The organism is Sinomicrobium halophytocola (assembly GCF_052983395.1).
This window is the reverse complement of sequence record NZ_JBRKIT010000028.1, coordinates 230,687-288,357: the sequence shown is the minus strand read 5'-3', so window position 1 is coordinate 288,357 and position 57,671 is coordinate 230,687. Positions and strand designations below refer to the sequence as shown.

Below are 57,671 nucleotides of genomic sequence, written 5' to 3'. Positions count from 1 at the left end.
ATGGTAAGGGATAAAGACTGACCATCGGTAACTTCCTTTTCAACAGTGGAAAAACCAACATAACTAAACACAAGCGTTGTCGGCGTTTTACTTATTTTCATGATAAATTCACCGTCAAAGTCTGTTGTGGTACCGTTTCGGGTCCCTTTCTCCACAACATTGACTCCTATCATGGGGATTCCTTGGGCGTCTACAACTGTTCCGCTTATGGTTCCTTCCTGTATGGTTTTGGTATAAAAAAATGTATTTTCGGAGTTAAAACCTTTACTGAAAGCATGATTTACAATCATGCAGAACAGTGTTAATATGATGGTATTTTTAGGTAAATCTTTACATGATTGTAAAAGATTACCTTCTCGTATTTTTTTCATGTGGTTTCATTTAATATTGCCGGCCTTCCGTACGATGGGATTTGCAAAGCCCCGTACAGACGCATATTCCTGCCGTTTTGGTTAGTATATGGGTTCGGACTCCTCCAATTCCGGGCACCGGACAACTCTTACCGGTGGGATCGGTCTAACCGCCGGAATATCAGAGAAGGTCCGGATGGTTGCATATATTTAGAGTGTCAAAAGATTGGAACTTCTGAGTTGAACCCTTGAAAACAGTTGTCTTTTCCCGATTGAATCCATAATTTGCCGGAATTGTGCGGGGGTATAAAAAACCGGTTACCGGACCTTAGTCTTCCACAACACTTTGTATCCATTTGAAACTCTCCGGAACCATTTCGAACTCTCCATTCTGGAAATTGAGTTTTACGAGGGCCGTTTTCCTGGGATGTACTGCCTGGGTGGAAGCATGGGTGTGAAGCACATAAAATGTTTCCCCGTTTTCATCTTTTACGATATCCCCGTGCCCCGACCCCGGTTCGCCGGTATTATGAGCGGAAATAATGGGATTGTCCAGCGATTTCTCCCAGGGACCGAGAGGAGAATCGCTGACCGCGTATCCTACGGCATAATCAGGGTTTCGGAAATCGTTAGCGGAGTATAGTAAGTAATACACTCCGTCTTTTTTAACCACAGTGGGGCCTTCGGCTACAGACCATCCGGCGTTTTCGGTATTTTCCCAATCTTCCTCTGCATAGATACATTCCTGCAGGGTTTCGGGTTTTATGGCTGTGAGGTCTTCGGTCATTTCGGCCACGAAGATCCGGTTACCGTTCTGTAGCCGTACGTGGTACATATACGCTTTTCCGTTATCAAAGAAAATAAAGGGATCTATCTGTTTTACCGGGGCATCTATAGCTGTGCCGTCGTTGGTGAAAGGTCCCAGCGGACTGTCTGCTGTGGCAATGGCAATGTGTTCATCGGCTGTATAGGCCATGTAGTATTTGGAATTGTAGTGGAAGAGCTGGGGAGCCCAGAACCCGCCGTTGCCAAACGCATCTCCTTTTTTCATGGCAAAACCGTCCGTAGCTCCTGCCGGGCCTTCCCAGTGAACCAGGTCGTCCGAGGTATAGACCAGGAAACCTTCGCCCTGGATATCCGGGTCATTTTTGGTTCCGTACAGGTAGTAGGTTCCATTATCTTCAAAAATGGTGGGATCGGCCAGGTAGATCTGCCGGGTTACTATTTCTTCCTCTTCTTTAGGCGTACCGCCGTTGAAGTATTCGTCACAGGCATTCAGTAATAATGCCATTACGGGAAACAGGTAAAAAAAATTCATTTTCATAATTTATTGGTTTTTGGTGGTTTGTTAAAATGTATACAACCGTGGTTGTTTTTGGTCTTTGCTATTCACACAATCGGTTGCGTAAACAGGGAATAAAAAAATGATAGATCATAAAGGTGTTTTTATTGTTGATATTCGGGTTTAGTTATTAATTCAGTTCTCAGCAGGTATGGTTAAACGTTCATTTTCAGGTACAGGCCTTCCCAGGTTTGGTGTGCCATCGGCGTTCCACTGTATTTTTTGCATCCTGGGGGAGCGTTTCTTTCCGCAGCCTTCCCCGGGATTGGAATTGGCGTGGTACAATATCCAGTCTTCCGTACCGTCGGGCGATTTGAAAAAGGAATTATGCCCGGGCGCATAAACGCCGTTGGCTTGGGACCTGCTGAAAATAGGTTCAGGGTGTTTGGTCCAGGAGGCCGGGTTCAGAATATCTTCGCCTTCCAGTTTCAACAGTCCCAGGGCGTAGTAGTCGGTCCAGCATCCGCTTGCGGAGAAAACGATAAATACATTACCCTCGTGTTCCAGGTATTGGGGGCCTTCGTTAACATTTACATGTGGCGGGTTCTTCGCGTCCTGCAGGTCACCTTGTTTTTCCCAGGCATAGGAAGGCTCCGCTATCAACACCCGTTGCTTATCGATAGTCCAGGGGTTTTTCATCCTGGCGATATAAATGTTTTGCTGATGATTGGTAAGGCCTTCCCAGCCGGACCAGATCATGTAAAGTTTGTCTTTGTAAGTAAAAACATTACCGTCAATGGCCCAACGGTCGGGCCATGCCGCTATTTTGCCTTTAAATTCCCATGTTCCCTTAAAAGGGTTTTCGGAAGTGTTTTCCAGGACGTACATCCGGTGATTGTTATTGTCCCCGTCGTCAGCGGCAAAATATACATACCACTTGCCGTCTATGATATGAAATTCTGGAGCCCAGATATTTTTGGAATAGGGAGTACCCTCCGGGGGAGTCCAGATCAGTTTACTTTCTGCATTTTTAAGATCGGCCAGGTTTTTGGTTTTCCAAAGCATGAGTTTGTTTCCCGTGGTGTGGGTATAGTAGTAATACCCGTTGTGATAGGTACTGTACGGATCTGCCCCCGAAGGCAGCAGGGGATTGGTAAACGTTTTTTGCTGCCCGAAGAGGAGACCGCCATACATAAGCAATATTACAAGCGTAATTTTCTTTTTCATCTATTTATTTTTATTGTTCTTCCAGAACCAGGTGCCGATTTATATCTCTCGGGCTTACCCCGAGTTAGTTAATTTTTTATTTTTTTTCTATTCCGAATTTTTTGACCAGCAGATCGTACTCCTTTCGGGAGATAGTTATCATACAGCCGTGCCTCACTTTGGCCGGGAGGGCATATTTATCCCAGTCGTTGAAAAAAGTATACCCGGAAGCCTGGTACCAGGGCCCGTTGAGGTTATCTGCTATGGAGAGACCATAAGATACTCCGGGGTACTGTTCATAATAGAGATACCATATTTTTCCGTCCGGGGAAGGGATCAGGGCAGGGGCTTCCCTGAAATTGGGGCTAATGGGATCTTGCGGTAAGGAATAAGGCCCAAACAGGGAGGCGGAACGGGCGATACGAATGGTTTTTCCCGTAGGCCAGTATAATGTAGGGTAGGTCTCATCCTTTAAAATGGCATAGTAGGCACCTTTCACTTTCCGGATGATAACGTCGATCGTACCGAATTCCCATTCGAACAGTTTCCGCGGAGGTCCCTCGAAAGTGACCAGGTCGTCGGAGAGCACATAAAGTGTTCTCTGGCTTGCCCAGTAGCGTTCCGGGTCTTCTTTGGTGCCTTCTTTATGCGGGGTGTGCCATGTCATCATAAACTTCCCGGAGTCCCGGTCATAAAACAGTTTCGGGGCACCGATCCTCTGAAGTGCGTCGGGATAACCGGGAACAGAGCTGAGGTCGGGAGTATATACGGCATGTTTCTTCCAGCTTACCAGGTCTTTCGAAACCCATATATTGATGTCTGGAGAGGAATCGCTGGTATTCCCGGCAATAAAGTAACGTCCGTCGGGGCCTTTGACGATATCCGGGTGTCCATGGTAACCGTCAAAGACCCTTTCTCCCTGGTTCAGGGCATACCAGTGAAGTCCGTCCAGACTCACCGTATAATACAGGCGGCCGTAATCTTCGTGTGTCATATGCGCGAAGAGATAGGCTTCGTTAGCGGCTTTTTCTCCTTCGATAACCTGTCCCGGCGGATCGGGTTGCTGGGCGTTACAGATATAAAAAAGAAATAAGGCCGGTAAAAGATATACTGTGCGAACGGTTGGTCTCATGGTTTTGTTTATCGGGCGTTAGCTTCTGTCGTCAGCCTGGATATGAGTTCGGTTTCTGCTTCTTTGTATGGTCTTCCGTCCGTGTGAAAAACCTCGTGGAACCAGAGTTCCGGTTCGGCGGTGTACTGTTTTGTCCAGCTGTCCCACGGGTATTTGGTCTGTGATTTTCCGTCTACAAGTCCCCAGTTATACATCCCCACATTGTACTTCAGTGCAATAGGAAGGAAGCCTTGAAAGGTACTGCCGTTTGGTCTGGCCATATATTCGGTACACAACATGGGCCGACCGTATCGCTGTAATTGTTTTATTTTTTCCTCCAGGTCCTCCGGATGGTCATAATTGTGAAAAGATATGACATCCGATTGTTCTACCTGCAGTTTATGCATCGGTTTCATTTGGTTGTGGGAATCCCAGTCTCCTGTCCATACTCCGGAAGTAAGCGGCTGGCTCGGGTTGGCTTCCCGTGCCCAGGCAAATACTTTTTCCAACAGGGGCAGAACGAGATCAACCTTATCGGGAATTTCCACTTTTTCGTAGGAAGCCCCGGTCATGTTATCCGGCTCATTCCATACATCCCATCCCAGTATACGCTTATCGTCCTTAAATCTGCCTACGGTCTCTTTTACGTAGTTTTCCAGCCTCCCGTACTCGCTGCTGTCCTGCAGGACTTTCTGTCCCGGGCTTTGTACCCATCCGGAGTTGTGTACGTGTGGTTTGGGCTCCCGCTGTTTCCCGGTTTCGGGGAAAGGGTCCCAGCAGGAATCGAACAAAACAAACAGGGTGCGGATATGGTGTTTGTCGGCGATACCGAGATACTCGTCTATCCGCTCATAAAACCCTTCTTTGTCCTGCTTGTGAAGCAGGTCGTGAAGGTATACGCGCATGGTATTCATTCCTATGGATTCCGCCCATCCGAGTTCCCTGTCTATGGTTTCCGGGTCGAAGGTATCTTCCTGCCACATTTCAAGCTGGTTGATGGAGGTACTGGGATTAAAATTAGCCCCTACAAGCCAGGGTTGTTCCGCATACCATTGATTGGCCTTTTCCTTACTCCAGATGGAACGTGCGATAATTTCGGTTTTTGTTTCGACTTTTTCTGATGTTTCGGTTTTATTCTCCTTTTCTTTACAGCTCACCAGGATGAGGATGAGCATGACATACAGTTTCCAGTTCAAAATTTTCTTCATTTGATAATAGTATAAATGCCCTGATCATTTTTCGGACAGATTAATTCAATACATACCCGGGATTTTACTCACCAAGTGAGATTTAAATGCTCCGACGCCTGCCTACCGCAAGGCAGGCTTGTGTCGAAAAGTAATCTATGGTTTCCGCCTCATGCCACTTGTCCCGGGGTAATTGGCTTTCGGTTAGGAGTGTTTTCAATTTTTTCCCTTTTCCCGGGGGTTTCTTAGTTTTCGTAACAAATTGTTCCGGTGTTGCCGGTCATCGTGTTATTCCATTGACCAAAGTTTGTGACCAGATGCGGTTTGTTTATACTGATGGCACACCCCTGGCTGTTCGTAATCATGTTATCATATACCTGGCACCCGTCATTCGGCTGGTTTAAGTTGTTCTGGAACCGGATGGCGTGGCCGAATGTCTGGTCTATCGTACAGTTTCGTATGTTAGCACCATTGGCCTGATCAATGCCTATACCACCAACACCCCGCTGCTGATTATTGTTTCTGTAGATCCATACGTTATCTACAATACAATTATGAGAGCCGCCGTCTATGGTAATTCCTTCTCCCCCGTTTTCATAGGTCTGGGAATTTTTTATCGTATTGTCCGAACTTGCCCATTGTGAAATACCTACAATACCGTTGTAATATGCTTTAACGCCTTCTATGTGAAGCATATGAGCCTCGTGTATTAAAATGCCGGAATGATCACTGTTTCTAAAGTGGCTATTATAGATACTGGTCTGATTGCCAAATACACGCATATTGGGTTCAGGTAAATTCCCCCCATCGATATAGATCCAATCGATGACGGTATTTAAAACCCCGGGGTCAACATCCAGAAGCGATACTCCCTGCCCGGTTTTACGTAAATAATTTGTGGGATCAGTACCGTTGTTGGCACCCCTGATGGTCAATCCGCTTTTATTGACATGGACCGTACCGCTAAAATAGTGATTACCTGCATGAATAAAGATAATATCACCTGAAGATGATTGATCGACCAAACTTTGCAGATCAGCCGTTTCATCCGGCCCCTCCTGAGCGTGCAGATACCATGTAACGCCCCGGGAGGCAGTAGAGTTACCCTTTTGATAAATTACAGCTTCTGCGGCATTGGTGCCGTCGTAAGTTTCGTTATCTATACCTGTTGCATCATCGGTTTGAGAACAGGCAGAAAATAGTGCACAGAGTACAATAGACTTTAGTAAGGTTTTTAGTTCTTTCATGGTTGATAAAATTTATTTAATAGCCGGAATTTTGCTCCAGATTTGGATTGTTTTCCACTTCTACCTGGGGTATGGGCAGGCGGATGTCTCTCCCTATATCAAAATTCCCGAAGTCGGGATCCCTTTCGGCAATTTCGTCTACCGATGCCTGGTCGTCCAGGTCGCCCCACCTTTTAAGGTCCTCCCAGCGTACACTTTCACCGCAGAGCTCCAGGACACGTTCGGTCTTCAGCCGGTTAAGGAAAGCTTCCCGGTTATTGCCTATAGCAGGATAAGCTTCCGCCAGGGGAGGCATATCAGCCCTGTTCCGTACCATATCCACATACTGGTAGGCATCGGAAGTCATACCCAGTTCGTTGAGTACTTCAGCGTAACGGAGCAGTATATCGGCATAACGGATCAGGCGGTAATTAACTTCTGAGAAATAATCTTCGTTTTCCCGGTAATAATCTCTCTGGTATTTGCGGAACCAGGCTTCGTCTTCATCCCATTCCCAGTCCTTTCCGTAAACCTTATCTCCGAAGTCGTCAAAAAGTCCGGGATAAAACAGGGTGTACCGCAATCTTTCGTCGATATCCCCATGTATGTTTTTTTCCTGTTTGAAGGCGTCTACGAGCCAGAATCGTGCCTGCCCGTCCGACCAGCCTATACCTCTCGGAGCAAAAAACTGCGCCCTGGTGGTAGAAACCGAAGCATCGGCACCTTCCCCGCTACCGCCTTTTCGCTGATCGCCGTACTGGATCTCAAAAACGGATTCGCCGTTGTTTTCATTGAGGTGTGTGAAATTATCCTCGTAATTGTCTGCCAGGCTGTATATGGCACCTTCGCCTGTAACCAGGTATTCCAGGGCGGTTTTAGCTTCTTCCCAGCGATGTTGTTGCATGTACAGTTTGCCCAGCATGGCTTTTACCGCACCTTTGGTAGGCCGTCCCGTTTGATCGGCATCCCAGGTAGGGGGCAGGGCAGCAAAGGCTTCATTCAGGTCTTTTTCTACCTGGGCAAATACTTCTTCTTTGGTGTTTTGTGCCGGCAGGTCGCCGGGTTCGGAAGGTTCCAGTACCAGGGGAGCGTTTTCCCATAGCACCCCGATATAGTAATAATGCAGAGCCCTGAAGAATTTGGCTTCTGCGAGGATCTGTTCTTTCCGGTCGGCATTTGAGAATTCAATGTCCGGAACATTGGCCAGTACCTGGTTGGCCCGGAAAATGGCTTTGTAGGAATCGCGCCAGGTCACGGAATTCCCTTCCCAGAAGTTGTAATTGATGTAGCTGAACCGCGTCCAGTCCGCCAGTTCTACCCAGGGGCTTTTGCTAAAACCTTCGTCGGAAGTAAGATCGAGACGGAAATAGATCCACCTTGCCCACAGCCCGTCTTTGTAAAACATGGCGTAAATGGAGTTCACCCCTTTTTCGGCATCATCCGGAGTGGTCCAGTACTGGTCTGTAGTAAGCGCATTGGGGTTTTGCAGGTCCAGTTCGTCTTTGCTGCATGAAACCGCTGCCAGGAGCGAACATAATATCGTAATTAATATTGCTGTTTTTTTCATTGCGATCGTTTTTTGTTTAGAAACCAAATTCCACACCTAATGAATACGTACGGACATTAGGGAAAGCGCCGAGATCCACACCTCTCTGGAAGATGTCGTTATTACTGAATTCAGGATCAAGGCCGTCATAACCGGTTATGGTGATGATATTTTGAGCGGAAAGGCTTATTCTTACCCGGTCAAAACCTATTTTCGTGAGTACATCTTCGGGGACGTTGTAGCCCAGACCGATGTATTTTAGCCTTACAAAGCTGCCGTCTTCGAGCCAGCGGTCACTGTCCGAACGGGCGCTGAGCGAAGTTCCTTTCACTACCCTGGGAAAACTGGTATCCGGGTTTTCCGGTGTCCAGGGCCGTATGCCCGCGCGGTAGTTGCTATCATCGTCAAAACGGTCTACAATACTGTGATAGCCATTATAGACCGTAGCTCCGAAAGAGCCGATCCAGTTCATCGAAAAATCGAAGTTCTTGTATTTTGCTCCTGCATTGAAGCCCATTCCAAAGTCGGGCCAGGGACTTCCCACCACACTTTTGTCTTCGTTGGTGATCTGTCCGTCATCATTGAGGTCTACAAAACGGATATCCCCGGGCAGCGCATCCGGCATGATGACTTTGCCCTGCGAATTGGTATAGTTGCTGATCTCTTCGGTATTCTGGAACAAACCGTCTGTTTGCAGTACATACCACATACCTACGGGTTCGCCCGAACGGGTTATGGTATTACCCTGTATGCTTTCGTTCAGGCCGTTCCCCAGCGAGATCAGTTCGTTGCTAAGGGTACTGAAGTTTACGGAAGCATTAAAGCTGAAATCGTCATTGACCACATGATTGTATGCTGCATTGAATTCAAACCCCTTGTTCTCTACGGTAGCTGCATTGGAAATAGGATTTTCACCGTCGTTACCCGTGGAAAGCAGGATGGGGAACCCGTAAAGGACGTCTTCGGTGCGGGCGATAAAATAATCTGCCGTCAACTGCAGCCTGTTATCGAACAATCCCATATCGATACCGAAATTGGTTTGTTTGAGGGTTTCCCAGCGCAATTGCGAATTGGCCAGCCGTACCTGGGTTGCCGAAGGATAGAGCACCTGGCCGTTACCCAGAACAATGGCCCCGAAAGTATTGATAAAGCCCATGTATTCGTAGTTACCTATGTTTCCGCTACCGAGTTCGCCATAGCTGGCCCGCAGTTTCAGGTCGCTTATTTTTTCCGAGTTGAAAAAACCTTCGTTGCTGACCCTCCATCCCAGGGAGACAGAGGGAAAGTTAGACCATTTGTTCTCATCGCTGAACTTGGAAGAGCCGTCACGTCTCAGAACGGCATTGAGGAGGTAACGGTCGTCGTAGTTGTATTCCAGCCTTCCGAGGTAGGATACCAGGGTAGACTCATTGCGGAAACCGCCCACTATACCCTGATCGCCCAAGTCAAGGACGTCAAAATATTCTCCTGTATTGGGGTTTACCAACAGGTTTCTCTTGGTGCCGTTTATTTGTTCGTATTTATCTTTCTGGTAGGTGGTCCCTACAACCAGACTGATATCATGTTTGCCGAACTGCTGGTCGAAAGTAATGGTATTTTCAATAATCCGGGTTTCGGATTGCGCTTTGTTCTGGTTGGTGAAAGAAGCTTCGTAAGGCTGGTTTAAGGTCCAGTTTCCTTCGCGTCTCAGGTGGAGATAATCGTCGAAGCTGGTTTCGTAACCGAAATTGAAGCGATATTTAAGAAAAGGAAAAGGATCAATCTCCGCCCAGATATTTCCCCGTATCCTGAAATTCTCAACTTCCCTGTCAATCAGGTTTGCTATGGCCACCGGGTTTGCCGCAAAGGTATTGGCCACACCCGATTTTCCGTATCCGTAACCCCCGGGGTTTTCATCGTCGTAAACCGGGATGGTGGGGAACAGGCGAACCACGTCGATAAAAGGGTTACCTCTTAAGGTTTCGGGGCCCCCGATCTCATTGGTTTTGGAATTGGACAAGGCGAGGTTTTCGCCGACGCTGAAAATCCCTTTTTTACCGCTGGTATTTACCCGGAAGGAAACCCGGTCGAAATCCGTTGAGACTACGGTACCCTTATTTCCGAAGTAGTTTCCGGAAATAAAGTACGTGGAATTTTCCCCGCCCCCGGAGAAACTGACGTTCTGGTCCTGTATAAGTCCTGTACGGAAAACTTCTTCCTGCCAGTCGGTATTTACGCTCATGTCGAGGTTTTGCCTCGGCAGCCCGGCATTGTCATAGGCCATATTGTTGAGCCTGGCAAATTCTTCCTGCCCTGCAAGATCGTAGGTAGGTACCTGTGTGAGGCTCATTTTAGAGCTGACACTTACCTTGAGGGGTCCGCTGATTCCTTTTTTGGTAGTAATAATAACCACCCCGTTTGCTGCTCTTGATCCGTATATTGCCGCTGCAGCGGCATCTTTCAGTATCTGGACGGATTCGACATCATTAGGGTTAAAATCGCGATTGGCCGTAGTGATTAATCCGTCGATAACGTAAAGCGGGTTGGCACTTTGCAGGTTTTTAAGTCCCCTGATCTCAATTCTTGCCTCCTGGCCGGGCTGACCGCCACCACGTACATTCACTCCCGGCGCCAGTCCCTGGAGGCTTTCGGCTATGGTTGTCGTTTGTCGCTTCTGGATGTCTTCGGACTGTACAATGGAGATAGCGCTGGTAAGGTCTTTTTTCCGCTGGGTACCGTAGCCTACAACAACAACTTCGTCAAGTGCCGCGACATCTTCTTCCAATTGTATATTTAAGGTAGTCTGATCGTTTACCGGGACTTCCCGTTTCTTGAATCCAATATAAGATACTACCAGTATGGCATCCGGGGCAACGGCAATGGTGAAATTACCATCAAAGTCCGCCGATGTCCCCGTACTTGTTCCTTTAACCAGGATATTGGCAAACGGAATGGGTTCTCCGTCTGCAGAGGTCACACTTCCCGAAACTTCCACGGTACCCTGGGCGAGTATGTGCTGTGAAAGCAATAATACAGGGAGTAATAACAGGTATCTAAACCCGGAAAGCTGTGTTAGATTAGTTTTCATCTGTTCATATTTATTGTTGTTCAGCAGTCGGATGGAATGTCCTAATGATCATTTTCGGTTGGTATCCGGAAAATTGGGATTACGGGCATTTTATAGAGTTTCATTTTGATCCCGATAACCATCGGGATTGGGTTTTGGTTTTGGTGAAACAATTTGTAGAATCAATTCCCTGGTCTATATATTTTTGAACCGGGAAGGGATTTTTAACATTATTATTTAATTAAAAATAAGATACCTTTTATGATTATTATTAAAAAATAACACCTGATTTTTGTTAAATTAACTTTTCCAAAGTAGATTATTTTATTTTGAATATCTATTGGAGAGTTGTTTCAATTTTTCCTCAAAAAAGATCAATTTTCTGATAATTCCCGGAAATCATGTATTTTGGGATGATTTGAAGAAAGATGAGATGATTTGTATAGGTGTGTTTCCTGTGAAATGAATTGATTTGTAGAGTTATGAGGATATTTTACCTGTTTTTAATATGTTGCTTTCTCACGGTTGATTTGGGGGCCCAGACGTATGCTTTTAATAAACTAAAGGTAGAGGAGGGGCTTTCTCATAATTCGGTGATCTGTATGCTACAGGACCGGCGTGGATTTTTGTGGTTCGGCACCAAAGACGGGTTGAACCGTTATGACGGGTATAACTTCAAATTATTTCAGCATCAACCGGGTGATGATAAGAGCATAGGCAGCAATTTTATACGGTGCCTGCACGAATATGATAATTACATTTGGGTTGGCACGGATACGGGATTGTTTCGTTATGACGAGAAGACCGAATCGTTTACATTGATTGAAAGTACCAAAAACCAGCCCATACTGGATATCGAAGGAGATGTAAACGGAAACCTCTGGTTTATTGTGGCCGGTAACCTGTATAAACTTGATATGGCTACCGGAGAGGAAGAGAAGTTTAACCGTTTTCACGCTTCGTTTGTTACGTGTAATACATCCGGAGAAGTATTTGTTTCTTCTTCGGAGGAGTTGTACCGCTTTATTCCGGATAATAATTCGTTCCGGTTAATCGACCTGGCCGGTTCGGACGGAACAGGGGAGGAACTGATGATCACCGCACTTTCCTCCGGGGGAAGAGATTCCCTGTGGATAGGTACAAAGAACCGGGGTGCTTTTCTTTACAAGGAATCGCAAAAAAGGTTGGTACGCCTGCTGAAAGAGAGTGAGAACCCCTTATTTGTAAGGGATTTTCTGAAAAAAGGGGACCGGGAATTATGGATTGCCAGCGAATCTGGGATTTATATTTACAATCTTCGCGATCATACTTATCAGAATCTTATAAAAAATTATAACAACCCTTATTCTCTATCGGACAATGCCATATATGCACTGGTACAGGACAGGGAAGAGGGGATCTGGATAGGGACGTATTTCGGCGGGATCAATTACTATCCCAAACAATACACTCCCATGCTACGCTATTTTCCCAAAGTCGGTGAAAATTCTATAAGCGGTAATGCGGTCAGAGAGATCAAAAAAGACCGTTTCGGGCATCTGTGGATAGGTACCGAAGATGCCGGGCTCAATCGTTTTGACCCGGAAACCGGGAAATTTATCAATTATTCTTCCGTAGGAAAAAAAGGCCCGCTGTCCAATTATAATATTCACGGACTATTGCCTATAGAGGATAAACTCTGGATAGGAACTTTTGAACACGGGCTGGATATCATGGATATACGGTCCGGAAAGGTCACCGAACATTTTGGTTCCGGGCAGGATGAAGGACAACTGCGGAGCGACTTTATATTTTTTATTTATCAAAGCAGGAATAAGGATATTTATGTACTTACCTCTTCCGGTATTCACCGGTACCTTCCGGAAAAGGATTCGTTCGAGGTTTTACAGGGGTTCCCGGAAGTGTATCACTATACCTGTTTTATCGAGGATCATAACGGGGTACTCTGGGCAGGGACTTACTGGGACGGGCTGTTTTACTTTGACCCGAAGACAAAGAACAAGGGATTTTACGGTTATGATCCGGGTAATCCCAATAGTCTGAGTTCTAATGTAGTCAACGGGATTTTTGAAGATTCCGAAAACCGTCTGTGGGTGACCACCGAAAACGGACTTAACCTTTTACGTGAAGAAACAAACGATTTTCGCCGGTTTACCAAAAAAGAAGGTTTTCCTACCAATGTTGTCTATTCCATTCTCGAGGATGAAAATAAAAAACTTTGGATAAGTACTTCCAACGGTCTTGTGGAATTTACCCCGGAAACAGAAAAGCTAAAGATATACACCAAGTCCAATGGTTTGCTGAGCGATCAGTTTAACTACAGTTCCGCTTTTAAAGATGAGAACGGGGAGATGTATTTCGGAGGGGTCAATGGTATGATCCGTTTTAACCCGGATACCTTTCTTCCGGACAATTCACATCCGCCGGTGTATATTACCAATATCCGTATAAATAATAAAGAGGTACGGGTGGGAGAAGAAGGTTCCCCGCTGGAAAAATCGATTACATATTCCGGTCATATTACCCTCAATAACAAGCAATCTACCTTTAGCCTGGAGTTTGCTTCCCTGAGTTATACCGCTCCGGAAATGACCCGGTACTGGTATAAGCTCGAAGGGTTGAATGACGACTGGATTGCACTGGACAAAAACCACGAAGTAAGTTTTACCGAACTGCCACCGGGCGATTACAAGTTTAAGGTGAAAGCCGTGAACAATCACGGGGTATGGGGGGAAGAGAACAATGTGCTGGAAATAAAAGTATTGCCTTCCTTCCTGGCCAGCAATACCGCATACGCCATTTACACCCTGATACTTTTACTTGCTTTCTATGCACTTTTGAGATATTACCACCAATATACAAAGAACAAGAACAACCGGAAGATCCTTCAGCTTGAGAACGAAAAAGAAAAGGAAATATACGAGGCTAAGATCGAATTTTTCACCAATATCGCCCACGAGATCCGTACCCCCCTGACACTTATTACCAGCCCGCTGGAAAAATTGCTGAAAGGAAAGTATAAATCCCCCGAAATACCCAAAAACCTGGGGATAATGGAAAAAAATACGTCCAGGCTGTTAAACCTTGTAAACGAGTTACTGGATTTCCGGAAAACGGAAATGAAACATGTAAAACTGAGTTTTGTAGAGGTAAATATCAGTGAAGTCCTGGAAGAAACCTATATCCGTTTCAGCCAGCTTATCCAGGAAAAAGACCTGCGGTTTGATCTGTTGAAAGACGATAATGACATCTATGCTTTTGTCGATGAAGGCGCGATAAAAAAAATACTCAGTAACCTGTTCTCCAATGCCATTAAATACTCGAAAAGCCGGGTTCGGGTAAATCTGAAACACAGTGAGACAGAATTCAGCATTGAAATAGAAAACGACGGTCCCGTAATACCAGCCCATTTGAAGAAGCGTATTTTCGAACCGTTTTTCCGGCTTCCTGGGGAGGCCGAAAATACCGGTACGGGCATAGGTCTTTCCCTGGCGCATTCCCTGGCCGGACTGCACAACGGAAGCCTTTATATTGACGAACAAAAACAATGGGTAAACGCGTTTATCCTCAAAATACCTGTCCACCAGGATGAGGAGTTTAAGACATTGGCGGCAGACCATGAGAAACCCGGAAATCAGGATGCGAAAGCACAGCAACCCAACCTGGACAGGCAGCTTCCCCTTATCCTGATAGCAGAAGACAATAAGGAACTGGCCGATTTTATTTACGGGGAACTGTCCGAAACCTACAATGTGCTCCTTGCGGGGAACGGAAGAGAAGCCTGGAAGATGATAACGGATTACGAAGTACAGCTGGTTATAAGTGACGTTATGATGCCTATATCGGATGGAGTGGAGTTGTGCCGGCTTATAAAAGGTAATACGGAAACCAGTCATATCCCGGTGATCCTGCTGACGGCCAAAAGTGCTTTGAATGCTAAAATAGAAGGGCTGGAATCCGGAGCCGATGCCTATATATCCAAACCTTTTTCGATGAATCATCTGCAGGTACAGATATCCAATTTGCTGAAAAACCGTAAAACCATACTCGGCCATTACTCAAGCTCACCCCTGGCCCATCTAAAGTCGCTGGTTACGTCTAATCTGGACAAGACCTTTATATCCAAACTCGACAAGGTCATAGATAAAAACCTCAAAGATCCCGATCTCAATATAGATCTGCTGGCGGAAAACATGCATATGAGCCGTTCCACCCTGTACCGGAAAATAAAGGAAGTCTCCAACCTGTCCCCTTATGAACTCATCAATATAAGCAGGCTCAAAAAAGCCGCCGAGTTATTGAAGACCACCGATATGAAAATCTATGAGATCTCGGAAAATGTGGGGTACAAATCCCAGACAAGTTTTGGCAGGAACTTCCAGAAACACTTCGGTATGACTCCTACGGAGTATGTACACCAGGGGTCAGACAAAAATAAGAAACAGGATTTTCTTCATTAGTTTATCTGTGTATCCCGATCGTAACCTGAAAAATAACGGTGACAGAAATATTACACGACATATTATCCAAAGCCAGATTCGGTTATGATCATCGGGGAGCGGGAAAAGATCCGAAGGAAACAGGAAGATATCAAGGCACTGGGTACGGGGATAGGGTGTATCCTGGCTATTATTTTAAGCATTGTGTTTATCATTCTCGCTGTTTTTTATTCCTGAGAGGGAGTGCTCAATTTTCTTGCCCTGGCCTTTGCTGCTATAGTTTCCGTCTTCCTTATTTTCGTATACATTTATTATTCAGACATAAATTTTTCCACCGGAGCGTCCGTCCAAAAACAATAATCTGGATTCGGACACCATCCTGCCACAAGCCTTTTGACGTACAATTGACGTAGTAAAAATACTATATGAAGTAGCTGAAACGTGTCTTTAAATATGTTAAATAATGCTAAATAAATGTAGATTTGATAAATTTAAACCTATAAGGCGAGATGATATTTAATTATTTCCGATTTTGATATAAAATATTCAGTAATGAGTAATTGTCCCCAAATCTTATAGTGGTGCCCTTCATGTTTTCACCTGAAGAGATAGGGACCATTATTATTAAGGTCCGGAACCGGACGGACATGATGCCGATTACGAACATACCAACTAAAACCTGCAAACATGAAAAAAAACAACTTTATTTCCGTATTGTTTTGCCTTGGGGCATTGCTCACCGTTATTAGCAATGCCTGTAGTAAACAGGAAGACGTATCCGATGCCGTAACCAATATCGCAGAAGACCCGGATGCTCATTATGTATATGCGGCTGTGGCGGATTATGTGGGAGGAACTTTTGGCCTGAAAGCTTCCAACAACCTTTTTGTAAGTGGTGAAAACGGGCAGTCGGCCATGTATTGCGACCGTCCTGCGGCAGATGCCTGGGAGCATTTTACCATCGTGGATGCCGGCGGTGGACTGGTAGCCCTTCGGAGTATGGGGAAATATGTTTCTTCGGAAAACGGAACCCAGCCTATGCGGTGCAACCGGACGTCTATTGAAGACTGGGAAAAATTCACCCTGGTGGAGCATAGCGACGGCACGATTTCCTTCCGGGGAAATAACGGAAAATATGTATCCTCAGAAGATGGTGAAGAAGCCATGTACTGCGATCGGGATGCCGTAGAAGGCTGGGAAAAATTTACACTCGTTCCGGTAAATACCTTGCCTCCCGGTGGAACCTGGCGACAGGCCAACCTAACCAACTTTACCTCTTACCCGGAACCCGGGAGTGAAGAGTGTGAGGATTACAACGGCTGCCTGTGGGCCGGATATTTTGCCTTTGTGGATGGCAAAATGCCGGAAAGCTGGGTGGAGAGTCATAATATTATCGCGGTACATTCCAGGGACGGGGATACCTATGCCCTGAAAACTTTCCGCATCCGCCAGGGTAACCGCACTATCGATGCCACCGTATACGATATTTGTTCTGATAATGACTGCGGAGGTTGCTGTACCACAAATGCCGATGCAGGCGGGATCGGTTTTCTGATCGATGTGGAAAAATATACCATGCAGCGCTTCGGTTCCGGCTCCGGCGTGGTCGAATGGATGTGCCTGGATTGCGACTGATATCTCTTACTCTTCATAAGCTAAAATCACTAAATCTTTAAAACCATACATTATGAAACATTTTAAACGGAACAACCTCTTCAGGTTGGCGCTATGCTGTACACTTATTTTTTTCTTTTCCTGCGGCAACGATGCCGATGTGGAAGAACAGGTTGTGTCCGAAACCAATCTTATGACAACCGCCGTTGCCAATGCGGAGGCCTGGCAGTTAATCTGGAACGACGAATTTGACTATAACGGTTACCCGGATGCGCAAAAATGGCATCCCGAAGAATGGCAACCGGGCCATGTAAACAATGAACTGCAATATTATACGAAGAACCTGGATAACGCCCGGGTATCTGACGGTACCTTAAAGATCAAGGCCGCAGCCGTGTATAACAATAACACCCAGCAGAACGATTATTATTCGGCCAGATTTAACTCCGCAGTGTCCTGGACTTATGGTCGTTTCGAAGCGCGTATGTTACTGCCCGGCGGCTGGGGTACCTGGCCTGCATTCTGGATGCTGGGCGATAATATAGGCGATGTTGGCTGGCCTGCCTGCGGGGAAATAGACATTATGGAAGAAGTGGGCTACGACCAGAATGTGATTCACGGTACCCTGCACAGCCAGTGCTGTAACTGGAAGACCGACAGGCAGCGTACGGAGACCATCACCGTTGCCGACCCTACGGTGAACTGGCATGTTTACGCGGTGGAATGGAGTGAATCGCGTATCGATTTTTTTGTGGATGACGAGTTGTACTACACGGTATATAACGATGGTACAGGACAGGATTCCTGGCCTTTCAATCACGATTTCCATATTATTCTGAACCTTGCCGTAGGCGGTGACTGGGGTGGCGCCCAGGGCGTAGACCCCAACATCTGGCCGCGTACCCTGGAGGTCGATTATGTACGGGTCTATAAAAGGAACGATAGCGCTTCTACGGCACCGGTAGGGCAGGTAATCACCTTAAAGGGATTTAACGGAAAATACGTGAGCAGCGAAAACGGTACTCAATCCATGTATTGCAACAGGGATACGGCAGAAGCCTGGGAACAGTTTACCGTAGTCGATGCAGGGGACGGTAAAATAGCCCTGCGCAGCATGGATAAATTTGTGTCTTCCGAAAACGGGGAACAGCCTATGATGTGCAGCAGGACAACTATCGGCGACTGGGAGAAATTCGACTGGATACCAACAGCAGATGGTAAAGTGACCCTGAGAGGGAACAATGGCAGGTATGTAAGCTCTGAAAACGGCGTGGCTGCTATGGTCTGCGACCGGGCTACCCCTTCGGGGTGGGAAACATTTACGATAAACGAATAAATTATAAACCCTCTTAATGATCTTACCATGAAACTGATAAAAAACGTAATCTCCCTGACCTTTATGCTATGTATCCTGTTTACGGGATGTGAAAAACAGGAAAACGAACTGCCGGATAAAACGGCGTTGGAGGCACCACTTTCCGAAGAAACTATGGTGCTCGACACAGATTTTAAAGTGATCGGCTATGTGCCATCCTGGTCCGGATCCGTTAATGCGATCCAGTTTGACAAGCTTACTCATGTGAATTATGCCTTTGCCTTGCCAACCCCTTCCGGCGGGTTGCAGCCCATAGAGAACACCTCCAAGCTGCAAAGCCTGGTCAGCGCTGCTCATGCCAATAATGTAGCGGTCTTACTGGCCATAGGCGGGTGGAACAACGGCGATCATTCCGCATTCGATCAGCTTTGTTCCGCTGCCGCTACCCGTACCAATTTTGTCAATACCCTGGTCAGTACCGTAAACCAGTACGGGCTGGACGGTATAGATATCGATTACGAATACCCGCCCAACGGTGCGGGTGCTACCAATTTCACCCTGATGATGCAGGAACTGGGCACTGCCATGCACAATATGGGAAAATTGCTGACCGCTGCAGTGGTTTCCGAAAATGGCAGTAGCATACAATCCGGTGTTTTCGAGGCGGTCGATTTTTTAAACCTGATGGCGTATGACGGCGGAGGTTCCAACCATTCCACCTATAATCTTGCGGTGAATTCCCTGAATTATTGGAAAGGCAGGGGCCTGCCGGCTGGGAAGGCCATACTGGGTGTACCTTTTTACGGCCGTTCCGCTTCCGAATACGTGGTGTATCATGAAATCCTGGCCAGGGGAGGGGGTGCTTATTCCGATTACTACGGGAATATAGGATATAACGGAATCCCAACGATAAAAAGCAAGACCAACCTGGCTTTCGACCAGGGCGGCGGAATTATGATCTGGGAACTGGCAGGTGATGCTACCGGAAGTAATTCCCTCTTAACCGCCATCCATGAAGTCGTAGAGGAACGGGCGAATGGCAATCCTAATCCCCCGATTGAGGCTCCTGTCGGACAAATGATAACTTTAAGAGGTTCCAACGGCAAGTATGTGAGCTCTGAAAACGGCGAAACCGGAATGATGTGCGACCGGGATGCTGCCGAAGGTTGGGAAGTGTTTACCGTGGTAGGTACTGCCGATGGTAAAATTGCACTGCAGGGGAGTAACGGGATGTATGTAAGCTCCGAAAACGGCGAAGGCCCCATGATGTGTAACCGCCCCGCAATAGATGGCTGGGAAACTTTCGAATGGCTCCTTCAGCCCGATGGTACGGTGGCCCTGCGCGGGTTTAACGGGATGTACATAAGTTCCGAAAACGGTGAGGGTCCCATGATGTGCGACCGCCCTGCCATAGAAGGCTGGGAGAAATTTACTGTAACTATAGTGTCCTCCGCAACAACGGCCGGGACCGCAGTACAAATGACTACTCCTGCAATACCATGAACAGGACGTAATACTCCGGTGATGTGAAAAGGAGGTTTCGGGGTAATTCGTTACCGTGTCACTCCAATACCCCCGGTACAGTATATTTTGATGTGTTGTTAATTACAAAAGGCACTTCCTATCTTTTTGAGCGGAGGTGTCTTTTGGTTTTCATATATATGTAAGCGACATGAAATACCTTCATATCGCCTTCATGAAACAAATCCCCGGGACAAGTGGCGGACTTTCATCCGACCTGTTATGATGTTCCCCCACGATTTGATATATTTCATGCCGCTGAACGGGCAATTTCCGCATTTTTACCTTATCTTGGTTCTTAGATCATCAGTCCATATGAGAAGTAACCCGATCTGTATACTCACCATTCCTCTATACCGGGGGAAAGATGATTTTTCCCGGCAAAACACGAATACCCCGGCCCCGCTTTACGGGTTGGTCCTCGGCGGCGGGGAAAGCAGCAGGATGGGGAGGAACAAGGCTTTGTTACGGTACCACGATCTGCCCCAGTTTGCCCACATTGCCCAATTACTCGATGAATTTTGCGACCGGGTGGTGATCTCTTCCAATACCGCACTTCCTGAAAAATATATGAAGAACAGGACGCTTCTCCCCGATGAAGCTGATTATGCCGGTTGTGGCCCTCTGAGCGGGGTGCTTACTGCCATACGATATTTCCCCGGGAAATCCTTTTTTGTACTTGGTTGCGATTACCCGGCACTTACCCGGGATGTTATGGAACAGTTGTACAAGGCACGTTCCCCGGAATACGATGCGGTTTGTTTCTATCACCCCGAAAGCCATATCGCCGAACCGCTTATGACTATCTACGAAGCTGGTTGCCTAAAGGAATTACACCTTTTTTACCGGGACGGTGGGAAGTCACTGCGCAGATTCCTGGAAGGAAAAAAGGTAAAAAAAATTACGCCTGTAAATCCGCGGGTACTGAAAAGTTACGATACACCGGAGGATTTTAATGCGTTTATCCCTTGATAATCTCCCGGGGATAAAGGAACTGTGTATTCACAGTTTTTTCGTAATTTACAGGTAAGATTGAGCACAATGAAAAAAACAAGTGTTTCTTTTTCGAAAATTAAGCAGTTTCGGGATGGAGAACTACGGGAGCAGGACGACCTGCTTGCCGTAGAAGAGCCGATGGAGATCCGGCTGGATCACGGAAGCGCTTCCGCCAGGACATCCAAAAGCATAGCCGTTACCATGCGTACCCCCGGTAACGATTTTGAACTGGCGCTGGGCTTCTTGTTTACCGAGGGGATCATCCGGCATCCGGACCAGGTGAAAGTGGTGCGCTACTGTACCGATCAGAACCGGGCAGAGCATCCCGAAAACATAGTCCGGGTGTATCTCAGGGAAGATGTGCAGGTGGATTTACAGCAATTGCAACGCAATTTTTATACGACCAGCAGTTGCGGTATCTGTGGGAAGAAGAGCATAGAACAAGTACATCTCCTTTGTCCCGTGCAAGAACCTTCACATTTTACCATAACCCCGGAACAGGTATTGCAATTACCCGGCAAATTGCGTGGAGAACAAAGTGTATTTAAGTTCACCGGGGGAATCCATGCCGCGGCTTTGTTCACCGACCGGGGAGAATTATTGTTTTTGCGGGAAGATGTCGGCAGGCACAATGCCCTGGATAAATTGATCGGAGCCGCTGTGTTTGATCAAAAACAAAGCGTAAACCTGAGCGCTTGCGCTTTGCTTTTAAGTGGCAGAGCGAGTTTTGAACTCCTTCAAAAAGCCGCTATGGCGGGTATTCCCGTAGTCTGTGCCGTAGGGGCTCCCAGTAGCCTGGCGGTGGACACTGCGAGGAAATTCAATATCACCCTGGTAGGTTTTTTACGGGAAGACCACTACAATATTTATCACGATACGGAACGGATTTTACATAGCATTACAACATCATAAATCAGGAAAGCCCATAATGGGCATGGAACAAAAAAGATCCATACTACCCGAAAGCTTTCGGGATAATATAAACAAGCCAAACCAATGGCTTACGAATTTTTGTAGAGAGATGAAAATAAGAATTAAAGGGGATAGTGTGCGGTTGCGCCTGACGAAGACCGAAATTTCAGACCTGGAAAACCGGGGATTTGTAGAAGAACAAACCAGGTTCGGATCGGGTGTTTTCCGTTACCGGTTAGAACGCAAACAGGATATTGAAGATCTTGCGGCGAATTTTGAAAACAATACCGTCACGGTTTTTATCCCTGCGGAATATGTAACGGTCTTGTTTGAAACCGACAAGGTGGGTTACGAAAATAATCTGCGGACCGACGGAGAAAACTGTCTATTTCTCCTGGTGGAAAAAGACTTTCAGTGCCTGGACCGGACACTGGAAGACCAAAGCGATATGTATATCAATCCGAATAAAACCTGTTAAAAATAGCTTTATGGAATATCGGGAAGAATCACCGGCTGGTAAGGAGGCCAAGAAGACACAGGCCAACCCGGAAAACCCGGAAGTTTTCGAAGACCTGAAAGTGACCAGACCCAAAGACGTTGCGGTAGGGGTCCCGGCCGTGTTTTCTGCCATGAAACACGTGTTCGGTGAAATGGGGCCCGTCCGTGGCATGAAAGCCCTGCTGAGCCTGAACCAAAAAGGAGGTATCGATTGTCCCAGTTGCGCCTGGCCCGACCCGGACGGACAGAGGAGTGCGATCGGAGAGTACTGCGAGAACGGGGCCAAGGCCATTGCCGAGGAAGCGACTACCAAGGCACTCTATGCCGATTTTTTTGCCAGACATTCCGTCATGGAATTATCGGAACTCGATGATTTTCGTATCGGGAAAAAAGGGCGTTTGGCGGAACCCATGTATTTACCCGAAAACGGAACACATTACCAGCCTATCTCCTGGGAAGAAGCTTTTCAGGTTATGAACAGGCACTTAAATGCACTGGACTCTCCGGATGAGGCTACCTTCTATACGTCGGGAAGGGCCAGCAATGAGGCGGCTTTTCTCTACCAGTTGTTTGCCCGTGAATACGGTACCAACAACCTGCCCGATTGCTCTAATATGTGCCATGAGAGTAGCGGGGTGGCACTTGGCGAAAGCCTGGGTATCGGTAAAGGCTCGGTGACGCTGGAGGACTTTTACCGGGCAGAGGTCATTATCATTTCCGGGCAGAACCCGGGGACCAATCACCCGCGGATGTTGAGCGCTTTGGAAAAAGCCAAACGGAATGGTTGTACTATCATATCCATCAACCCGTTACCGGAAACGGGACTTATTGCTTTTAATAACCCCCAGGAAATAGGAGGGATGCTGGGCATAAAGCAAAAGCTGACCGATGTTTTCCTCCAGGTCAAGATCAATGGCGACCTGCCACTGATGAAAGCCCTGATGAAGTTGATGCTCGAAGCGGAGAGAAAACATCCCGGAACCGTTTTTGACCACGATTTTATACGGGAACACACTTCCGGCTATGACGAGTTTATCCGGAATCTCGACGGCTATAACCTGGAAGAACTGGGAGAAGCTTGTGGCATAGGTATGGAACAACTCCGGGAAGTGGCCGGTATACTGTGCACAAAGAGCAAGATCATTACCTGCTGGGCCATGGGGCTTACGCAGCATAAAAACTCAGTAGATTCCATTAAAGAGATCGTCAACCTGCTTTTGCTGAAAGGTAGTATAGGCAAACCCGGTGCCGGGACCTGCCCGGTGCGGGGACATAGCAATGTGCAGGGCGATCGCACCATGGGCATCTTCGAACAGCCTTCGCAGGAATTACTGGATAGCATAGAAAAGAATTTTGACTTTCACCCGCCGCAGCATCATGGTCTTGACGTGGTCAATTCCATTAAGGCCATGCACGAAGGCAGGGTAAAAGTGTTTGTGGGACTGGGCGGAAATTTCCTGTCTGCTACTCCCGATACGGAGTATACCGCCGAAGCCCTGCGCCGTTGTAAGCTGACCGTACAGGTAAGTACCAAACTCAATCGTAGCCACCTGGTGACTGGTAAAGAAGCGCTGATTCTGCCAACCTACGGCCGTAGCGATATTGACCAGGTCAATGGTGAACGACAGTTTGTAAGCTGCGAAAATTCTATGGGTGTAGTGCAGATGAGCGAAGGAAAACTTGAACCCGTGAGCGAACACCTGAAGAGTGAACCGGCTATTATCTGCCATATGGCCAAAGCAGTCCTGGGAACCAGGTCAAAAGTAGATTGGGATAAGTTCCTCACCCACAACGATCATATACGTGATGCCATAGAGGTAACCATACCCGGGTTCGGGGATTACAACAAAAGGGTACGTGAACCCGGAGGGTTCTACCTGCCCAACAGCGCCCGGGATAAGCGTTTCCCTACGGATAACCTGAAAGCGAAATTCAACGTGGCCGATGTGGTTTCTGTCCCCCTGGAAGAAGATGAATTACTGATGATGACGATCCGGTCACACGACCAGTTCAATACTACCATTTATGGTTTACAGGACCGTTATCGAGGTATTCATAACGAAAGGCGGATCATTTTTATGAACAGAAAGGATATTGAAAAATTTGATCTTAAAGACCGCGAAGTCGTAGATCTGTTTAACTTCCACGGCGGGAAAGAGCGTATAGCCCGGAAATTTATCGTCGTAGCCTACGATATCCCGGAACAATGCTGTGCTACCTATTTCCCGGAAGCCAACGTACTGGTGCCTATTGGTACGGTAGCAGACAAGAGCAATACGCCGACCAGTAAATCGGTGGTGCTGAAGGTGAGGAAGCATGTGGGCCCGGATATCGCAGCTATCGTGTAGGTTGTTACTTTTTAGGATGCGGACTGTAAAAAATAAGTAGTATGGGTGGACCGGGGTTTTCAAAAGCGTAAGGGAAATTAATAGTTTTAAGTGTGAAAAGCTGAACGTATATGTTGTTTTGCTCAGTAAAGAGTCTGTAAATTTTAATATTAATACCATTTCAGATGGTGAGCCAATTAAATCCTTTAATCGGCTCATTTTTGTTTATTTTTTGATCCGATAAAGCTGTCTGCCTATGTAATCTTTCGGAAGTATAGACTTAAGAATCCATGAAAATGGCTTTTTATTCAGTCATTTTAATTTCAATAGTTTGTCTTTTTTCGGGTGGATTTTTAATACGGATGTTTATTTTAGAATAACTCCACTGGCTTTTTACCTTATTGGCAGAAACATCCATACGGGCTTTACCTTTGGACCCGCTTATCCGTATGGTGGAATGTACTGTATTGTTGTTATTGCTGTATTGAACTTGTCCTTCTATGATAGCCATTTTATCAATGGGTTCCATTTCCCCTAACAGATCTTTTACCCGGGGTATTGAAATAGATAAGAATATCTATGCATTTCTGAGCCATCGAAAAGAAATATTAATATGGAAGTTCACAACGTTATTATATGCAAAAACATATAAAACAATATCATTTTTCGTTTTTATATATAAATGCATATAAAAAAATTATAACTGCTTAAACTGATTTCCTTTTTCGGTTAACCTATATCATTGCTTACTACTTTATGGATTTATCCGGAATAGTTGTTTCCATTTATGAATTTTGGCTTTTCATTACCACTGAATACAGATGATTATTAAACTTGTGGGGTACATGCGGGGTACATGCGGGGTGCTTGGGGGAGTATATGTAAAATCCCCCTTTTTCTTACGGGTTTAATCGGTCGCGACTGACCTCCAATGGTTGTATTGGTCGGGAAATTTTTATGGCTATAAAATCAATTTTTCGCTTCAATTCCCTTTCGAATAACCGTAGCACGTTTTGTAATTCGTTTTTATTATAGTCTGGACTAAAGACTTTGAATGGGTGTATTTGATATGTAATGAGTTAGATGATGAACGGATAACCAATCTGCTTGTCCCAATTTTAGTAAATATTTGGGACAAATATTGGTAAAGTATAGGGGCATGAGCCAATTTAATCTTTTAATTGGCTCATTTTTTTATTATATTTGAGCCGATTAGGTTGAATAATCGGCTCATGAAATATAATTGGCAATATAAAAACTGGCCTCAATTTACATACGATGCGGATGCCATAGATCATATAATCCTGGAATTCGCATCGGAAACTGGAGAGGTAAAAGGAATTGTTGATGGCTTGTCTGCCGAATTTCAGCAAGAAACCCTGTTGCAGTTTATGATCGACGAAGCTATAAAAACTTCCGAAATTGAAGGGGAATATTACAGTCGCCGGGATGTAATGTCTTCTATTAAAAATCGCCTGGGGTTATCTCCCGGATTGGAAAAAATAAAAGATGTCAATGCCAGGGGGATTGCAGAGCTCATGGTGGAAGTGCGCCAGGATTATGCAAGCCCGCTTACAGAAAAACTTATAAAGCATTGGCATAAAATCCTGTTTTCCGGTTCACGTCTTATTCGTGGCGGGCAATACCGGATGGGAGTGGAGCCAATGGTCATTGTTTCCGGTAGCTATGGAAGAGAAGTCATTCATTATGAAGCTCCCTCATCAGAAAGAGTTTCGTCCGAAATGGAACAATTTGTCATTTGGTATGATAAGTATGTAACAAGATCAAAAGACCTTAAAGGAGCTTTGGTTAAAACAGCCATAGCCCACTTATATTTCGAATCCATACACCCGTTTGAAGATGGTAACGGGCGAATTGGCCGGGCCATTGCGGAGAAATGTCTGTCGGAATCCATAGGACGCCCGTTGGTCATGAGTCTTTCTACAACTATAGAGCGAAATAAAAAAGCCTATTACGATGCGCTTAAAGCAGGGCAACGATCTCTTGAAATAACAGATTGGATCGTCTATTTTTCCGAAACCATACTGCAAGCCCAAAAGCATGCCAAAAAGATTATTCGTTTTACCCTGGATAAAGCTAAATTTTTAGATAAATATAAGCCGGAGTTTAATGAACGTCAAATGAAGGTTATTCTAAAAATGCTCGATCGTGGTATTGAAGGCTTTGAAGGAGGGATGACGGCTAAAAAATATATGTCTATTGCTAAAACATCTAAGGCGACCGCTACGCGGGATTTACAGGATTTGGTGGAAAAAGGGACACTACAACCTAAAGGTGCTGGCCGGGGAGTGAATTATGAGTTGAATATGTATGGAATATTCTCTTAAAGATGAATTAAAAATTATCTATTCTGTGGATTATTCGTTATCGATAATACCCCATAATCGTTTCTATAAAAACAATTTCTTCACTTTAAGGCATTACTTCCCGATACAATATCTTTCATCTCTTATATTTACAGGGGTTGGAGTGGGGGAGGTGTATTTTTGGTGTAAGACTTTAATTGCCTTTTTTGACGATTTATTTTTTGAGAAGTAAATGTATGATTTAGCCTAGAAAATACGAATCATTCTATCCATGTTGTGGATGTATGAGCCAATTAAATCTTCTAATCGGCTCATATGGGTTAAGTTTTTGAGTGTTATTATATGCAAAAACATTTAAGACAATATAGTTTTATGTTTTTATACGTAAATGCCTATAAATGTCCTCTTATATTACCAATAGCTCTTACTTTTTTGTTTAAGTGTATCTCTATCGATGTCTTCCAGAAGCGCAACCTCTTTTTCAATAAAAGGATCGTACCAATCAGCTTTCTCTTTGGCCCATTTGATCCATTCTTTTTTTTCTGTATCCAATGTATTGGATCTTAAAGCGTAGTCCTCAAATTCTTTAATATAGCTTCTAATATACTGTGATTTGTGCCACCTTGTAGCTGTATGAAAAAGCCTTTCAAAGTTTGATAATTCTTCATCTTTTTGCCTTTGTAACTCTTCTTGCCTTAGCCTAATTTTTTCCTGATTTTTCCGCCGAATTTCATTTGCTATTTCTTGTTCTTTATCCTTTTTGGCCCTTAATTCTATCCACGCTAAAATATCTATTAATTTTTCTTCTAAAGGTTTTGATTTACTATCTGACCATTCTTTAGTTGGATATGAGTTATCAAGTTTAAGAGATAAATTACCTGTTGGTTCAAGGTCGTATTCATTCCAACTGCTATTTGTTTCTCGTTTTATTCTTTTATGTTTTTCTCTTAATCTGATGTTATATGCTTGTTCTTTTACAATTATAATAGTTGTGTGGTTTGAAACGGTTACATTATAGCCACGTTTTTCAATAATTTTTATTAGAGTGTCCATAAACCTTAACGCTCTCGAAAAAAGCTTGTCCGATACATCAATACTTACCACATTTGTAGTATCCAGGTGCATACTCCAATCTCTTCTCTTATTCCTGATTTTAAGTTTTTCATGATAATTTTTAGTAGCTGTAATGTACTTATGAGGGTTAGACAATTTTTCAGGCACAGTTAGTTTTAATTCCCCGATTTCTTTTCTTAAAGTTAATTCAGATGAAAGATGAGTCCCCTTGTAAAGTATTGTGTTTGTTTTTTCTAAGCTTATTTCCGGATTATTACTTTGCTTAGGAAGTTTTGTTTTAACTACTTTTTTGTTGAATTTCAATTTTGACCAATATCCAGATCGGGGTAAGGGGATGTCATGCATCTTACAAATTTTTCGAATACCGTTGTCAGAGAACCCATATTCCTTTGCTATATGGGTAATTGGTTTACTCCAGACTAAATTGTATAACTCCCTTCTTGTAATTGTTTTACTGTCCATTTGACCTGTTCATATTGTACATTGAGTAAAGGTAAGGTTTTGAGGGGGGAAGGTTATTAAATGATTTCCATCTTTAGTAAAATTTCGAGTAGTGTATTTTGGTAATGTTCTCGAATTTTTACTAAAGACATCTGTTTCAAAAAACAAAAACAGAGAACCCGTTGCCTGAAAATCTGGGGATTTATAGTGTATCTTTTGCACTATACCTTTTCGGGTATAAAATTCATGTTTTTAGATAAAGTTATACCTGAACGGGTGTAGATTTCTGATTTTGAGCCAATTAGGTTAAGCAATAGGCTTTATCTTTTTAAAACCTTCCAATACCCTCTGGTGCCTCCAATTCTTTCGATGATGCCCTTTTCTTTTAGAGTGTCGAAGTGTGCTTGCACAGCGGAATTGTTTATTTCTAATCGTTGGGCCACTTCCCGGTAAGCTATTTTGTTGTTTTCTTTTATTAGTTCTAAGATTTCTACCTGTCTTTCGGTTAAACTTTCTATTGCACCACCTATTGCACCACCTATTGCACCACCTATTGCACCACTTGTAGATTTTTGGAAGGTTATCCGTAAAAAATTGTCAGAAAACTTAAAACAATCTTTATCGTATGCTTCCAGAATTCTGGGAACACCGGAGCCTAATTGTTCCACCAGTTCAAGATCTTTATAGATACGCATAATACCTTTGTTCCTTTGGATGGAATAGCCTTCGAAGAAATCTTCTTGACTTAATCCATTTGGCAGACCTCCTATAGACGTGATTTCAATCCTATCGTCAAAGATTTCAAATTTCGGGGGAGCTTCAGTAGTATAGTCATTATGAATTATGGCATTAAGTACAGCTTCCCTTAAGGCTACTGGATTCCATAAACGTTGACTAATGCGTTCTTTTGAAGTGATTTTGGTACGAGTGGTATTTTCTACTTCCAATTTATTTAGGATACTGTAGGTGGCTTTTATTAAGGAACAATAACCATACTCTTGATTTTCGATTAAATCAACCCTATTAACGCCACTATATTTTGCCAATTTTATAGAGTTACCGTTTTCATCAGCCATCAAATAAGCCACATAATTAAATTTCTTGTTTTCGGTTAAAAGTTCTAAATTAACCAGAAAGTTTTTGTTTAAAGGCGTGCCTCTTTCTTCGTAGTATATCTTTAATTGCTCAAAGGTTAGCTCTTGCCTGTTAGATTGTATCTTGCTTAAAGAATTTCGAACACGTTTTGCAAAGAGGTCGTCTATCATTTTTTGCGGCATGGGTTCTGCTGCTGTACCTATACGAATAAAGCAGCCTTTTTCGGTCATACCGTATTTCTTTTTAAAATAGGGCTTTTCACTACCACTGGCTACAATAATCTTGATAATGTCTTTTCTATCACGTTCCTCGGCCACTACGTCAAATAACCCCATTGCAGAAGGTAAAATATTGTTCTTAATACGGTCTTTGATTTTAAGCATATTACCATCAATATCCGCTACACCAAGTGTTTTCCCGTGCTTATCAATTCCTATATAAATCAACCCTCCTTCCAGGTAATTGAGAAAAGCAATTACTTCCTTTTCCAAATCCAGGTCTTTGGTGAGTTTTTCCTTCAGTTCTATGCGATTGGTTTCGTGCATTTTTGTTTAATTACTTTTTAGGTTTTCCTTTTTTCTTTTCACCATTGTCTTTTGATTTTTCAGAAGTTGATGGCTTTCTAACAGTCCTGCCTAAACCTAAAGCCTTTCCCTTTTTTGGTTGCTTCTTTTTCTCAGCTATTTTCTATTTTTTTGAAGGGTTATATTCTTTGCCAAGTTTTGGTGTGGCAAGTGGGCGGTACAACTTGGCAATGTGTATGGCTTTGAGCGTTGGCTATTCACATATTGTTATTTTATTTCTGCGTTAAATTCCCAAATTGTAATTCCCATCAAATTTAGGATTAGTATTCCACTTATTCTGTACAGCAGAACATTTGCTTTTCTAAGTAGTTCGTTATCTACCTTTTCAATACTTCCGTGCGTTATATCGTTCCTAAGTCCCTTTAGATCTTTAATGCTTACCGGAAATGTTTTTGGGTCGATGTTTTGGCTTTCTAAAAATGAAACCAACTGGTTTTTCATCGGTTTGTTTTGTAAAAGGCTTTGAACGTTATGCCAACGCTTTTTAAATTCTTCGCGTTCGTCTGTGTTTATCATTTCTAAAAGTTTGGCTAAAGCCTCATCTTGCTTTGCTTTTCGTTCTTTCTTGGTTAAAGCAAATGTAAATTTCCCATTGTCCTGTTTTTGCTTGTCGCAAATTTCAATAATGTTGTAACGAATTAAAAATGCCGAGGAGCTATCTACTAAAAGTGATTGGTTAAACAGTGTTACCGCTTTTGAAATCAGTTGAAAGTTATCTACAGTTTCTTTCTGCCAACTTAATTCAAAGAACTTGTTTAATAAGCTTCTTATTCCAAAGCCACCAAGTCCGCCACTTCTGTCAAGAGAGTTTTTTTGTTCAATATTTTTTATTGCGATTGTGCTTTCAGGTAAGTGTATTCTGCAAAGCGTATAATCAATCTTTATGTGGTGATAAAATGAAATCAAAGTCAAGACCACATCACCATAAAAAATAGCTTCTTCTTCTGTAACTCCTTCTTCGTATTGAAATTGAATTTTTGGTTCTTTTGCAATTGTAGCCATCCTTTCTTTGCGTTTGTCTTTTGGAATGAAGTTAAACTCTGGTCGAAATGTTGACTTTTCCAGTTTGTAAAAATTGGATGCTCCTTTCATTCTTCCAATATCAAAGTTTCCGTCATTTTCAAACCACGTTTTAGGCGATAAAATTGAATAAAATGGTTCAACGACCCTAAATCCTTTATCATCTAAATAAAATTCTGCCGTATTTTTCTTTTCTTCGATAGGATTCCAATAAAACTTTGCGGTGTCAATTTTTACGATAACGTATTTTTTGTCACCTTCGTAATAATTAGAGCCACTGGATAGACCACATAGCTTTGCGTCCGACAAATCAATTTTTTGTAAACATTCGTTTGTGTGATTTTGTTCAATTTCTACCTTTAGAAATGAACCAAACTTATTTGAATCTATTGAATTTGACCAAGTAGATAATTTTTCGCCAAAATAGGTGCTATCTTCATAGAAAATCCTTAGTTCAATTTCTTCTTGGCCTGTATATAAATGAGCGTGGTGAGATTGACTTACTTTTACCTTGGTTTTTATGTAGTAAGGGTTGAAATCAACATTTCGGAATTCAATATTTATACAGTGGTACTCGTTCATTATTTCACCTCATTTTTTAGTCTTCCGTTTGGAAATAATCTAAACATTAGTTCGTGATTTATTTTTTCATTATAGAGCAAGCCAGTCACAAATATTTGTGGTAATTTGCAAAGTGATCCTCGAAGTATTTTAAGTAGCAGAGATAAAAGTAGCAAGCTATCCTTAACCACTAGATTCCGCATTGCACATTGCCTAATTGGTAAAAGTCATTTCTCAATAACCTCTTTGTACTCAAAAATATAGTTTTTTAGTTGAGGACTAGCTAAAGCCTTTTCTCTGTGAGCATCTATGAATGCTTTAATAAAATTTTTGTCCTGTTTTAAAGCGTTAAAAGCATCTCTTTTGGATACAATAAAGCTATTCAAATGAGCAGGAGTTTCTAGTATTTTTGCAAGAGTTTGAATATGCAATTGCATAGTTGAGTGTTTTGATAAAGGCAATTGATAATTACCTATAAATTGATGTATCATAAAGGAGTCGAAGACAGTTTCATCGAAATCGTCTTTGGATTCATGCGCAACTACTAAACTATCAAATATGTTCATTTCTGAAGCAGAATTCTGACCATTGGCAAATTTGTAATGAACTATTTTTCTTAGTGCTTTTAGCTTACTGTCAATCGAAATAGCCTTTCTTTCAATTAGCTTTCTTAAGTCTTCCCCTTTTATAAGAGTAGCTTCATGGTTTTTTCTGTCATAACAATCTCCTTTATTAATCCCTTTGTAGTCAAGATTTGCTGAAATAGGGTCGTCAGATTCTTGAATTGTTATAGTAATAATCCCATTGTCTTCTTCACACTTAAATACAACAAGATTGTCTGAAATTCGATTAACTTCTGATGTCAAGAAGTCATTATTTAACCATTTAATTATATCTTCAGGTTGTTTATTTATGCTACCAGTAACATCATCTTTCCCAACAATTATTCTACCCCCTTTAGAATTTGAGAAAGCTGTAATTTCTTTGAAAAGCTTAGAAATTACTGTTTTTCTATCAAGCTTAGGGGCTTTAGAAAAATCTTTGTATTCAATGTTCTGGGTCTCGATTGTCATTTTTTAATTTTTGCCAACAGCTTCGGTAATGAGTGATTACGTGGATTAACACTTGTCACTTATAGTTATTGTAGTGCAGTTTTTTTAAAATCCATAATACTTTCCGATGGCTTCTGCTAAAAGATTTCCTGCTGTTCCAATCCCGATATTCCAAGTTCCATCAACAGCTTTTCCAATCATTTTTTTTATCCATTCATTAACCTTTTTTCCAAAAGTATTGTTTTTTGAATTAGGTTTTTCTGTATCAATAATTTCTACTAATTCGGTCATATCTTGTTTTGAAATTCCGCTTTCTTGGAGATGTTCAATCAGTGCATTTTTATTTCCTTTTTCAATTGTGATTTTTATATTTATTTTATTTTTATCTCCAGTATTTATTACATTTCCGTCTCCTGATGTATTAATAATTGTTTGGTTCATAATAGTCGATATTTCCTTTTTCTTTTCTTTTAATTCCGAAATTTCTGTTAGACTACCAAATTCTTTATCAATTTTAAGCATAAAATCTAAAAGTTTATTCCTCACTTTGGAAACAACTTCTACAATAACGCTTTTCCCAATTATCATACTAACGTTCATTAATTGAAGGTATGGATTGCCCATTTTTCTCCAATTAGTTTCTATCATTCCAACAATTTCAGCCCTCAAAGGCAAAGCTAAAGTTGAAGAGTCATTATTTTCAATGAGATTCTCTAAAGCTGTAATACTATCTGAAAATTCAGCGGATTGTAGTTTTTTTTGAAATATTTCATCAAGCCCAATAGTTGGTATTGGTTGATTGGTGTATTTCGCATTACCATTTATATAGTTTCCTTGTAGATAGGATGTTATGTTCTTTCTGTAATCTGGTAGATCTTTGAAAGAAGAATAACCATTTAGCTCCCTGTTTACCCAATTCAATAATTCATTATTCTGAATTCGACTTGCAAGTACTTTTGTTTTTAACAACGCACCATTTATCGACTTTTCGCTGTCAATAAGTTCATTTATTATTTGGCTGATGAGTTTCATAAATTGTACCTAAATTGTTGCAACATTTTATTTTTGGGATATCAGGCTGTTTTAAAAAATGTAATTTCAGAGCACTTCACTGTCAACCAAGAAGAAACTTTGATAGAAGCATAAAGCTTTAAGTCTGAACGTCAGCTGCCTGACGCAAAACCCGTGTTGTAGTTTTGTAGCCTTCCCTAAAAATGTAGGCTTACCCAAAGAGTTTAAGTTTTTCGTTTAGTTGTATAAATTTTTTGTTCATATTTTTTCAAATTACACCCAACGGTTTGCGTATATAGTTTATGGTGGGATAAAAACCACTCGCCATTCGGTTGAGTTTTTAGTTTCTATAAATACTGAAATTTGCGGTTAGGCACAAAATCCGCCATAAACTATATACGCTGTTGTGCGTTCGGTGTTCTTCTTTCATATTACTTATCAGTTTTTTGTTATTTGAAACTAATGTGCTTTCTTTCAAGTTTTAGCTTTAACCTTGGATGATGCGACCTCGTTTAATTTATCTTTATTAGTTTAAAAAATTCTTTACCCTCTAAATTATTAGCACCAAAGTCAGATTTACATACACGAAAACCGTCTGTTGTTTTTTGAATTGGACATTCACCAACGTCAGTTAATTCGAGTTTAGAATTTTCTACATCAGGGTTAATTGCAATATTAAAATACCTGCCCTCGGCTCTAACGCTTGGATACAAAATTCCATCAAACTGTTTATGTTTTGAGACAAATTCAGAAAAAATTGCAGAAATCATATAATCATAATCACTTAATATTTCAGCTTTTGAAAATTCGTTTGCTAAGAATGTTCCGTAAGTTAAACTCTTATCTTTTATATTTTTATCTGCTACTTGATTAACAAAATGACTATATGCTATTGTTAATTCATTTAACAGTTCGTTCGATTCTTTATATTTTTCTTCTTGGATAATAGCCAGTACATTTAATTGTTCCCCTTTTTTTACTCGCCATCTTCCAAAAGATATTTTTTGGGTTTCTTCTATGTTTAATCCATTGTGAAAAAGTTCACAAAAAACAGAAAGTCGCATACCTTGTATTTCATTAGTTGTAATGTTGCTTATATCTTTTGTGTTTGAAACGACTCCATAAAACATTGTGTTATCTGGTGTACTCGCTCTTTGATAGGTTTTGTTACAACTCTGAGGCTTAAAAGAATAGTCCGATTTATTTTCAAACCTTTCTGTAGGTTTGTTTGGTCGTCCTCTCATTATTAGTGTTCCTTCTTTGAAATGAACAACAATATCGCATAATGTACCAACTTTTCTCATCAATCCCTGAATTTCGGTTTTGGGGTATTTTGAATTGTCCAAGTCTTGTAATTGACTGATGATTTCTTCTATTTCAGGTGTTTTACTCATTTATTGAAGTGATTTTTTAATTGATTTCAGAAGATTAAATTTTGAAACTTGGTTTTTACACTGACGCACAACACCCAAATATACGCAATTCACTACATCCAATCCATAACAAATACGATTCCTGAAAACATGCCCATATTATAAGGGTTTATGACTCTTTAACATATTCATCATTTCATATAATAGTTCATTATTTTGTATATCAAATTTTGCTTGACCAATATAAATTCATTCCTAAAATAAATTTTACGGCTTTCCACAATACACAAAAAAATCCCGACCCCTGTAAAAAACAAAAGCCGGGAACCGGTCCACAGAAAACCAAAAAACAAGGAAAGATCAACAAATAAAAATCATAGCCAAAATCGCCATGACAATAGCCCCGGCTATCATGCCAAACAAAAAGCAAGTAGAAGGCAAGCGGAGCCAATCCGTGGCCTTCAGGTGGTCGGTATTCGTATCAGGGTCTTTATGATAAAAACCTTTGCGCATACTAATCATTGGAAAACCCTATATGTTCTTCCAAAATCTCTTCCAGACATTCAATCTCTTCAAAAGGCAATAGCTGTAAGGCATGTTCCAGTGCGGTTTGTATATTGATATGCGGTTGGGGAATAAGGTCAGAAAATTTACCGTCGGCATATTCCAAAGCGATGATACATACTTTCATAATCCCGGCGACATCATAAAGCACATCTGCGGGACCATTGACCAGAAAGTCTGTTTTATAATAGAGTTTATCCGAGTTCGGGGATAATTTCTCTAACTTCATTTCTGCCAGTCTCTGGATTTTTTTCCTGATCTCATTGTTACCTTTGAGGGGTGTGGCCGGATTTTCCTCTTTCTTCTCCATTTCTTTTTTACATTTTCTCCATTTGGCGTTGAATAGTTTTTTGACAATAGTGAGTTGTTCTTCCGATTTTGCATGTATCTCATTGATTTGCTCCGGCGTAATATGATAATCCGAACCATAACGCACGCCTTTATAGGCATTGTCCAATAGCTGTAAAAGGGCTGTTTCTTCCGGGTGGAATAATGCGCCCAGTTCCGGGATAAATGCCCTGATGTACTTTTGATGATTTACAATACTATGACAAACCTTTTCTTTGCCTATGGCCAGCAACTCTGTAAGACGGTAGGCTAATTCTATCGATTGGTGCAGCATAAAGGCCGCTTGCACATGGTTTTGTTTTTCGATATAGAACAAAGCCCCTTCTTTAAAGTCGGTAGCTTTGGTGTATTCCTTTTGGAAACGGTCTTTGGCTACTTCGAGCGCTTTTTCCATATCCATACCTTCGGTTAGCGCTGGGAAATGTTGGCCGGGAATGTTGTATTCAAGGTTTTCCGATTTACAGGCATCAATAAAAAAGAGATTGCCTTCCCGTAGTTGCCGCTCGGCAAACGACAGGGCATAGATGCGAAACAAAACATCAGTATGTTCCTGGAACACCCGGTGTACCAATGGGGCCAGATCATCCGATAGTCCGGAGCTGCCTTCCTGCCAAAGTATGAGTAAAAGCGGCTTTTCTTCGCCTTTTACAGTTACTTTTGAAAGATAAACATATTGCACTTCCAAAAGGTTTACGATTTTATCGATGATTTGTGGTATGGATAATTTCATGGTTATGAATTTATCAGTTTGACGATCTTTGGTCTTGGCACAAGTGCTTTTACCTTTTCCCGGAATGCCATACGTTCCCATACCGTGCAGCCTTCCTGAGAGCATACTTTTTCGAAGCTATCCAGTCTGGAGACTAAAAAGGAAACCGTATCATGAGGAACATCTACTTCATCAATGTCAGTATATTTGCTGTTTATGCGTAGCAGTAAATACCTGACGTTAGTATAGCTTTTGGAAAAAATAGCCCATTCAAAATATCTTATGATGGCAATGGGCTCCTGGCTGAATATCAGTTTTTTGATCTCTTCACTTTCCATAGGTAGTGCTTTTAAGATTAATGAAAAGGTGTAGAGGTAGTAGAGATGTGAGTGTAGTATTTTAAAGAAAGGGAGGAAGGCCCTCCTCCCTTTCATACTACCCCAAAATAACAGGACAAAACTGCCCCGTTATGCTTTAACATGCGAAAAACTCCAAAGATGAAAAGTAGAAAGCGTTGCAGTAGAGAAGAAGAGTTACAACAAAATAAATAGGCGTGGAACTCATCTTATCAAGTAGAGGTACTGGCATACCCACACACGAATAAGTGAGCCCACGCCCGGGTCGTGAGCTACTTCACTTATGGTCTCGTGTGTATAAAAAGTGCCAGTTTTCTACTTGAGACTCTAAGCGAACAGCTTCTAATATTTTCTATAAGAAGTATCGCAAAAATATACTTTCAAAACCAAATATAGTAATTTTTTTGATTTTACGGGTTAATTCACCCGTAAAAGTTTGATAAAATCTTTAGAGATTGTTTTAAAATACTTTTCAAGTATGGATTCCGAGTTTAAAAAGAAAGATTTTTTGCAGTTATTTGGTAGACAAATAGATATAATTCGAACCAAAAAAGGATATAGCTATGATAAAATCGCCAAAGGATGTAAACTTGATGATAGTGATATAAGCAAATATGCGAAAGGGAGAGTTAATATTACGCTATCCACTATAATGGAGCTTGCTAAAGGTTTGGATGTGCACCCTAAAGAATTATTTGATTTTGACGTCCCCATTGATAATAAAGAATAGAGATTTATCATGTTTGGGATACCCCTTGGAAAGCCCTATGAACGGTTTTTTAGCCGGGACTTAGGAGGGCGATACACCAAAGCCCCCAAATCCTTACCGAACTAATACTATTTTGCGCGGTTATTTTTCTTCTCGTATCCATTTTTCATACTGTGTTCTCACTTCCGGATTGTCTTCCATAAAATAATGATAATGCCCTCTGATACGTTCGTATTTTTCCTCCCAATACTTTTTTTTGTTATGAAGATGTACACTATAAATTATAGAGGCTAACGTAAGTGCGTGTACCATAATAAAAGAAATCACCAACCAACGGGGAAGCCGGTAAGTACCCTTTACCGCTTTATACACCTCGGTTAAATTCTCGTCGTGACGGGACTGTATTTCTCGGTATTGTTCAAGATGCCCTTTCAGTAGGGATTCGACTTCCGTAGCATCCGCCTTGACTTTGATATCCCCGAGGTATTCCGACAGTTCTTCCAGGCGATCAATGGACTGGTTAAATCCGTGGATTTCTTCGGTTAACAGTTCTGCGATTTCTTCTAATTTTCCCATAACGTTTGTTTTTAATATCCCATTCCGAAACCTGTATCCATAGCCCTTTTGGCGACTTGTTTTGCCAGCTCTTTAGCAATTTTGACTGTAATGTTATTGCTTAGTTCGACAGCTTTGCCCATGAGACTTATCTGGTTATTCTGTACCAGTTTTTGACCGAACCCTTGGTTCTGGGAAATGGCCATGGCCAGTTTTCCCCCAGACATATCCCGGTGCACTTCGCTTCCCTTCAGGTTATAAGATTTGTACTGAAATCGGAACCCCTGTAACTGATTTTGCTTATTGATAGTCGGGATTACTGAAATCTGTTGTTGTTTCATTAACGTAATATATTGGTCAAAACTTTTCGGTTTGTGATGTTGCATTATGCTGTTATGTATCTGTTTAATCTCGTTCCGGATTTGTTTTAGGGATTGATCTTTACTTTGTTGTACTTCTTTGACCGTGGTAAGCTGTAATTGTTGTGCGGTTCTTTCGGCGGCTTTCTGACTGCGCTTACCGATATAGTTGTCTTTATAAGCCTTGCCCTGAAAGTCAATCCGATTCACATATAAATGAATATGGGTGTGGGCTTTGTCCCGGTGTACAAAAGCAATGGCTTGCCGCTTTCCCAATTCCATTTCTTTCATAAAGGTATCCGTGAGTTCTTCCAGATCTTCCCGGCTAAGCGTCCGGCCATCTTCAATAGTAGGACTAAGTACAAAACTCAGGGTATTCTTTTCACAGCGGGCATTCATGTCCTGTATCATTTTAAACTCTTTGGTGACTTCTTTCGGGTTATCCCCACAAAGGTTTTGGGTGTAGATGATTTCGGCATTTTTCTCCTGGTTCCATCCGTATTGTATGGAAGCCTGGGTATGTGCTATGGCTTGTCCTTTACCGATCATTTTTTAAAATTATACAGGTGTGTTTTTATCTCACGGGCTAACTGTGCCACTTCATCGGCCAGTTTAGGGTTTCGTTTGCGGAACATATTGGCAATACGTTTGAAGTTGTTGTGATACTGTACCAGCATTTTATAGGCACCCAACTGTTCTTCGGTTAACCGCTCTACGATCCGGTCTTCCATAACAGCCCTACGACAATAAGCGCTCATACTTAAACCCGCTCTTTTGGCTTTGACATACAGGAGTTTCTTTTCGTACTGTGAACAGCGAAATTTGATATAAGTACTTTTATTATGTCTGCTTTTTCTTCTCACTTTTCAAATGTAAAGTTGGTGCTATGAAACACAGTTTTTAAATCTTTTTAGCCAACGAAATGCCGAAGGCAGAAACCCTCTTTGCGACCTTCGGGAGCAAAGCGAGATTGTTTTTGTGGTAACAAAAACACATCTCGAAATTCCTACTCAGCCGGCTAATTTTTTTTGCTGTCTGCTTTCGTTTACGTCTCAGTTTCGATATAGAGCAATGTAATCTGCCAGGAGTAAAAACGGATTAGGAGGAACATATCAAACAAACCTGCGAATTGGTGAAGGTCTGTTTGATATGTCTGGCCAAATAGTAGTCAAGTTGTGATCAAAATTTTAAAGTAGTAGGGGAGCGGTTATCGCTGATTTCTAAGCGTATAGTTCATAGCCTCTTCCCGGATATCTTTTGCCGACTTTTTATGATTGCGTAATAACCAATTATCCAACTTTTCCTTATCGAAAAATATCATCTTATTGTTCGGTTTGGAGTGCGGAATATTTCCGGTAGAGGTCAGTTTGTACATATAGCTTCTGGATATACCTGTGTAATCACAAGCCTCTGTAAAGGTTAGTACGCTCTTACCTGTTGAAAGAAGTTTTTCAATTCTTTCAAGTCGTTCTGATAATTCTAAATTGTCCATTAGTCATAATTTTTAGATTAGTAATGAACAAAGGCCTTTGTTTTCTTTTTGTAGAATTCCTGAAAACAAAAGTATAGCATGAAATAACAGGGAGGATTAAAAACCAAAATAAACAAGTAAAAACAATTAAATCAAAGAGAGGGCCTATCGATACCCAATATTTTAGGAATATCAATGCTCTCTTTAGCATAAAGTATTTCTTCTTCTTTTAGACTGTTTTTGTGATCGTTGAAAGTATTATCCTTAAGAGCATTGATGCTCCGGTCATGGGAAATGATACTCTTGCTGTATATCTTTTTTACGTCCTCTTCATCCCAAATCCCGATATGGGCAATTTGAAAAAGAATTCTCCCGATGTCTATTTTTTTATTGGCCTCGGAGATCAGGCCACCATCTTCTATGTTTGCCAGGTTTAATTCTAAAAGATTTTTCAAGTCACTTTCCAGGGCATCAGAACCTTTTGGCGAACTAAACCATTTTTTCAGAAAATTTATCAGGATTTCCATTTGGCTTATGTTCAAAATGGAATCGGAGGTATTGGGGAGATCTACAGCTTCTTTAGTTTGCTTCTTTTTGTATTGCTTATAGCCTAATATGATAAAATAGCTAAAGAGGAAAAGTAGTAAAGCAAGTAACACAATGCTTCTCCACCATATAGACATAAAATTCAAGTTAAAAACACTATACCCCAGAAGAATCAGGGTTGATATAATCCAAATAACTATGAACTGTTTAGCCCTTCTGCTTGAAACGGAATTCATCCTTTTCTCTATCCGGTGTATTTTTTCATAAAAGGAATTAAACACATTATTAAATTTTAAGTTCAGGTATAATATTCGCTGCCTCCTTCATTTTGGTGTCTACAATTTTGGCATAAATCTCGGTAGTTCTCAATTCCCGATGGCCGAGGATTTTCGAAACGGTATAAATATCCGCCCCATGTTCCAGGAGCAGTACGGCACAGGTATGCCGGGCACTATGGAAAGTAATATGTTTGGTAATACCGGCTCTCATGCACCAGCGTAATATTTCCGCATTAAAATGAGCGCCGTATTTAAGTCCGGTAAATACTCGTTCACTTCCATTTCCACGTTTACCGAGCAAGTCTCTTGCCTGGTTGGAAATATAAAGATACTCCAAACCTTCGGTTTTTTTCTGCCTGAATACAATTCGGGAGCTGTCATCTTCATCCCGTATTTCGGACCAGGTTAATTTATTGATGTCACTCCACCTTAGCCCGGTAAGGCAGCTAAAAATAAATGCTGATTTCAAAACAGGGTATTTACATTTTGCCCTAGTTAAAGCCTGTAATTCGGAATAGGTAAGGTATTCCCTCTGAGATTCTCCCTGCTCAAAACCTTTAACGCTTTTGATAATATTTTTATCGAGATAATCTTCTTCAAAAGCGGTACGCAGGCAGGCTTTGAATTTATTGAAATAGGTGTATTTGGAATTCTGCGATAGGGGAGTGCCGCCTTTTGTTTTGGCTTTGGTGTTCAGATACCTTTTAAACCCCTTGACAAAATTTTCGTCTATATCTTCAAAGGTGATAGCTGGAGGACAGTATTTTTCGATATGCTTTAGAGCTGCATCCCAATTATCGTAGTTCCCCTTGCTTTCGTATCGTTCCTCCTTTAATCTGTCGTAATATTCCAGGAAGTTGGTCTTAGACTTCTTGGTGTTTTTAATGTTGAATTTGCCCTGGATATAATCTGCCTTTCTAAGCGTAAGAATCTGATTGGCGAGATCAAGGGTTTCCTGATTGTGTCTTTTTTCTCCGGGAGTTTTGGGGTCTTGATGTAGATAAAGTTTGAGATATTCAAAATCACGATTGTTTTTTTGAATACCATCTTTGTCGATAAAATAGCCTTTGTAATATTCCAGATACAAGCTGATTTTACCACTCTTGAGTTTTTTCCTTTTTAAAGTAATTTTCATATTGCAAGGTGTAAATTTTTACACCCCGTTATCAAAAATTATTGTAGAGGTGTAAATTTGGTGCAAAAAAGGTACGAAAATTAACTTTAGAAAAGAAACCTAAAGCCAAAATATTTTTTGTAATGTATTGATTTTGTTTGTGTTGATTGGACGTTTTTTGATATTGTTTGATGAATTTATTTCCCGATACAAAAATTAGCGAAAATATTCCCTAAAAGTTCATCATTCGTTACCTGCCCCGTAATCTCCCCGAAATGATATAATGCCTCACGGATATCGATAGCGAGCAGATCACCTGAAATGCCGGCTTGTATTCCATGTTGCACCTTCTGAATTTCTTCCAAAGCCTTGAGTAAGGCATCATAGTGGCGGCTGTTGGTCACAATGGTCTCGTTGTTGCGCAAGGCTCCCGTGTTTACAAATTCCAGCAGTTTGTCTTTCAGGGTTTCTATGCCCTCGTTTTGCCTGGCGGAGATAAACAGCAGGTTGTCGTATTCCAATCCCTTTGCAATTTCTTCTTTATTAGCCAGGTCTATTTTGTTGGCCAGGATAATAAGCGGTTTTTGTGGGAATTTGTTTTTGATCTTTTCGAGCTCTACGGTAATAGTCTTACTGTTTTCTGCGAAATGGGAGGCATCGAAAAGGTAAATGACCACCTGAGCTTGCGTGATCTTTTCAAAAGTCTTTTTTATCCCTATGCTTTCCACCACATCTTCCGTTTCCCGGATTCCGGCCGTATCGATAAAGCGGAAGCCGATACCGTTTATCACCATTTCATCCTCAATGGTATCGCGGGTAGTCCCGGCGATGTCGCTGACAATGGCCCTTTCTTCATTGAGCAGGGCATTGAGCAAGGTGGATTTTCCCACGTTGGGAGCCCCTACAATAGCTACGGGGATACCATTCTTAATGACATTGCCTACGGCAAACGAATCGATCAGCCGTTTCAGGACCAGTTTTATACGCTGCAGTAATTCTTCGAACCGGCTGCGGTCCGCAAACTCTACGTCTTCTTCGGCAAAATCGAGTTCTAGTTCTATGAGGGAAGCAAAGTCCAGGAGTTCCTGACGAAGTTTTTCGATTTCCCCGGAAAATCCGCCGCGCATCTGCTGTATAGCTACCTGGTGCGAGGCTTCGTTGTCTGAAGCGATAAGGTCGGCCACGGCTTCGGCCTGGCTGAGGTCGAGTTTTCCGTTCAGGAACGCGCGGAGTGTAAATTCCCCGGCATTGGCCATACGGCAGCCGTTTCGTAAAAAAAGTTGGATGATCTCCCTTTGGATATAAGGCGAACCGTGACAGGAGATCTCCACCACGTTTTCCCCGGTATAGGAATGGGGGCCTTTGAAAATGCTGACCAATACTTCGTCCAGTACTTTAGGGCCGTCCGTAATATGCCCCAGGTGAATGGTATGGCTCTTTTGTCCGGACAGTTTTTTCCCTTTTACGGACCGGAATTTTTCATCCGCGATACGGATGGCATCTTTTCCGGAAAGCCGGAGGACCGCAATGGCTCCGGCACCGCTGGGGGTGGCTAAGGCTATGATCGTATCGTTTGGCAACATGGCTTTTTCTTTGATGCAAAAGTATTTAAAATTAGCCAATTTGCCGTACTGCCGTTTTTTCGTTTTGAACATCGTAAAAAACCGGAAAATTGTATATGTCATAAATGAAGGGGCTATAAATTTGCTTTTTTTAAATCTTAATCTGTTATGTCTAAAAATGCTTCTGTTTATTCCGGTTCGGATGCCGGAGTGGAAAAAACGGTTTTTCCCGTATTGTTCGCCCTGAGTTTTTCGCATATGATGAACGATACCCTGCAATCTCTTATTCCTTCCATTTATCCGTTGGTGAAGGAATCTTTTAAACTGAGTTTTGCCCAGGTAGGGCTTATTACACTTACTTTTCAGCTCACGGCTTCACTACTGCAGCCCCTGGTAGGACTATATACCGACAAGTACCCGAAGCCGTATTCCCTGGCCATAGGGATGGGGTTTACCCTGATCGGGCTTGTAGTCCTTTCTATGGCTTCTCATTTCGGAATGGTACTGCTGGCAGTGGGACTTATAGGAATGGGGTCGTCCGTATTTCACCCGGAAGCTTCACGTATTGCCCATATGGCATCGGGAGGAAGACATGGTATGGCACAGTCTCTTTTCCAGGTAGGAGGGAATGCCGGGAGTTCCATGGGGCCGTTGCTGGCCGCGATGATCATAGTGCCGTTCGGGCAGTTTTCGGTGATCTGGTTTTCCCTGGCAGCTTTACTGGCCATTGTTGTATTGTCCCGTGTAGGACAATGGTACAAGAACAACCTGCACCGGTTCTCCGCTAAAAAGAAAAGAACGAATGATCAGGCCCTGGGGCATCGCTTATCGAAAAAACAGGTAACCTGGTCTATTGTGGTATTACTTTTTCTTATTTTCTCGAAGTATATCTACATGACCAGTCTTACCAGCTATTATACGTTTTACCTGATGGATAAATTCGATGTGTCCGTACAGGGCTCACAGGTATATTTGTTTGTATTCCTCTTTGCCATAGCTGCCGGTACGTTTTTCGGTGGGCCGCTCGGTGACCGTTTCGGACGAAAATATGTCATCTGGTTCAGTATACTCGGGATAGCACCCTTTACACTTATGCTCCCTTATATGAACCTGTTCTGGACAGGAGCGCTTACCGTACTCATCGGGCTGATATTGTCTTCGGCTTTTTCGGCTATACTGGTCTATGCCCAGGAACTCATTCCGGGTAAAGTAGGGATGGTGTCCGGACTGTTTTTCGGTTTTGCTTTCGGTATAGCGGGGATAGGTTCGGCCGTACTTGGTGATATTGCCGATGCCACCAGTATCGGTTACGTATTTAAAATGTGTTCTTTCCTGCCGTTGCTGGGATTGCTCACGGTATTCCTGCCCTCTGAGAAAAAGAAAAGGGTAGAAGTGTAGAGATTATATATTATAAAAAGTCCCGGCTGTTTACAACAAAGCAGCCGGGACTTTTTTATTAGTTCAAGTCGAGGGGCAAAAAGCCCCGCAATTTTGCAGCACTTTAATAGTGCGAAAAAATTATGGTTTGGTGCCTAAATTAATTGGTTATTAAGTAGTGTCTCGTACAGGTATAGTCTAAATAACTGAATAACCCAATAACCAACAACTAAAGAGTTATTTTTATCAAAAACCTCTGCACCTTTCAATGCAGGGTGGTTTAGTACGATCTGTATTTATGACCTCTAAGAAACTGTATTCAGGTAGTCCAATACATTTTTCTCAATACGCGCTTCGATATTACTGATGTCGGCACGTTGGAAAGCTTCTCCTGTGATCTGCTCATAGAGCTCAATATAACGCTCAGATACGGAATGGATATATTCGTCTGTCATCTCGGGTATCTGTTGCCCTTCCTTTCCCTGGAAACCGTTTTCAATCAACCACTGGCGAACGAACTCTTTAGATAGCTGTTTCTGTTTTTCTCCCTTATCCTGGCGTTCCTGGTAACCATCGGCGTAAAAGTAACGGGAAGAATCCGGGGTGTGTATTTCGTCGATCAAGACGATCTTACCGTCTGCCGTTTTTCCGAATTCGTATTTGGTATCTACAAGGATAAGCCCCTGTTCGACTGCAATTTCGGTCCCGCGTTGAAAGAGTGCCCTGGTGTAAGCTTCCAGGTGGGAATAATCTCCTTCCGAAACGATACCTTTTTTCAGGATATCTTCTCTCGAAATATCTTCGTCATGGGCACCGTTGTCGGCCTTGGTGGAAGGGGTAATAATAGGCTTCGGAAACTTGTCATTTTCCTTCATTCCCTCCGGCATGGAGACACCGCATAAAAGACGTTTTCCGGCATGGTATTCCCTTGCGGCATGTCCGGAAAGGTAACCGCGGATCACCATTTCCACTTTAAACGGAGTGCACTTATGGCCAACCGCTACATTAGGATCGGGAGTCGCGATGAGCCAGTTCGGTACGATGTCTTCCGTAGCATTCATCATTTTGGTAGCGATCTGGTTCAGTATCTGCCCTTTGTAGGGGATCCCCCTGGGCATAACCACGTCAAAGGCCGAAAGCCTGTCCGTAGCTATCATAACCAAAAGATCGTTATTTACGGTATATACTTCGCGGACCTTGCCTTTATAGACATTTTTCTGTCCCGGAAAATTGTAGTCGGTAGCAGTTATGGTATTGTTACTCATGTTATGACAATCGGATTTTGCCGCAAATATACGGGAAAAGTTCATTAGTCCGGGGCTTCGATACACCCTTTGCTTCGCTCGGGCACTCAGCCGCCTTTGCTTATGCTTTTTGTAGTTGTTTATGTTTTTTTCGCCCTTTCAAATATATCCGGACTGCACAGAGGTGGTTGAGTGGCGGCCTTCAGGCCGTTGTATCGAAACCACCGTATCAACTATTAGTATGTTCGATCTCCTTGTAAGCCTCAATAATATTTTTCACCAGCCTGTGGCGTATCACGTCTTTATCATCCAGGTAAACCATGCCGATACCGTTGATATCTTTCAGGACGAGTAAGGCTTCTTTAAGTCCGGAGATCACTCTTCTGGGCAGGTCTATTTGTCCCGGGTCGCCGGTAATCATGAACTTGGCGTTTTTCCCCATACGGGTGAGGAACATTTTCATTTGGGCATGGGTAGTGTTCTGGGCCTCATCGAGAATAACAAAAGCATTGTCCAGCGTACGGCCTCGCATAAAGGCCATGGGGGCAATTTGTATGATGCCGGTTTCGATGTAGTTCTGCAATTTTTCCGAGGGGATCATATCGCGCAGGGCGTCATAGAGCGGTTGCATGTACGGGTCCAGTTTTTCCTTGAGGTCCCCCGGCAAAAAACCGAGGTTTTCCCCGGCTTCCACGGCGGGCCTTGTGAGGATGATGCGTTTCACCTGTTTTTCTTTAAGCGCTTTTACCGCCAGGGCCACCCCGGTATAGGTTTTCCCGGTACCGGCCGGGCCTATGGCAAAGACCATGTCGTTATTTTTCATCATGTCTACCAGGCGCTGCTGGTTCACGGTCTGGGCCTTAATAAGCCTGCCGTTTACCCCGTGAAGCAAGACCTGGGCATTTTCGAGCATGGGCGACTCATAAACTTCTTTATCATCGCTCGTAAGGATGCGCTCTATGGTATTTTCGTCGAGTTTGTTGTATTTTCCGAAATACATAACCAGCATGTCCAGGCGTTTGTCAAATTCTTCCAGCAGTTCTTCGTCGCCATAAGCCTTTATTTTGTTGCCCCGTGCTACGATCTTTAATTTCGGGAAATACTTTTTGAGCAGTTCGATGTTGATATTTTGTTCGCCGAAGAATTCTCTCGGGCTGATCTCGGTAAGTTCTACTATTATTTCGTTCAAAAGCTGTTGGGTTTGATTAATCTTTATGTTTACTTTCCGGGAGAAGGACCCTGTCGCCACAGAGTGATCCCTATACCGGGGTTCTGCTTCTCAAAACGATGGTTATTCTTCTATAAAGATACTACAAAAAAGTGTGCTTTGCCATATGGTTTATCCCCTACTTTTTTAGTACGTTTGTGCTTCATATACCCCTTAAAGAGATAAAAGCATAACAAGATTATTTTCTTGCTAATTTACACAAAAAAAGCGTCGGTACTATTCTATGGCTATAATAAGTTTAACTACGGATTTCGGGGAGAAAGACCACTTTGCAGGGGCCATCAAAGGAGCTATTTACAGCGAGACCGAAGACGTGAAAATTGTGGATATATCGCATTCCGTGAGTCCGTTTAATGTACAGGAAGCTGCGTATGTACTTAAAAATGCCTATACAAATTTTCCGAAAGGAAGTGTTCATATTTACGGTGTGGATTCCGAGCGCAATCCGGAGAACCGGCATATAGCCGTGTTACTTGACGATCATTATTTTGTCGGGGCCGATAACGGCGTGGTGTCGCTTGTGGCAGGGGAAAGGAAGCCGGATAAGATCGTGGAGATAAATATTTATAACGACCTGGATACCATTTTCCCTTCTATGGACGTTTTTGTTAAGGTGGCATGTCACATAGCAAGGGGAGGGACCCTGGAAGTAGTGGGGAAACCCATAACCGAACTGAAATCCCTGAAAACCTTTATCCCGATCGTTAATACCGAGCAGGACGTGGTGACCGGACATGTGATTTATGTGGACAATTACGGGAATGTAGTGACCAATATTTCCAGGCAGTTGTTTGAAAATATCAGGAAGGGAAGGGATTTTGAATTGTATGCCCGGAATTACCGGTTTGAAAAAATATATAACAAATACAGCGATATCGTCAATTTTACCGTGGAAAAGCCCAAACGGGACGATGACGGCCGGCGGCTGGCGGTATTTAATTCGGCAGGCTATGTGGAACTGGCCATTTACCGCAGTAACCTCGAAACCGTAGGAGGGGCGTCCAGCCTTCTCGGACTGAGTTACCGGGATGTGGTGACGATACGGTTTTTATAACACTGTTGGATCGTGGTATTCTTTTTGCATAATTGGAAGAGAAAATATATACCGGAAAAATTAGTAACTTGCATAAAAATAAAGGATTATGGGAAGTTTAGCAATGTCAAATAAAATCTTGGATAAGTACTTCAGGTATTTGGAAGAGCTGGATAATAAAGCAAAAAAAAGATTGATTGCCAGGCTGACCAGATCTTTAAAATCCGATTCCGGAAAAAAGACAGATCTTCATACTTTTTTCGGAGCATGGGAAGATGACAGGGATTCTGATACCATTATTGACGACATCAGGACTTCGCGGATAGAAAAGAAAGATACGGAAAATTTATAATGAAATACCTTCTGGACACCAACATATGTATTCATTTTTTTCGGGGTAAATTCAATCTTATTCAAAAACTGGAGGATATAGGTTTGGAAAATTGTGCTATCTCCGAAATAACGTTAGCAGAACTTGTCTTTGGAGCAGAAAATAGTCCGAACCCTCAAAAAAATTACAAGCTAATCGAAAGATTTTCCGAACGCGTAACGGTTTTACCTCTCTTTAACGCTATTTATGTTTATGGAAAGGAAAAAGTAAGATTAAGAAAAAAAGGAAGGATGATAAGTGATTTTGATTTATTAATTGCATCTACAGCAATTGCTAATGATTTAATCATGGTTACGGAAAATATACGGGAATTTGACAGAGTAGAGGAGATCCAGATTGAAAACTGGATAAAAAGATAAAATTTTCCGCAGATAAGTTAAATCATGTTCGCAATATTTAAAAAAGAAATAACCTCATTTTTTGCTTCTCCCGTAGGATACCTGGTCATTGCCATATTCCTGGTGCTGAACGGACTGTTCCTGTGGGTGTTTGACGGGGAGTACAATATACCGGACTCCGGTTTTGCCGATCTTACCGCATTCTTTCAACTCGCGCCCTGGATACTGCTGTTCCTTATTCCGGCGGTGACGATGAAAAGCTTTTCCGATGAAAAAAAACTGGGGACGCTGGAGCTTTTGTTTACCCGGCCTTTACATGCCTGGCAGATTGTCCTTGGGAAATATTCCGGGGCATTTATCCTGGTCGTTATTGCCTTGCTTCCCACCTTGCTTTATGTGCTTACGGTGTGGAAACTGGGGAACCCGGAAGGCAATCTGGATACTGGAAGCACCCTCGGGTCTTATTTCGGGCTGCTTTTCCTGGTACTGTCTTATACGGCAATAGGTATTTTTGCCTCAATCCTGTCCGAAAACCAGATTGTGGCTTTCCTGGTTTCCGTATTTGTGTGTTTCCTCTTTTATTACGGTTTTGAGGGACTCTATGTATTAGGTTTGGGAGAAAGTGTTTCGGCCCTGGGAATGAAAGCCCATTTCGACAGCATAAGCCGGGGTGTCCTGGATACACGCGATATCCTGTATTTCCTGTCCGTCGCTTTCTTTTTTCTGTTTGTCACCACGATCAAACTGAAAAGCAGTCGAGACTGATGACAAAGGTTAAGGAGATATCGATATAAAAAAATAATAATCTCTCCCCCTCCGGGGTGAGATGCCACAGGCGGAGGAGGTGTACTCCGACAGCATACATTTAAATGAACAAAAAAAACAGTTTACATATAATCGGAATTTTAGCGCTGCTCATAGCGCTGCATTACCTTTCTTCGGCATTCTACGGCAGGTTCGATCTTACGCACGATAAGCGCTATACGCTTTCCCAAGCGTCGTTAAAGCCCCTGGAAAAGGTAGAGGGGCCGATTTTTATCGATGTTTTCCTCGGAGGAGACCTTCCGCCGCAATTCCGTAAGCTACGGGATGAGACCAGGCAGATCCTCGAAGAATTTACAGCAGGGAACAGAAATATCCAGTTCAACTTTGTCGACCCGCTGGAGGATGAAGAAAATTCCGAAGCGATTATAAACGAATTACAGTCCATAGGCCTTACACCGTTGAATTTTTCTGAGGAAAAAGGGGGGAAGGTCTCCAGTGAAATACTTTTCCCCTGGGCGCTGGCCAATTACGGGGACCGTAGTATCCGGGTGCCCCTCCTCAAAAATAAGCTCGGGGCTACGGATGAAGAACGTGTGAAGAACTCGGTCCAGCAATTGGAATACGTATTTGCCGATGCTTTTGCCAAACTGACCATCACGAATAAACAAAACATAGCAGTACTGAAAGGCAACGGTGAACTGGACGATATTTACATGGCCGACTTTCTCACCACGCTTCGCGATTATTACAACCTGGCACCTTTTACACTTGATTCGGTAGCCACTTCCCCGGAAAAGACACTCAGGGAACTGAAAAAGTACGATATGATACTGGTGGCTAAGCCTACGGATGCCTTTTCGGATGAAGAAAAAGCGGTATTGGACCAGTATATAGTGCACGGTGGAAAATCCCTTTGGCTGATAGACCAGGTGAATGCGGAAATGGACAGTCTGTACAACGAATCGGGAAGGACCTTTGCCCTTCCGAGAGACCTGAACCTGGGTGATATGTTCTTTTCTTACGGGGTGCGGATAAACCCGGTATTGATCAACGACCTGTATTTTACCCAGATCGTTATGGCAACGGGAGAAGGCAATGCTTCACGCTACGACCCTTATCCGTGGTATTATGCGCCTATGGTGATCTCTAAAGACAGTCATCCCATAAATAACAATATAGAGGCACTTCGGTTTGATTTTGCCAATGCCATAGACACGTTAAAAAACAATATTAAAAAAACGATATTACTCAGCAGTTCGCCCTTGTCCAAAACTGTTGCAACACCTGTGGGGATAGACCTGGATATTATTACCAGGGAACCGGACAAAACAAGCTATAATAACGGAAACCAACCGATGGCTGTTTTGCTGGAAGGAAAATTCAATTCCGTATATAAGAATCGGGTAAAGCCCCTCGATCTGGAAGATAACCGGGAAGAAGGAGAGGAGACCGGAATGATCGTTATTTCGGATGGAGACCTTATAAAAAATCAACTGAACAATGGCCGCCCGTTGGAGCTCGGGTATGATAAATGGACGAATAACTTTTACGGGAACAAGGAATTTCTGAAGAACTGTATTAACTTCCTGCTGGATGAAAACGGACTGATCTACATCCGAAGTAAAGAAGTAACCATTCCATTCCTCGATAAAGAAAAAGTGGCAGCAGAAGATATGTTCTGGAAAACGATAAATCTCGGATTACCCCTTGTTCTCCTGGCGGGGTCTGGTATCGTATTTACATATGTCCGAAAGCGGAGATATTCCCGGGTAAATCCAGCTTCGTAGTCGATTTTACGAAGTATACGATAAATGCTGAAAACAAATATCTTTAACGAGATGTTTTGCTATTGGTGAGCAGGGATACCATAACATACAGCAATATGATCACCGGAATGGCAGCAAACCGGATAATGGCCAGTAACAGGACACAGAGCACCAGGAAAATATACTTCACCGCATTTTCTTTAAATCCCCAGGTCTTGAATTTTAAAGCGAACAGTTTAACCGGGGCATTTAGCATATAGCAACTCAGAAAGGTAATGCCTATAAGCACCCAGGTATTGCGGATAACGGAGACGGTCATGTCATTTCCCTGGTAGGCCAGGATAAGGGGGAGCGAAAGAATAAACAGGGTGTTGGCCGGTGTCGGTAGTCCTGTAAATGAGGTTTGCTGATCGTCATCGATATTGAATTTGGCGAGCCTGTAGGCAGATGCAAGTGGAATAAGCAAGCCCAGGAAAGGGATAAATCCCATCGGGGTGGAAAGATCTATACTTATTCCCTGTCCCCACGAACCCGGATCCAGGCTCAGTTGCAGGAGGTGGTACATAACAATACCAGGTACCACACCGCTGGTAACCATATCCGCAAGAGAATCCAGTTGCAGGCCTATGTCGCTTTGCACCTGTAGTTTCCTCGCCGCAAAGCCGTCAAAAAAATCGAAAAAGATACCGAGAAATACAAAAAAGGCAGCGATTTCCGTATGGCCAATCACAGCAAGTATCACGGCTATGGTACCGCAAAACAGGTTGAGTAAAGTGAGTATGTTTGGAATATGTTTCTTCATCAGGTAGAAAGTTTCGGTAAAAATACAAGTTTAGTATAAATATTCTTAGTGTATGACAAAATTAGATTTTGGCACTATTTGTCGGAAAATCCTGCGGAATTAAATTTTGTCATATACTCTAATAAATATTCATAGCATTTAATAAGAAGTTTAAACGAGTTCACTAATTGAATGTAAAAGTAATTAGCATTACTTAATACGGATTTCGTTAAACTTTGGTAACTTGCTCGTTCAATAGCAAAAGGTTCGTACCGGACCGGAAATACAGTAAAGATGACAAAAAATAATTTTCTTCTGGCCTTGTCTTCTGGCCTGTTACTGGCAGCCGGGTGGCCTGTGAACGGTATTCCCGTACTGCTGTTCGTAGCCTTTGTGCCGTTATTGCTGGCGGAAAAAAATATCCGTACTTCCGATGTCCGGAGAAAAGGGCTTAAAGTATTTGGTCATGCTTATCTGACCTTTGTTATATGGAATGCCATAACTACCTGGTGGATATGGTATTCTACAGGTTTTGGAATGACTTTTGCTATTCTGGTCAATTCCCTGCTGATGACCCTGGTCTTCTGGATATTCCACCTGGTAGCACGGAAACTGCCACCTAAGATACACCTGGTGTTTCTCCCGGCCATGTGGATGGCCTTTGAAAAGTTTCATCTCAACTGGGATTTTTCCTGGCCCTGGCTCAATCTCGGCAACGGTTTTTCCGAATATCCCACCTGGATACAGTGGTATGAATATACCGGGACTTTCGGGGGCAGCCTGTGGATATGGATCGTAAACATAGGGGTATTTAAAGCGGCTACGCATTTTATGCAAACAAAAAACCGGAAAATCCTGGGCCGGCAAATTGCTAAAAATATACTGGTGATCGCCATTCCCGTTATTATTTCGCTCTTTATTTACGGCAACTACGAGATGTCGGAGAAAAAGACTGATATCGTGGTTTTACAGCCCAATGTAGATCCGTATAGCGAGAAATACGGAGTGAAAAATGAAGTGGTAGCCAGGAACCTGACGGAATTGGCGAAAGGTTTTGTCGATAAAAGGACCGACTACCTTATCGCTCCGGAAACGACACTTTCGGAAGGGACGGACATAGACGGGTTTAAACGATCCGGGAGCAAAGCCATATTGCAGCAGATGTCTATACGGTACCCAGGGTTGCATATCATCACCGGGGCAGATTTTTACCGCCGTTACGGGGAGGGTGAAAGGCCGACACCAACAGCGAATAAAATCGGGGGGGGCGGATGGTTTGATGCGTATAATGCTGCCGTACAGATCGATAATACTGACAGTCTTCAGTTTTATATCAAATCGAAATTGGTGGTAGGTGTGGAGAATCTCCCTTTTAAAAATGTTCTGGAGCCGCTTTTGGGAAATATAATGATCGACCTGGGAGGCACCATAGCTTCCCGGGGAGTACAGGAAGAACGTTCCGTATTTACTTCGGAAAACGGAACGGCCGCGCCTATTATCTGCTATGAATCCATTTACGGCGAATTTGTTACGGGTTATGTGAATAAAGGTGCAGATTTTCTGGCGATCATTACCAATGATGGCTGGTGGAGTAATTCACAGGGACATAAACAGCACCTTAGTTACGCGCGATTACGTGCCATAGAAATCCGGAGAAGTGTGGCCCGGAGTGCCAATACGGGAATTTCCGCTTTTATAAACCCCAGGGGAGAAGTACTGCAAACCCTGCCTTATGAAACGAAAGGGGCACTCCGCGATGAAGTGCCCCTTAACGATGAAATTACTTTTTATGTAAAGTATGGCGATTATATAGCCAGGCTTTCCGTTATGGTTTCTGTTTTGCTGATACTTTATGCCCTTGGTAAGAAGAAAACAAAAACCATTTGACCGCCTTGCTTTACATCAGTTTTTCCTGACACTTCCGGATACTGATTTTCCTGCGGAAACAGAGTGTGGGTTACCGGAATAACGGATGTCTCCGCCACTGCTGGCACTGGCTACGAGATCTTTGGTCACGTACAGGTAGACGTCTCCACCGCTACTCGCTTTCGCATCGCATTTTGCTACCTCCAGGTTGCCCGCTTTTATGGAGCTTCCGCTGCTGGCACTGGCATGCATGGAGTTAGCCCGGCCTTTAATACGGATATCCGCACCACTGCTGGTATCGCAGGAAATATGATCTGCTTCCGTTTCCAGGCGGATGGCGCTTCCGCTTGAAGATTTGAGTTCCAGTTTATTTGCTTTCAGCAGGTCTTCCACAAAAATATCGGCACCACTGGATGAGGCAATGGCCTCAACCTCCGGAACGCTTACATATACTTTTTTGGATTTGGATGTACCTATGTTCTTATCCGTATATATATGCAGTTTGTCATCTTTTACCTCGGTACGGATAATGTCCAGCAGGTTCTCATCTGCTTCCACGGTTATGGAATGGGCCTGATTCTGCCGGATATAGACATCAAGGCCGTTACTTGCCTGGATGGAGGTAAATCCCCCCGAAACGGAGGATGTTCTTTTTTCGGTTTGTACGTTGCCGTTCCCGGATACTCCTACAATACCGAACTGGCAGGAGGACAGTAAAAAGGAGAGAGCTGCTGCAATTAGAAATTTGACGATTGTGGTCATAACGTTTCGTTTTTTGGTTGATAGATGAATTATTTAATGGATGGTTTTCTGTTGTTATTTCTGATACAAAACTGTAATATTCTTCATTGTCTTTATAAAATTTATAGCCGAGTTGTGCTTTTTGGTTGATGAACTGTTATACTACAGTATCTTTTTTATTTCCTGCTTTGATTCGGATTCCCCCTTTATCTATCTTCATTTTAAAATTATCCCCGTTCTCATCTTTGATATCAATATCGATACCGTTGGAATCTATCCGGATCCTTTCGTCTTCATCAAGGCCAGTTTTTTCTTCGTCCTGTATTTCCGGTTCCTCACAGTCTTGACAGAGAAGTTCCTCTTTTCCTATTTTCCAGTAATGTTCCGGAATGTCATAACTGGAGTATCCCATATTGTTGGTATTTCTGTATCCCAGTTTTCTGCGCAGGGAAGAAGTAGGATAAACAACGGTACCTTCGGGTAAGGACAGCGTAACTTCTACTTCCTGTTCCCTGTACTTGTTTGCGTAATCCGTAAGCAGGTAATCCGGGAAGTACAGTGTATTGTTTTTCAGGGAAAAGTCGTACTCTATTTCTGCCGCCTTTTCCCTGGCTTTCTCATAACTGCTGCTCTCCGCGCTTTTGTGAATTTTTACCCGCCCGAGGGAATCTTCCGAGGTGGCAAAATTGATCTTGATATCTTCCAGGTAGAGTTTTTTGTGACCGTTGTTAACAACAATGTCAAAGTGATCGTTATAATACCTGTCATCCCAGGAGTCGTAACTTTCCGCTTCTACCCACAGCGTGTCGGGCACGGGGGAGGAGAGTTGCCGGGTTTCCGTAGAACTTGCGGTAAATGCCTTTTCCGTCGCCTGTTTGATGCCCATTACCGTGAGCCCGATCACAGAGATAAGCCAGAGGGCGAGCAGCACGTATTTGGCCGTATTTCCTATGGATTTCAGGTTGTTTACCAGTATTTTCAACCCGAGAAGGAACAGGAAGAAAAACGGTATCCCGATAGCAAAGAAAGTAAACAACGACACCAGCCAAACCGGGATCCCGGTAGTGTTTAACACTTCGATATAATGTGTCCACGGCCCTTCTATGAAACCTACGGAACCAACGGTAAACAGCCCGATGAACAGTCCTATTATAGTGGTTGCGGCACATATGATAAGGATAATACCTATAAACTTGGCAAACACATTGACCAGTATCGTCATCACATCTCCCATGAAGTCAAAGAAAGTCCTGGAACTGGACTTTACCTTATTGCCCATTTTTTTGTAATCTACATTCTTTACTTTTTCGGAAACTTCGTCAAAGCCTTCCCGTACCTTTTTCTCAATGTTGCTGATGTTCACCGGCTCACCTTTCATAGCCAGTTTCTGCGAGGTCGTGGAAGCCTCGGGTACCAGTATCCAAAGGAGAATATAGATGATTATACCGGAACCTACTCCCGCTACGACCAGCAATATCCATAAGAGGCGTATCCAAATGGCATCCACCCCGAGATAATGTCCCAGTCCGGAAGAAACCCCTCCGATATATTTATCATCCGGGTCACGGAAAAGTTTCTTGTTTGTTCTTTTATGGCTTTGCGATGCCGAGGAGGAAGATGATGATGAGGAAGTCTCCTGATCCGGTTGATCTTCAAAGATCTCATCATCCACAAGATAATCTTCCGGTTGTCCCATGATGGTGATCACTTCTTCGACTTCGGCCATGCCAACAACCTGTCTCTCATTCTGTATTTTTTCCGAGAAGAGTTCTGCTACACGCGCCTCGATGTCGGCAATGATCTCGTCACGGCCCTGCGAGTCGGTAAAGGAACGCTTAATAGCATCCAGGTAATCCCGGAGTTTTATATAGGCATCCTCGTCGATATGGAAGAAAAGTCCGCCCAGGTTTATATTTGTCGTCTTATTCATTGTCTGAGGTTTTTTGGCTTGTTACGATGGTTACTGCGTTGTGTAGTTCTTCCCAGGTGGAAGAGAGTTCGTTTAAAAACAATTTTCCTTTGTCGGTCAGGGCATAGTATTTACGCGGTGGTCCGGAAGTGGATTCCTCCCAGCGGTAATTCAGTAACCCTGCATTTTTTAGTCTTGTGAGTAGGGGATATATCGTTCCCTCTACCACAAGCATCTTAGCGTCTTTGAGAGTTTCCAGTATTTCGGAGGCATACTTGTCCCGGTCCCTGAGGATGGACAGGATACAGTATTCCAGAACTCCCTTCCGCATCTGCGCTTTTGTGTTTTCAATATTCATGAGTTCATAAATGCTTTAATTAACTGTTCGTTTTTTGATGATGTATGGTGATGATGAATGATGGATTTATTTAATGAAATTTATGGTTAACGGGTACTGGTATGCTATACCTTCATGGGCCCGCATGGCAGCGATGATGGTACATATCACATTGAACAGGAAGAGACATAGGCATAGTATGCCATACAC

The 57,671-nt window shown here is 42.9% G+C and carries 49 protein-coding genes (2 of these 49 running past the window's edge); 18 read left to right on the top strand and 31 right to left on the bottom strand.

The window, feature by feature from the left end:
• The 8 genes from ACVBDY_RS12185 to ACVBDY_RS12150 all read right to left on the bottom strand — a co-directional run.
• A protein-coding gene (locus tag ACVBDY_RS12185; protein ID WP_447175760.1) for a SusC/RagA family TonB-linked outer membrane protein crosses the window boundary here: on the bottom strand, window positions 1-371 show its 5' end (the start). It extends 2,866 nt beyond the left edge of the window; the window shows 371 of its 3,237 coding nt (coding positions 1-371); it begins with the start codon at window positions 369-371; the stop codon falls past the left edge of the window.
• Window positions 372-678: 307 nt separating this feature from the next.
• Window positions 679-1,674 carry a glycoside hydrolase family 43 protein gene (locus tag ACVBDY_RS12180; protein ID WP_447175759.1) on the bottom strand — a complete coding sequence of 332 codons (996 nt, stop codon included), beginning with the start codon at window positions 1,672-1,674 and terminating at the stop codon, window positions 679-681.
• 153 nt (window positions 1,675-1,827) lie between these two features.
• Window positions 1,828-2,859, bottom strand: coding sequence for a glycoside hydrolase family 43 protein (locus ACVBDY_RS12175; RefSeq protein ID WP_447175758.1), 1,032 nt, complete (start codon window positions 2,857-2,859; stop codon window positions 1,828-1,830).
• 76 nt (window positions 2,860-2,935) lie between these two features.
• Window positions 2,936-3,970 carry a glycoside hydrolase family 43 protein gene (locus tag ACVBDY_RS12170; RefSeq protein WP_447175757.1) on the bottom strand — a complete coding sequence of 345 codons (1,035 nt, stop codon included), beginning with the start codon at window positions 3,968-3,970 and terminating at the stop codon, window positions 2,936-2,938.
• An 8-nt stretch (window positions 3,971-3,978) separates the two neighbouring features.
• A complete protein-coding gene (locus ACVBDY_RS12165; RefSeq protein ID WP_447175756.1) occupies window positions 3,979-5,157 on the bottom strand; it encodes a glycoside hydrolase 5 family protein in 1,179 nt (392 codons plus the stop codon).
• Window positions 5,158-5,381: 224 nt separating this feature from the next.
• The gene (locus tag ACVBDY_RS12160; RefSeq protein WP_447175755.1) at window positions 5,382-6,383 is read right to left on the bottom strand and encodes a right-handed parallel beta-helix repeat-containing protein; all 1,002 of its coding nucleotides are present in this window, start codon (window positions 6,381-6,383) and stop codon (window positions 5,382-5,384) included.
• Between the two features lie 16 nt (window positions 6,384-6,399).
• Window positions 6,400-7,929: a RagB/SusD family nutrient uptake outer membrane protein gene (locus ACVBDY_RS12155; protein WP_447175754.1), complete on the bottom strand. Its 1,530-nt coding sequence runs from the start codon at window positions 7,927-7,929 to the stop codon at window positions 6,400-6,402.
• 16 nt (window positions 7,930-7,945) lie between these two features.
• Window positions 7,946-10,975: a SusC/RagA family TonB-linked outer membrane protein gene (locus ACVBDY_RS12150; protein WP_447175753.1), complete on the bottom strand. Its 3,030-nt coding sequence runs from the start codon at window positions 10,973-10,975 to the stop codon at window positions 7,946-7,948.
• A gap of 461 nt (window positions 10,976-11,436) precedes the next feature.
• Between ACVBDY_RS12150 and ACVBDY_RS12145 the strand changes: the two genes are divergently transcribed.
• The 9 genes from ACVBDY_RS12145 (at window position 11,437) to ACVBDY_RS12105 (ending at window position 24,597) form a co-directional block, all read left to right on the top strand.
• On the top strand, window positions 11,437-15,414 hold the full coding sequence (locus ACVBDY_RS12145; protein ID WP_447175752.1) for a two-component regulator propeller domain-containing protein: 3,978 nt from the start codon (window positions 11,437-11,439) through the stop codon (window positions 15,412-15,414).
• Between the two features lie 84 nt (window positions 15,415-15,498).
• The gene (locus ACVBDY_RS12140) at window positions 15,499-15,630 is read left to right on the top strand and encodes a hypothetical protein (protein ID WP_447175751.1); all 132 of its coding nucleotides are present in this window, start codon (window positions 15,499-15,501) and stop codon (window positions 15,628-15,630) included.
• 450 nt (window positions 15,631-16,080) lie between these two features.
• Window positions 16,081-17,028 (top strand): hypothetical protein, encoded by a 948-nt coding sequence (locus tag ACVBDY_RS12135; RefSeq protein ID WP_447175750.1) that lies wholly within the window; start codon window positions 16,081-16,083, stop codon window positions 17,026-17,028.
• A 52-nt stretch (window positions 17,029-17,080) separates the two neighbouring features.
• A complete protein-coding gene (locus tag ACVBDY_RS12130) occupies window positions 17,081-18,343 on the top strand; it encodes a family 16 glycosylhydrolase (RefSeq protein WP_447175749.1) in 1,263 nt (420 codons plus the stop codon).
• A gap of 27 nt (window positions 18,344-18,370) precedes the next feature.
• Window positions 18,371-19,825, top strand: a complete 1,455-nt coding sequence (locus ACVBDY_RS12125; protein WP_447175748.1) for a glycosyl hydrolase family 18 protein — start codon at window positions 18,371-18,373, stop codon at window positions 19,823-19,825.
• A 333-nt stretch (window positions 19,826-20,158) separates the two neighbouring features.
• Complete coding sequence (gene mobA / locus ACVBDY_RS12120) at window positions 20,159-20,815, top strand: molybdenum cofactor guanylyltransferase (protein WP_447175747.1); 657 nt, start codon at window positions 20,159-20,161, stop codon at window positions 20,813-20,815.
• A gap of 69 nt (window positions 20,816-20,884) precedes the next feature.
• On the top strand, window positions 20,885-21,751 hold the full coding sequence (gene fdhD / locus ACVBDY_RS12115) for a formate dehydrogenase accessory sulfurtransferase FdhD (RefSeq protein ID WP_447175746.1): 867 nt from the start codon (window positions 20,885-20,887) through the stop codon (window positions 21,749-21,751).
• Between the two features lie 109 nt (window positions 21,752-21,860).
• Complete coding sequence (locus ACVBDY_RS12110; protein ID WP_447175745.1) at window positions 21,861-22,229, top strand: DUF7009 family protein; 369 nt, start codon at window positions 21,861-21,863, stop codon at window positions 22,227-22,229.
• 10 nt (window positions 22,230-22,239) lie between these two features.
• A complete protein-coding gene (locus ACVBDY_RS12105) occupies window positions 22,240-24,597 on the top strand; it encodes an FdhF/YdeP family oxidoreductase (RefSeq protein ID WP_447175744.1) in 2,358 nt (785 codons plus the stop codon).
• A 283-nt stretch (window positions 24,598-24,880) separates the two neighbouring features.
• Here the strand turns inward: ACVBDY_RS12105 and ACVBDY_RS12100 are convergent, their stop codons facing one another.
• On the bottom strand, window positions 24,881-25,135 hold the full coding sequence (locus tag ACVBDY_RS12100) for a cytochrome c oxidase assembly factor Coa1 family protein (protein WP_447175796.1): 255 nt from the start codon (window positions 25,133-25,135) through the stop codon (window positions 24,881-24,883).
• 673 nt (window positions 25,136-25,808) lie between these two features.
• On the opposite strand from ACVBDY_RS12100, the gene ACVBDY_RS12095 reads away from it, so the two are divergent.
• Window positions 25,809-26,924 carry a Fic family protein gene (locus tag ACVBDY_RS12095; protein ID WP_447175743.1) on the top strand — a complete coding sequence of 372 codons (1,116 nt, stop codon included), beginning with the start codon at window positions 25,809-25,811 and terminating at the stop codon, window positions 26,922-26,924.
• A 390-nt stretch (window positions 26,925-27,314) separates the two neighbouring features.
• Here ACVBDY_RS12095 and ACVBDY_RS12090 read toward each other — a convergent pair whose 3' ends face one another.
• The 8 genes from ACVBDY_RS12090 to ACVBDY_RS12055 all read right to left on the bottom strand — a co-directional run bounded on the left by ACVBDY_RS12090 (window position 27,315) and on the right by ACVBDY_RS12055 (window position 37,073).
• The gene (locus ACVBDY_RS12090; protein ID WP_447175742.1) at window positions 27,315-28,439 is read right to left on the bottom strand and encodes a hypothetical protein; all 1,125 of its coding nucleotides are present in this window, start codon (window positions 28,437-28,439) and stop codon (window positions 27,315-27,317) included.
• Window positions 28,440-28,738: 299 nt separating this feature from the next.
• Window positions 28,739-30,058, bottom strand: coding sequence for an RNA-binding domain-containing protein (locus tag ACVBDY_RS12085; protein WP_447175741.1), 1,320 nt, complete (start codon window positions 30,056-30,058; stop codon window positions 28,739-28,741).
• Between the two features lie 246 nt (window positions 30,059-30,304).
• Window positions 30,305-31,699 (bottom strand): hypothetical protein, encoded by a 1,395-nt coding sequence (locus tag ACVBDY_RS12080; protein WP_447175740.1) that lies wholly within the window; start codon window positions 31,697-31,699, stop codon window positions 30,305-30,307.
• A gap of 206 nt (window positions 31,700-31,905) precedes the next feature.
• A complete protein-coding gene (locus ACVBDY_RS12075) occupies window positions 31,906-32,751 on the bottom strand; it encodes an AlbA family DNA-binding domain-containing protein (RefSeq protein WP_447175739.1) in 846 nt (281 codons plus the stop codon).
• Window positions 32,752-32,835: 84 nt separating this feature from the next.
• Complete coding sequence (locus ACVBDY_RS12070; protein ID WP_447175738.1) at window positions 32,836-33,762, bottom strand: AbiTii domain-containing protein; 927 nt, start codon at window positions 33,760-33,762, stop codon at window positions 32,836-32,838.
• Window positions 33,763-34,253: 491 nt separating this feature from the next.
• On the bottom strand, window positions 34,254-35,135 hold the full coding sequence (locus ACVBDY_RS12065) for an RES family NAD+ phosphorylase (RefSeq protein ID WP_447175737.1): 882 nt from the start codon (window positions 35,133-35,135) through the stop codon (window positions 34,254-34,256).
• Window positions 35,136-35,628: 493 nt separating this feature from the next.
• Window positions 35,629-36,756 carry a HEPN domain-containing protein gene (locus tag ACVBDY_RS12060; RefSeq protein WP_447175736.1) on the bottom strand — a complete coding sequence of 376 codons (1,128 nt, stop codon included), beginning with the start codon at window positions 36,754-36,756 and terminating at the stop codon, window positions 35,629-35,631.
• 2 nt (window positions 36,757-36,758) lie between these two features.
• Window positions 36,759-37,073 carry a hypothetical protein gene (locus ACVBDY_RS12055; RefSeq protein WP_447175735.1) on the bottom strand — a complete coding sequence of 105 codons (315 nt, stop codon included), beginning with the start codon at window positions 37,071-37,073 and terminating at the stop codon, window positions 36,759-36,761.
• Window positions 37,074-37,569: 496 nt separating this feature from the next.
• Here ACVBDY_RS12055 and ACVBDY_RS12050 point away from each other — a divergent pair, with 496 nt between their 5' ends.
• On the top strand, window positions 37,570-37,821 hold the full coding sequence (locus ACVBDY_RS12050) for a helix-turn-helix domain-containing protein (protein ID WP_447175734.1): 252 nt from the start codon (window positions 37,570-37,572) through the stop codon (window positions 37,819-37,821).
• Window positions 37,822-37,941: 120 nt separating this feature from the next.
• On the opposite strand, the gene ACVBDY_RS12045 is transcribed toward ACVBDY_RS12050, so the two are convergent.
• The 7 genes from ACVBDY_RS12045 to mnmE form a co-directional block, all read right to left on the bottom strand.
• Complete coding sequence (locus tag ACVBDY_RS12045) at window positions 37,942-38,376, bottom strand: DUF6730 family protein (protein ID WP_447175733.1); 435 nt, start codon at window positions 38,374-38,376, stop codon at window positions 37,942-37,944.
• 11 nt (window positions 38,377-38,387) lie between these two features.
• Window positions 38,388-39,263, bottom strand: coding sequence for a relaxase/mobilization nuclease domain-containing protein (locus ACVBDY_RS12040; protein ID WP_447175732.1), 876 nt, complete (start codon window positions 39,261-39,263; stop codon window positions 38,388-38,390).
• Complete coding sequence (mbpA, locus tag ACVBDY_RS12035) at window positions 39,260-39,577, bottom strand: mobilization protein MbpA (RefSeq protein ID WP_447175731.1); 318 nt, start codon at window positions 39,575-39,577, stop codon at window positions 39,260-39,262. Before mbpA ends, ACVBDY_RS12040 begins: the two co-directional genes overlap by 4 nt.
• 344 nt (window positions 39,578-39,921) lie before the next feature.
• On the bottom strand, window positions 39,922-40,206 hold the full coding sequence (locus ACVBDY_RS12030) for a helix-turn-helix domain-containing protein (RefSeq protein WP_447175730.1): 285 nt from the start codon (window positions 40,204-40,206) through the stop codon (window positions 39,922-39,924).
• Between the two features lie 131 nt (window positions 40,207-40,337).
• Window positions 40,338-40,868 (bottom strand): hypothetical protein, encoded by a 531-nt coding sequence (locus ACVBDY_RS12025; protein ID WP_447175729.1) that lies wholly within the window; start codon window positions 40,866-40,868, stop codon window positions 40,338-40,340.
• Window positions 40,869-41,016: 148 nt separating this feature from the next.
• Complete coding sequence (locus tag ACVBDY_RS12020; protein ID WP_447175728.1) at window positions 41,017-42,144, bottom strand: phage integrase SAM-like domain-containing protein; 1,128 nt, start codon at window positions 42,142-42,144, stop codon at window positions 41,017-41,019.
• 176 nt (window positions 42,145-42,320) lie between these two features.
• Window positions 42,321-43,706: a tRNA uridine-5-carboxymethylaminomethyl(34) synthesis GTPase MnmE gene (gene mnmE, locus ACVBDY_RS12015; RefSeq protein ID WP_447175795.1), complete on the bottom strand. Its 1,386-nt coding sequence runs from the start codon at window positions 43,704-43,706 to the stop codon at window positions 42,321-42,323.
• A gap of 147 nt (window positions 43,707-43,853) precedes the next feature.
• Between mnmE and ACVBDY_RS12010 the strand changes: the two genes are divergently transcribed.
• Window positions 43,854-45,083, top strand: a complete 1,230-nt coding sequence (locus ACVBDY_RS12010; RefSeq protein WP_447175727.1) for an MFS transporter — start codon at window positions 43,854-43,856, stop codon at window positions 45,081-45,083.
• Window positions 45,084-45,367: 284 nt separating this feature from the next.
• Here ACVBDY_RS12010 and ACVBDY_RS12005 read toward each other — a convergent pair whose 3' ends face one another.
• Window positions 45,368-46,327 (bottom strand): phosphoribosylaminoimidazolesuccinocarboxamide synthase, encoded by a 960-nt coding sequence (locus ACVBDY_RS12005; protein WP_447175726.1) that lies wholly within the window; start codon window positions 46,325-46,327, stop codon window positions 45,368-45,370.
• A gap of 208 nt (window positions 46,328-46,535) precedes the next feature.
• Window positions 46,536-47,495 (bottom strand): PhoH family protein, encoded by a 960-nt coding sequence (locus ACVBDY_RS12000; protein ID WP_447175725.1) that lies wholly within the window; start codon window positions 47,493-47,495, stop codon window positions 46,536-46,538.
• A 262-nt stretch (window positions 47,496-47,757) separates the two neighbouring features.
• Between ACVBDY_RS12000 and ACVBDY_RS11995 the strand changes: the two genes are divergently transcribed.
• The 5 genes from ACVBDY_RS11995 (at window position 47,758) to gldG (ending at window position 51,848) form a co-directional block, all read left to right on the top strand.
• Complete coding sequence (locus ACVBDY_RS11995) at window positions 47,758-48,588, top strand: SAM hydrolase/SAM-dependent halogenase family protein (RefSeq protein WP_447175724.1); 831 nt, start codon at window positions 47,758-47,760, stop codon at window positions 48,586-48,588.
• An 88-nt stretch (window positions 48,589-48,676) separates the two neighbouring features.
• A complete protein-coding gene (locus ACVBDY_RS11990) occupies window positions 48,677-48,919 on the top strand; it encodes a hypothetical protein (protein WP_447175723.1) in 243 nt (80 codons plus the stop codon).
• Window positions 48,919-49,317, top strand: a complete 399-nt coding sequence (locus ACVBDY_RS11985) for a type II toxin-antitoxin system VapC family toxin (RefSeq protein ID WP_447175722.1) — start codon at window positions 48,919-48,921, stop codon at window positions 49,315-49,317. The genes ACVBDY_RS11990 and ACVBDY_RS11985 overlap by 1 nt, the downstream gene beginning before the upstream one ends.
• A gap of 24 nt (window positions 49,318-49,341) precedes the next feature.
• The gene (gene gldF, locus ACVBDY_RS11980; protein ID WP_447175721.1) at window positions 49,342-50,061 is read left to right on the top strand and encodes a gliding motility-associated ABC transporter permease subunit GldF; all 720 of its coding nucleotides are present in this window, start codon (window positions 49,342-49,344) and stop codon (window positions 50,059-50,061) included.
• 104 nt (window positions 50,062-50,165) lie between these two features.
• Complete coding sequence (gene gldG / locus ACVBDY_RS11975) at window positions 50,166-51,848, top strand: gliding motility-associated ABC transporter substrate-binding protein GldG (protein ID WP_447175720.1); 1,683 nt, start codon at window positions 50,166-50,168, stop codon at window positions 51,846-51,848.
• A gap of 43 nt (window positions 51,849-51,891) precedes the next feature.
• Here gldG and ACVBDY_RS11970 read toward each other — a convergent pair whose 3' ends face one another.
• Window positions 51,892-52,629 (bottom strand): CDP-alcohol phosphatidyltransferase family protein, encoded by a 738-nt coding sequence (locus ACVBDY_RS11970; protein WP_447175719.1) that lies wholly within the window; start codon window positions 52,627-52,629, stop codon window positions 51,892-51,894.
• 273 nt (window positions 52,630-52,902) lie between these two features.
• Here ACVBDY_RS11970 and lnt point away from each other — a divergent pair, with 273 nt between their 5' ends.
• Window positions 52,903-54,495, top strand: coding sequence for an apolipoprotein N-acyltransferase (gene lnt, locus ACVBDY_RS11965; protein WP_447175718.1), 1,593 nt, complete (start codon window positions 52,903-52,905; stop codon window positions 54,493-54,495).
• A gap of 15 nt (window positions 54,496-54,510) precedes the next feature.
• On the opposite strand, the gene ACVBDY_RS11960 is transcribed toward lnt, so the two are convergent.
• The 4 genes from ACVBDY_RS11960 to ACVBDY_RS11945 form a co-directional block, all read right to left on the bottom strand.
• On the bottom strand, window positions 54,511-55,236 hold the full coding sequence (locus ACVBDY_RS11960) for a head GIN domain-containing protein (protein ID WP_447175717.1): 726 nt from the start codon (window positions 55,234-55,236) through the stop codon (window positions 54,511-54,513).
• A gap of 136 nt (window positions 55,237-55,372) precedes the next feature.
• The gene (locus tag ACVBDY_RS11955) at window positions 55,373-57,145 is read right to left on the bottom strand and encodes a PspC domain-containing protein (RefSeq protein WP_447175716.1); all 1,773 of its coding nucleotides are present in this window, start codon (window positions 57,143-57,145) and stop codon (window positions 55,373-55,375) included.
• Complete coding sequence (locus ACVBDY_RS11950; RefSeq protein ID WP_447175715.1) at window positions 57,138-57,482, bottom strand: PadR family transcriptional regulator; 345 nt, start codon at window positions 57,480-57,482, stop codon at window positions 57,138-57,140. Before ACVBDY_RS11950 ends, ACVBDY_RS11955 begins: the two co-directional genes overlap by 8 nt.
• A gap of 66 nt (window positions 57,483-57,548) precedes the next feature.
• Window positions 57,549-57,671, bottom strand: partial view of a DUF4870 domain-containing protein gene (locus ACVBDY_RS11945; RefSeq protein WP_447175714.1) — the final stretch only. Its footprint extends 348 nt past the window's final position; the window shows 123 of its 471 coding nt (coding positions 349-471); its start codon lies beyond the right edge, outside the window — the gene reads right to left on this strand; it ends in the stop codon at window positions 57,549-57,551.

Bases quoted from the DNA above. Each gene is read 5' to 3' on its own strand.
- fdhD (WP_447175746.1), top strand. From the start codon at position 20,885: ATGAAAAAAACAAGTGTTTCTTTTTCGAAAATTAAGCAGTTTCGGGAT.
- ACVBDY_RS11970 (WP_447175719.1), bottom strand. From the start codon at position 52,629: ATGAAGAAACATATTCCAAACATACTCACTTTACTCAACCTGTTTTGC.
- gldG (WP_447175720.1), top strand. From the start codon at position 50,166: ATGAACAAAAAAAACAGTTTACATATAATCGGAATTTTAGCGCTGCTC.
- lnt (WP_447175718.1), top strand. From the start codon at position 52,903: ATGACAAAAAATAATTTTCTTCTGGCCTTGTCTTCTGGCCTGTTACTG.
- gldF (WP_447175721.1), top strand. From the start codon at position 49,342: ATGTTCGCAATATTTAAAAAAGAAATAACCTCATTTTTTGCTTCTCCC.
- ACVBDY_RS12160 (WP_447175755.1), bottom strand. From the start codon at position 6,383: ATGAAAGAACTAAAAACCTTACTAAAGTCTATTGTACTCTGTGCACTA.
- ACVBDY_RS12010 (WP_447175727.1), top strand. From the start codon at position 43,854: ATGTCTAAAAATGCTTCTGTTTATTCCGGTTCGGATGCCGGAGTGGAA.
- ACVBDY_RS12030 (WP_447175730.1), bottom strand. From the start codon at position 40,206: ATGGACAATTTAGAATTATCAGAACGACTTGAAAGAATTGAAAAACTT.
- mnmE (WP_447175795.1), bottom strand. From the start codon at position 43,706: ATGTTGCCAAACGATACGATCATAGCCTTAGCCACCCCCAGCGGTGCC.
- ACVBDY_RS12080 (WP_447175740.1), bottom strand. From the start codon at position 31,699: ATGAACGAGTACCACTGTATAAATATTGAATTCCGAAATGTTGATTTC.
- ACVBDY_RS12050 (WP_447175734.1), top strand. From the start codon at position 37,570: ATGGATTCCGAGTTTAAAAAGAAAGATTTTTTGCAGTTATTTGGTAGA.
- ACVBDY_RS12025 (WP_447175729.1), bottom strand. From the start codon at position 40,868: ATGTCTATATGGTGGAGAAGCATTGTGTTACTTGCTTTACTACTTTTC.
- ACVBDY_RS12045 (WP_447175733.1), bottom strand. From the start codon at position 38,376: ATGGGAAAATTAGAAGAAATCGCAGAACTGTTAACCGAAGAAATCCAC.
- ACVBDY_RS12140 (WP_447175751.1), top strand. From the start codon at position 15,499: ATGATCATCGGGGAGCGGGAAAAGATCCGAAGGAAACAGGAAGATATC.
- ACVBDY_RS11990 (WP_447175723.1), top strand. From the start codon at position 48,677: ATGGGAAGTTTAGCAATGTCAAATAAAATCTTGGATAAGTACTTCAGG.
- ACVBDY_RS11955 (WP_447175716.1), bottom strand. From the start codon at position 57,145: ATGAATAAGACGACAAATATAAACCTGGGCGGACTTTTCTTCCATATC.
- mobA (WP_447175747.1), top strand. From the start codon at position 20,159: ATGAGAAGTAACCCGATCTGTATACTCACCATTCCTCTATACCGGGGG.
- ACVBDY_RS12060 (WP_447175736.1), bottom strand. From the start codon at position 36,756: ATGAAATTATCCATACCACAAATCATCGATAAAATCGTAAACCTTTTG.
- ACVBDY_RS12105 (WP_447175744.1), top strand. From the start codon at position 22,240: ATGGAATATCGGGAAGAATCACCGGCTGGTAAGGAGGCCAAGAAGACA.
- ACVBDY_RS11995 (WP_447175724.1), top strand. From the start codon at position 47,758: ATGGCTATAATAAGTTTAACTACGGATTTCGGGGAGAAAGACCACTTT.
- ACVBDY_RS12170 (WP_447175757.1), bottom strand. From the start codon at position 3,970: ATGAGACCAACCGTTCGCACAGTATATCTTTTACCGGCCTTATTTCTT.
- ACVBDY_RS12090 (WP_447175742.1), bottom strand. From the start codon at position 28,439: ATGGACAGTAAAACAATTACAAGAAGGGAGTTATACAATTTAGTCTGG.
- ACVBDY_RS12155 (WP_447175754.1), bottom strand. From the start codon at position 7,929: ATGAAAAAAACAGCAATATTAATTACGATATTATGTTCGCTCCTGGCA.
- ACVBDY_RS12040 (WP_447175732.1), bottom strand. From the start codon at position 39,263: ATGATCGGTAAAGGACAAGCCATAGCACATACCCAGGCTTCCATACAA.
- ACVBDY_RS12125 (WP_447175748.1), top strand. From the start codon at position 18,371: ATGAAACTGATAAAAAACGTAATCTCCCTGACCTTTATGCTATGTATC.
- ACVBDY_RS11950 (WP_447175715.1), bottom strand. From the start codon at position 57,482: ATGAATATTGAAAACACAAAAGCGCAGATGCGGAAGGGAGTTCTGGAA.
- ACVBDY_RS11960 (WP_447175717.1), bottom strand. From the start codon at position 55,236: ATGACCACAATCGTCAAATTTCTAATTGCAGCAGCTCTCTCCTTTTTA.
- ACVBDY_RS12165 (WP_447175756.1), bottom strand. From the start codon at position 5,157: ATGAAGAAAATTTTGAACTGGAAACTGTATGTCATGCTCATCCTCATC.
- ACVBDY_RS12070 (WP_447175738.1), bottom strand. From the start codon at position 33,762: ATGAAACTCATCAGCCAAATAATAAATGAACTTATTGACAGCGAAAAG.
- ACVBDY_RS12150 (WP_447175753.1), bottom strand. From the start codon at position 10,975: ATGAAAACTAATCTAACACAGCTTTCCGGGTTTAGATACCTGTTATTA.
- ACVBDY_RS11985 (WP_447175722.1), top strand. From the start codon at position 48,919: ATGAAATACCTTCTGGACACCAACATATGTATTCATTTTTTTCGGGGT.
- ACVBDY_RS12085 (WP_447175741.1), bottom strand. From the start codon at position 30,058: ATGCACGAAACCAATCGCATAGAACTGAAGGAAAAACTCACCAAAGAC.
- ACVBDY_RS12110 (WP_447175745.1), top strand. From the start codon at position 21,861: ATGAAAATAAGAATTAAAGGGGATAGTGTGCGGTTGCGCCTGACGAAG.
- ACVBDY_RS12175 (WP_447175758.1), bottom strand. From the start codon at position 2,859: ATGAAAAAGAAAATTACGCTTGTAATATTGCTTATGTATGGCGGTCTC.
- ACVBDY_RS12130 (WP_447175749.1), top strand. From the start codon at position 17,081: ATGAAACATTTTAAACGGAACAACCTCTTCAGGTTGGCGCTATGCTGT.
- ACVBDY_RS12145 (WP_447175752.1), top strand. From the start codon at position 11,437: ATGAGGATATTTTACCTGTTTTTAATATGTTGCTTTCTCACGGTTGAT.
- ACVBDY_RS12135 (WP_447175750.1), top strand. From the start codon at position 16,081: ATGAAAAAAAACAACTTTATTTCCGTATTGTTTTGCCTTGGGGCATTG.
- ACVBDY_RS12055 (WP_447175735.1), bottom strand. From the start codon at position 37,073: ATGGAAAGTGAAGAGATCAAAAAACTGATATTCAGCCAGGAGCCCATT.
- ACVBDY_RS12020 (WP_447175728.1), bottom strand. From the start codon at position 42,144: ATGAAAATTACTTTAAAAAGGAAAAAACTCAAGAGTGGTAAAATCAGC.
- ACVBDY_RS12005 (WP_447175726.1), bottom strand. From the start codon at position 46,327: ATGAGTAACAATACCATAACTGCTACCGACTACAATTTTCCGGGACAG.
- ACVBDY_RS12180 (WP_447175759.1), bottom strand. From the start codon at position 1,674: ATGAAAATGAATTTTTTTTACCTGTTTCCCGTAATGGCATTATTACTG.
- ACVBDY_RS12075 (WP_447175739.1), bottom strand. From the start codon at position 32,751: ATGACAATCGAGACCCAGAACATTGAATACAAAGATTTTTCTAAAGCC.
- ACVBDY_RS12095 (WP_447175743.1), top strand. From the start codon at position 25,809: ATGAAATATAATTGGCAATATAAAAACTGGCCTCAATTTACATACGAT.
- ACVBDY_RS12065 (WP_447175737.1), bottom strand. From the start codon at position 35,135: ATGAGTAAAACACCTGAAATAGAAGAAATCATCAGTCAATTACAAGAC.